Here is a 57671-nt window from a genome sequence, read left to right as displayed (position 1 = left end):
TTTCATGAGAAACTGTTTGGGCAAAAAAATAAAGTTATTATCTCCGAATTCAAAATTAATCGCCCTTTTAAAAGGGGATGAAAAAACCAAATGGATACAGTGGATTTCTGGTTATAAAGGTTCTCTCGAATTTAAAGCAGTCATAGATCGGTATTTGAGGGAAATCGAAATAAACTTTGCTCCTTCAGAGGATTTTATCGTTGAAAAATCCCTTCTCATGAAAGGCGCAAAAATCAAAAGATTATTTTTAAAAGAATTTCAATACTTACCGATTTATAAGCGACTGGATAAAATTAAAAATTTATTGGCCAATGATTTAAGGCTAAAAAAATCAATAATCTTAACAAAAATTAATAGTAAATATGATGACGCATTAGAAAAGGCCCTTTATAGCACAAGAATGGATACAGATAAGAGAAGAGAAAAAGTAGTAACCATCATGGATTTAAAAGAGAAACGATTACGGACAGTAGAGCAAGAATCAAAGGTTGCGATAAAAAATTATATGGATCCTTTTGTAAAAAAAGATATCTTTACTCTTTACAAGGACCTGATGACTTCTCCTGAACTCATTCAAAAGTATTCACCTATTCTTTCAGAAATAGAATGTAAGAAGTTGAGTCGGTACTGTCAAAAAGTCTTTGAAAAAAAGGCACTGGAACTAGAGGATTTAGCCCCGTTATTTTACATGAAGGCGAAACTAGAAGGCATCGAAGAACCTTTTAAAATGAAAAGTATTTTCATTGATGAGGCTCAGGACTATAGCTATTTTCAATTTGCTGCAATGAAAGAAGGGTTTGAGACCGACCTATTTACGATTGTGGGAGATTTAGCCCAAGGGATTCATTCCTATCGCGGGTTAAACAGTTGGGAACCATTAGTAACGGACGTTTTCCCAAATGCCAATTATCATGCTTTGCAGAAGAGCTATCGGACTACTGTCGAGATAATGCAACTAGCCAATGACATTCTTTCGATTATGGGTAAAGACTTGCCAACTGTAGAACCAGTCATTCGTCATGGGGACAAACCACGCTTTACTAAAATTGATCCTGGCGATTTGCAAAAGCTAAGGGAAACACTTGAAAACGATATCCATGTACTCAAGGACGAAGAACTTAACTCGATTGCGATTATTGGAAGGACCGACAACGAATGCATACGGATACAAAAAATGCTAGAAAATAGCAATCTTCCAATCCAGCTATTAGAAGAAAAAGAAGATATGAAAAAAGGCAGCGTTGTGATCTTACCTTCTTATCTTTCAAAAGGATTGGAATTTGATGCTGTATTGATTGTAACGTTGGAAGAATCCTACTCTGATGGAGAGTTAGATATCAAATTGTTATACGTAGCGATGACAAGACCGATGCATCGGTTGTATTTATATGCGAGTACGCAATCTGATTTATTATTAAATAAAGCTGCATCGATACATTTTGATAATGAGTGTTGAAAAGCGTGAAGAAGTATCAGGCACCAGCTAAAATTATGTAAGGTGCCTGGTACTTTATTTTGTTCAATGCTTCAATAACGAAGGATCGCTTTTTCTCACCTAAGCCGAGTCTAAATTTGGTATATGTACAAACATCAAAACCTTTTGTGCATAAACTATTAAGGACTCGTTTTAAGGGGAGGTGAATTTCATGCATTTTGGTCAATCCTGGCCGCAATGGCACCAGCAACATCCTCACGGTAATTGGCAACAGTGGCAGCAGCAACAGCATCATCACCAGCAACAGTTTCCTCAAGGCTCTTGGCAACAGTGGCACCAGCAACATCCTCATGGTACTTGGCAACAGTGGCACCACCAGCAACAACACCAGCAGCATCCACAACCACATCTGCCATTCATCCCTTGGCACCTATGGCATCAGCAGCATCCTCACGGTACTTGGCAGCAATGGAATCATATGTATCAAGGAAGATAACGGAATTATTGAATAGGGGGGTGAAAATTCACCACCTAAATATTTGAAGATTATCATTATACAATTTTGGGGGCGATGCTTCAATAGTGAAGGATCGCTTTTTCCTATTGATTTATCGAACAGCATTTAGCATTTTTAAATAAGTTCCAAAAGAGTTATGATGTAAAATGATTATGTATTTATTTTTAAGGCTATGTTATTACCCATTGTTGATTTTCGTGTAGGTATAAGAATTCATAGGCGGAGAATTTCCGGTTATTGTCTATAGTGGAGGCTTTAGAAGCAGAAATAAGCGGAGATATTCCGCTTAACTGCTCTAAATAAGACAAAATCCACCGATTTGGATCGTATAACCGGAAAAACTCCGCCTATTTTAAGGGAAATATGGGTATTTCACAATATAACCGGAATTTCTCCGCTTATATTTCGAACAGCGTGAAATCAACATTCAGTTATAACAGAGCAATTTTTAAAAATATTTTACGACATTAAGAATTATAAAAAGGTTTATCCATCCGAAATAATAGTGAAATAGAATAATACGCACATAAAAAAGGGTACTTTTAGTAACTGGTTATCTCCCTTCTTCAAAAGTGCTCAACCCAAACTAAACAGATCTAATATTTCTTTCGGATTTGTGTAACCTATATACCATTTTGATGTATAGTAGAGTGGTACAAAAAAATCACAATTAATGGTAACGGTTTTTTACATAGAAGCGGGGGATAGTATGAGAAGAATTATTTTAACAACAGAGAGCGGTGCGGATTTACCAGTAGAATTAGCCGAAAAACATAATGTTCAAGTTGTCCCGATGCATGTGGTCATGGATGGTAAGGATTATTTAGACGGTTCATTACCTGTAACGGATATATATGATTATTATGAGCGGACAAAAAAGATACCCTCGACAACATCGACAAATTCGCATGAATATCTTGAATTTTTCAAGAAGATAAAAAAGGATTACCCTGATTGCATCATCGTACATATTGGTTATACGTCAAAGGCTTCTTCTTCCTTCCAGAATGCAATCATCGCAACGGAAGAATTGAGTGATATAATTCTAATTGACGCTTTGAATGTTACAGGTGGGTTAACTGTGATTGTGATGTATGCGGTATCCTTATTAGAACGTGATCCTTCAATTGAACCTATAGAATTAATAAAGAAAATTGAATCAATCATTCCTAAATCAAGACTAGCTTTCGTTCCCGGAAGCTTAGATTTTTTAAGAGCGGGTGGACGAGTTAGCAATCTTGCATATCTCGGCGGGGCACTGTTAAAAATAAAGCCGCGAATTGAACTAATTGATGGTAATCTTGTTTCAACAAAAAAATATCGTGGCAATATGGAAGCTGTTTCAGAAAAGCTGATACGTGAATACTTAAATCAATACGAAATTGATAGAGAACAGCTCTATCTTCTTTATTCCATTGGACTTGATGAAAAAATCAAGCAGGGAATGGATGAAATCGCAAAAGAAGCTGGTTTCAAAAATGTGAAATGGATTCAAGCTGGCGCCATGATATCTACTCATGCCGGACCTGGCGGTGTCGGAATTGCAGGCTTAGAAGTTTAGAAAGTATTAAATCCTATAATAAAAGGGAGGGATGATCCTATGAAGGTGGCTATTTTTGATTTTGATGGTACGTTATTTCCAAAAGAGACTTTTCCTCTTTTGATGGGTCATTTGAAGAATCACCCGATACATTTTCAGAAATATCGGAATTTCTTCCTTAGAATATTACCGGTTTACCTTGCTTATAAATGTAAACTTTACCCCGAACAAAAAATGAAAGAGTATTCAATGAGGAGCTATATTGCCGCTTTCGGTTCTTCTCCAAAAACAGAAATAGACCAGTTTTTCTCTCAAATTGGCGGGATTATGAGCGAAAATCTACGTGAAACGATGTTAGATAGACTTGAACAACATCGTATGGATGGCTATTATACGATGCTTGTCTCTGGAGCGTATGAGCCACTCTTATATTCAGTCACTGAAAATGTTAAATTTGATTGTATCATTGGGAGCAGTATTCCTTATCATGATGAAAAACTGAGCAAAAATGAATCAGTAAACTATATTTACGGTGAACGGAAAACGGAATTTATCAATGCACATTTGTCTGACACCGATGTTGATTGGCAAAATAGCTTTGCCTATGGGGATAGTTACTCGGATTTAAATGTTCTGGAATTAGTAGGAAATCCTGTTGCCGTAAACCCAGAGCCTCGTCTTTTGGAATTAGCTCAGGATAAGAATTGGGAAATCATAAAGGAACCAATAGTTAGTCTTGTCTAGGAGTTGTAATAAGGGGAGGTGAATCGTGTGTTCTTGAAGAAAACATCAGTTGTAGGGGAGAAGAATGGAGTTTCCTACTTGAATGGAAAAGTCAAATTTCAGGGAGTTTCTTTAAATGTTTACTGTTATTTCGTGGATGGTGTTTTAATCGATACAGGCTCACAGTCATTACATAAATATTTTGAAGCATTCATTGATGAAACAGATTTTGATCAAGTCATGATTTCTCATTTTCATGAAGATCATACAGGCTGCGCAGCTTATATTGAAAAGACTAAGAAGCTACCCATCTATTTAAATGAAAAAACCATTGATTATTGCAAAAATCGGGCTTATTATCCATTGTATCGACAGCTATTTTGGGGGAAAAGAAAGCCATTTCATGCTAAACCTATACCTGAAATGTTTACATCAAGAAATTCAACATGGGATGTCATTGATACGCCTGGACATGCTTTTGATCATAAAGCCTTTTATAATCGGGAAACAGGTCAGCTGTTTACAGGTGATTTATTTGTAAGTGAGCGAACCAAAGTTGTATTAGCAGAAGAAAGTATCCTAGAAATCATTGAATCATTAGAACGGGTTTTAACCTATGATTTTCAAGATGTTTTTTGCAGCCATGCTGGGTTGTTAGAAGATGGTCGCGCAGCACTTGAACGGAAGCGGGACTATTTATTATTCATTCAAGATAAGGTTTTAACTTTACATGAAGAAGGATACACATCTGAAGAGATCCGCAATAAACTCTATTCAAAAAAATACCCAATTGTAAAATTTTCTGGTGGAGAATGGGACTCTCTGCATATTGTTACATCGATTCTGAATGAAAAAAAATAAAATTCTGCCATCGTTTTTCAACAAAAAGACAAGAGAAGTTACTCTCTTGTCTTTTTAGAATTGTCTGCAACTTTCCCTGAAAGTAAAATAAACCGAGTTCTGTCTTCATTCCCATAAATGATTAACGTTTTTTCTTTCCTGTAAACACTAGAAGGACGATTCCGAAGATAACAATTAGACCAATCGCTATCGGTACCAGCATACTTGATGAAGATTTAGTATCATTATTTTCTGTTATTTTAACCGTATCATTTGCTGTTTCTTGTTCAATTTTATTTGGTTTATTCTCAGTAGTTTGACTGTTATCACCTTGCTTTTCTTTGTCTTCATCAGGAGCAACAGGAATTTCTGTTTGACTTTGATCCATTTGGACAACGAAGTTAATTTCACCTTTTATGGGGTGACCATCTTCGCCTAAAATATTCCATTGGATTGTGTAAGAGCCGTTCTCCAATGGTTTAGAAATGGTTCCAATCATCTGCTTATTATCAATTTTTATTTCTTCGAATGATAGTTTATTTCCGTCCTTTAACAAGTTCATCGTGCTTAATTCTTCAATAGTAGTGGCATACGTAAGTGTAATTTGTTCGAGCGCCTCTGTGACAACTTGTCCTTCTGCTGGATTTGATGAAGAGAGGCTTGTGTGTGCACTAACGATGGTAGGTACAAATATAATTGTACAAAGTAAAAATAAAATTAACTTTTTCAAAACTTTACTCCCTTTCTTTATGTACTAGTACATTCTTACTAATAAAGACATATTAACACAATGTTTATGGTAATTACATGTTATTTATGCACATGGAAAAACTTCTTACTAAGACGTTTATTTCCCTCGGCCCAAATTTGGTACTCATAAAACCAATCTAATCATATTCTTATAAAAGAAAACAATGAGATGGAGGTTAAGTTAGGTGGAAAAAGTGAAAGTTCGTTTACGGCCCATTGTCAATAAGATAAATTTACCTACTGTTTTGAAAACAGCGATACTTCCTGGTGATTCAATGGAAAGATTATTTATTGCAACCTTAGTGGGAGAGATCTTTTACATAGGAAATGGAGGTATTAAAACTTTTTTAGATATTCGACCGCAAATATTAAAACTAGGTGCTTCTGGAGGCTATGATGAAAGAGGATTACTAGGTTTAGCGTTTCATCCAGAATTTTATTATAACGGTCTGTTTTATCTTCATTATTCAGTAGCTGGAACACAAGGTCCGGGCGCTCTTCCTGAATCTTTTACGCCTGACCCATGTGATCCCAGTACTTTAAACCTAAAGTGGACAAATAGAGAAACTCAATATGATCATATTGATACAGTGGAAGAATGGATTTTACACTCAAATGGTCAACCTCAAAAACGGCGGACATTACTTAATTTAAGAAGACCATTTATGAATCATAATGGTATCAATAGTTTAAATTTCTCACCAGAAACAGGAAAACTTGTTTTAACAACCGGAGATGGTGGAGCAGGCTATGATCCATTTAATTTATGTCAAGATAATATGGAAATAGCCGGTAAAATAATTGAAATGGATGTCACGAAGAATACCTTTATCAATAGTCCACCCGTAGTTACACGATTTAATGAACTACCCGTACCGATTCAGGAAACACTAACGGTAATGGCCAAAGGGGTTCGCAATATAGTAGGCATTTCATTTCAAAGATATTATCATCAGTATATCAAATATGTCGGGAATGTCGGACAGGATTTGGTAGAGTCAATTTTTTCATTTGGTCAGTTTAAATCAATACCGGTTACTCAACTTATTCAAGCTTCTTTAATGAATTCTAAACTTGACCAAGAAGGATTTATTAACTTTGGCTGGCGAGGGTGGGAAGGTTCTTTTCCTACTTCGATTATTAAGGAATGCTCTACAAATCCGAATTTGGAAGAGAAAAGTATTGTTTACTACAATGAAGCACTAAATACTTCAGCGAGGCGTCTCCAGCCATTAACAAGTTATTTTCATAGAGATCAAAGGCCCGATAAGTTTGGAGGTACTGCACTTACAGGAGTGCAAGCATATATAGGGAATGGAATACCCGGCTTAACGGGAAGCGTGGTGTTTACAGATCTTGCCCGGAAAGATTCTCAACCACAGGTTAGAGGGGCTTTAGCTTATACACGAGTAAAACCAGATGGTAAACAAAATGATTTTAGTGTGATTCAAATCGATTATGATTTTGGTCCTCAATCAGCTTTTTATGTTAGCTTAGGAACAAATCTAGATCAAACCAGATTATTTTTAGGGGTTTATGGATCTATGAAAGTGACGGATGTTAATCAAGGTACTGTTTTTGAAATAATTCAATGAAACTATTAAATTGTTAATCATGAAAAATCTTTTGCATAGATTTAATTGGATCAAAAAAACAACCAAGGGAGCAATCAGGATCCCTTGGTTGTTTTTTTTGCCAGAAGTGGTCCAGTTGAGAATTGGAGGATCATTTAATGATAATCACTTTTAATCTTCTAAAAATGATTAAAGCAATTTCAACCCATAACCAGCTATAAAGAAATGAAAATAAAAGAATACTTCCAGTGGTAAGAAATGAAAAGGAATCAGAGACGGCTGGACCTAAAACTGGAAAGTGAAAAATAAATAGTAAACACATAATTCCTGCTATTAACAAAATGGAACCAGTAGCAATAATACTAAATCTCTTTCTAAAAAAGTAAAAAGAACCCCCGATTCCAAGTCCTAACAATCCTGTTGTAAAAGGAAATATCATGAGTTCAGAAGGCTGAAGGATGAATAACAACATAATTGTCAGAAGATAGGACATGACTCCATATGGAATAGTCAACATCGAAATGAACAGAATAGGTCCAGTGGCAAGCGGACTTAATAAATACCCTACCCCTGGTAAAAAGCCACCAGCAGCCTGAAGAATAGCAGCAATACAGGAAAAAATAGAACAAAGAATGAGCTTCCTCGTTTTTTTATGTCGATTAAATAGTATTCGCGATAAGCGAATCTCATCGGAAAGTGGTTTTAAAAAATACACCGCTCCACCTCATTCATAATGATTTACACATGACCATACAGTATATTTACTAATTAATTGAGTTGGAACACTTATAAAAATCTAATGCTTCAAGAAAAGAAACATGGATAAGCCTATCTAGACAGATAGCTAATAAAATAGTAAACTAAATAAATCTTAAATATTAATCCGCATCCTGCGGTGGAGGTTCTAGCACCCCTCGGTAAAAAAACTAAGGCGAAGCAGCACTTCTCTTAGAGGTGCTGTTTTTTATATTTTATCGGGTGGCGTAGAAAAAACATAGGAGAGTGAGTAACCGTGAGAATTTTTTTGTACTTAATTTCAATTGTCACAGCAAACGTGGTAACAGCGGCCTTCGCACCATTACAGCTAGGAATCTTTATTGTTCCAATGGGGACATTACTGATTGGAGCAACGTTTATCTTCCGTGACTTGGTTCAAAACAAATATGGAAGAAAGAAAACGTATCTGTTTATCGGGTTGGCGCTTTTATTATCTGCCATTGTTTCCTTTTGGTTAGGGGATACATTAATCATTGTAATGGCATCTGCGATTTCGTTTGTGATTGCAGAAACAACTGATACAGAGATCTACACACGATTAAACCTGCCAATGAGCTTACGTGTTCTTTATAGTGGAATCGTAGGTGGATTATTGGATTCGGCGATTTTCGTTGTAATCGGTCTTAGCCCGCTCGGTGCAAACTTCTTACCATGGGAAGCTGTTCCATTCGCAATCATGGGTCAAGTGTTAGTAAAGACAATCATCCAAGCCATTGCAGCACTAATCATTCACCAAACCAACGATATGGGCAAAAATACAGTATCAAATTAGCATGGTAAAAGCCCCAACCGCTTTCATTGAGGTTGGAGCTTTTTTGTATCGGGTGACAGGCACCCGAAACTCCTTAAACATCTTTACCCTGAACATCTATCAATGTAAGTTCATTAGTCTGATTCAAAGCATCCTTTAAAAACTGTTCAAACGCAACCAAATCGTTGGGTCTTACTCCTTTTATTCCAAAGCTTTCAGCAAGCTTTACAAAGTCAGGGTTACCAAAACTTGTACCAAAGCTGTTAGTGAATTTGTCTTGCATCATTTGTTCTTCTAATTTTAATGCAGAATTATTTAAAACAATGATGACAAAGGATAGACCTAATCGTTTGGCCGTCTCTAATTCGGAAATATTCATTAATGCACCGCCATCCCCAGTAATACAAATTACCGGTGCGTCCGGGCAAGCCAATTTAGCACCAATGGCACCTGGAACAGCAATACCCATTGAGGCTAATCCATTTGAAATGATGAGCCGACCGGCTTGTTTTGGCTGATATGTACGGGCAATGGATACTTTGTGAGCACCTACATCAGAAATGACGATGGTCTTTTCGTTTGTTAGGTTTTCAATAATTGTTAAGATATTTTCTATTGTTAATGCTTGATTTCCTTGCAACTCTAAATCAATCTGATAAGCAAACTTAATCTGTGCTTTTAGATTCCCACTCGGAGCCCATGGTTTCGACGGAATTTCCAGTTTATTAAGGGCATGGAACGTTTCCTTTAAATCACCAACTAATTCCCCCCTAACAGGGTAATGTTCGTTCATTTCGGCCGGAAGGGGATCGATATGTAGAACAGGTCGCAGCTTTTTATTCCATTCCTTAGGAAGTTTTTCAACAAAATCATATCCAACAACAATTAATAAATCTGATTCCTCTATTATCGGTAAACCTTCATCCTGCTTCGTAAAGCCAAATGTAAAATAGTTTGATGGATGGTCTTTAGATAAAACTCCTTTTGCCATAAAACTATGGAGAGCTGGTGATTTTAGGTTCTCTATGAATGTGAGGAGTTCATCCACAGCTTCTTGTCTGATTACCCCATTTCCTATAATAACAAGTGGTTTATTGCTCTGACCTATTAGCGAACGAGCATATTCAATAGCTTGTGAATTCGGTGTGCTTTTTGGGAATTGTGTTACGAGTAACGGGTTACTAGGAATCATTTGTGGTGCTAAGTTCTCTGGTAATTCAATTAACACAGCACCTGGCTTTTCCATTTGTGCAACTCTAAACGCCTTACGTATGATGGTTGAGATGGTTTGTGAGTCTCTAATTTGAACACTCCATTTGGTAGCAGGTTCAAATATTTTTACGATATCTAAATATTGATGGGATTCAGGATGCTGCCGTTCAAGGCCTGCTTGTCCTGTAATAGCTACTACCGGAGAATGGTCCAGATTTGCACTTGAAATTCCGGTCAAAAGGTTTGTAGCACCTGGTCCTAATGTCGCTAAACAAACACCGGGCTTTTTTGCTAATCTGCCGTAAACATCAGCCATAAATGCAGCGCCTTGTTCATGTCGAACATTCACAAACTTTATTTGTTTTGATTTTGACAAGGAATCGATCAGGTCAAGGGTTTCTTTCCCCATGATGCCAAAAATATACTCGACATCCTCATTTTCTAAACACTGAACGAGTAAATCTGTTGCCTTCATAATTAGTCTCCTTTCAAACTCCACCTTTCCTATTTTTCCCTTTAATTCAAATGATAATCTAGTTACTTATAAATTTACTGAATCGATTCCATTTGCTGTAACCGTTCCAGGATTCTTCGTTTCCGATATAACATTTTTCCTGCATCTGCTACATCACTCATGGAGGAGCGATTGATCACTGCGCCAAAAATGATACCAGCAATCGGGACCATTTGAAAAAGTTTTTTCCAGCCGAACGAATCCCTGTACGTCGTCACCACTTCTCGCCAACCTTGCAGTTGTGAAACGATTTGATGATTCTGATTGCCTTGATGGTAGGCAGCGAGGTCCTCTGAAATTGCCTTTTTTCCAACAATATCGGATGAGGTAAACTGAAGACATTTTACAATGAAAATTCTCTCTGATTTTTCCTTTGGGTCATACCCATAGCATAAGGAAATTTCCTGTAAAACTTTAAGAGATAACCCTAATAGAACAGGGATATCAACTGCCAGCGTAAAAATCCCGCCAATCCCTGTTGTGGCGCCTTGAACAGTGGCCAATTTTGTTCGCGATTTTCCGATATCGTTTGCCACCTCATCCATTTTAGTAAGGGGAATCTGTTCACGAAGAGCTTCGCGAATTTCAGCTGTTGTCCATTCTAGATCATCAGCGACAAACTTTTTTAGAATCGTTTCTTCGTTGACTAAATATTGGTCACCGGTTTGAATGTAGCTTCCTAACTCATCAATTGCCAAACCAATTTTCTCTTGAATAAACTTTGGCGTTATTTTATCAAGCAAAAGGAATGGCAAACGGCCAAGTTTCTCCCAGAACCATAAATCCTTCTGTTCATTTTCCCAAGCTTCAATCTTTTTTAATTCTTCCATTAAAAAATCTGTTGATTCCTCATTTATCAAAATATTCCACTCCGTCGTTTTCATTTGAATTTGCATGTAGGTATATACGAAAAAGTATCAAACAAGTTTCATCCTTTCTACGGGCAATTGCAAAATGTTTATGATGATACTAAGCTAGGCTGGATAATGAATATTAATTGAATAATTATATTATGTTAACTAAGTTTGAAGTATTATTTGAAAAATTTTTTGCCTTTTCTAGTATAATTGGAAAGAATGAAATAAATTGGTAGTACATAACGGATAACGGAGGAAGCGTAATGGTAGTACATAAACATAAATTTGCAATCATCTTTCTTGCTAGTTTAGTGTTAGCTAGTGGAGGAATAATAGGTTACAAGTTTTACCAAGAAGCAAAGGATAAAGCTGCGATCGAATCTCAACAAAAGGCAGAAAGAGAAGCTTTCCAAAAGGAAGGTAGAATGGCAGAAACGAAGGTAATTAGTGCAGAAATGAATCCGACACAGGAGAATATTGATGCAGCTGAAGAAGCGGTCTATTTATTGCCAAATATTGAAGAAAAACAAAAGCTTTTGGATAGGATAGCTGTTGTAAAAGACGAGTTTAACAGAAATCAAAAGATAAATGAAGAAGCCCGTTTGGCAAAATTAAAACCCGAGATCAATCAATCTAAAATCGCTTTAGGAATATATCAATCGCCATCCGAAGAAGTTCTATTAGAGATTCTTCATAATATGACACATCAAAAAGTTCGTTCAGAAGAAAAATGGGAATTTGTTCAAATGACCGAAGTTAACCTTCTGGCAGTGAAAGAAGTCCTTCAGGAGAATCCTGCATATAGCCAAAATATCGATATGCTTGAAATCGTCAATAATTGGTTAAGGAATAATTTTAGTAATATTGTAGCTGATCATAACGTAATATGGGAATTTAAAGATGGAACAGTTGGAAAAGCATATGGAATCTTGAGTCCAAAAGAAGAAGAGGACCTAGTGAAGGAACAATTTGGAGCCCGATAATGAATTCCATTCACTTGTAGTCTCAACTATGTGAGAAAAAGGTGTCAGTCCCCCGATGAACTACTGCTTTAATGCAACGGGGGTCTGGCACCTTTTTTAAATTTATTTTAATATTTTTACAAACTCTAATTGACAACCATTATCAATAGAAAATATAATAAATATGTGGTTGATAATGAAAATCGTTATCAGTTAACTAATTTTTTAAGGAGGTTTTCATGAGGAAAAATCTATTACTTAATTTTTCTATACTTCTATTAGTAGTAGGATTTGGTTTACATAATCCCGTATTTGCGGCAGGGAGTTCCAGTGACGATATAAATAAAGCTGGAGAATTTATTGATCAAGCCATTGATTTTGCTTCTAAAGGAAACCTTTCGGATAGTGAGAAAGGTTATGATCAATTTAATAAGACCTGGCGGGAAATAGAAGAGGGGATTAAAGAAGATTCTGCAACTGCCTATCGAGATATTGAATCGAATATGGGAAAGGTAGTCTATGCCTTAACCATTAAAAATCAAGAACAAGTTATTCAGGCTTTACAGGATTTAAAGTCTGTTAGTGAAAAATTTGTAAGTGGAGGTTATCCAAAAGAGAAAGGTTTTAAGAAAGAGGATATTACATTAGGTGAATTTATTTTACTTCTCCAAGAAACAAAGGCGGAAGTGAATGAACACAATCAATCTGAAGCATTAAAGGGCATTAAAAAGGCAAATAGCAGCTGGTTGAGTGTAGAAGGAGCGGTGGTCGCACAATCTGCCTCCGTTTACAGTGATTCCGAGAGAGACTTGGTGACGATTCAAGCAATGCTTGCTGCTAACCCGCCTAATTATAAAGAAGCAAATCAAACAATTAATACAATGGTAAAATACTTAACCCCTTTAGCTAATAAATCTCAATACACTTATTGGGATGCTGCCATGATTCTTATTCGAGAAGGTTTAGAAGCCCTTCTTGTAGTGATAGCACTTATGTCATTTGTAAAGAAATCAGCAGATGGAAAGGGAATCGGATGGATTTGGACTGGGGTATTAGCTGGTCTAGGAGTTAGTGTAATACTCGCCATTATTGTAAAATTTGTGATCTCTTCTGGAGCGTTTGGTAATAATAATGCACTTATTGCTGGGTGGACAGGTGTCTTTGCTGCCGTAATGTTATTGTACATGAGCTATTGGCTTTTTTCACGAATATCGCTGATTGGAATCAGTATATTCGTGAAAAAAGCCAAACAGCTTTAACAACAGGTAAACTAGTTTCATTAGGTGCTCTTGCCTTTCTTGCAGTATTCCGAGAAGGAACAGAAACCGTATTATTCTATATGGGTATGGCTAGCCAAATAAAACTTCAGTCCCTATTGATTGGTTTTCTAATTGGAGCTGCAATACTTGGAATCTTAGCGTATTTAATGGTATTTGCAGGATTAAAGCTGCCGCTGCGTCTATTCTTTATGGTGTCTAGTATCATCGTATTTTACCTTTGTGTTAAGTTTACGGGAATGGGAATACACAGCCTACAATTAGCTGGATTCATCCAAACCACTAATTCTCCAGGCATTCCAAGTTTCGAATTTTTTGCACTTTATCCTTCATGGGAAAGTACAATACCTCAAGTTATTCTTGTATTTGGGGCCGTTATGATGATTCTATTAAAAATCATTAAAAGTAAAAAACCAATAAGCAGTCAAAATTAAATTTGAAATGAGGAATAATGGAATGAAAAAAGTACAAGCGGTGATTTTAGCATTCGGATTTGGAAGTGCACTCGTTCTAGCAGGTTGTAATTCAACTGATAGTAAAATTTCTGTGGGAGTAAATAATATGCTAGAGACAACAGAACAGCTGGCAAAAGCTATTGAAAACGGCGACCAAGCAAAAGTAAAGGAAGTTGGTCCACAGTTAGAAGATCAATGGTCTTCCTTTGAAGAAGGTGTTAAGAAGGATAACAAAGATTTATATGAAAAAATAGAAAAATATCTGGCTCCAACCATTGCAGGTTCGGAAGCAGCCACTCTTGATAAAGACGCATTGGGTTCTTTAAATGACCAACTTACTTTGGCCTTGAAAGAATTAGAGGATCATACCAAATAATGAGTTTTTAAAGAAAATAACGAAGGGGCCTTCCTAGGACGATAGATTTACAACCTGTAAAGCATTCTAAACATTTATTGTTAAGAATGCTTTACAGGTTTTTTTTGTGTTAATGAAAATGTTGATAGGATAGATAAAAGGAAGTTGGCATGAATGTTGCAATAAATAGGATATCAAACCAATGTATCCAGAGGATGTCCTATATGTCACGACGGAAGTAATAAAAAAAGGCTTGCCACGGAAGGATATTGTAGTTTGTTCATAGAAACATAGGAAATGGAAGTGTAAGCGTTAACTGACTCGTGTTGATTATTATACAATCTACGGTTTTCTGTTAACTATACTTATCAACATTAAATTAGTTTAAAGCGCTAGAAACAACCCATAAATTGGAGATACCTTGCATTTTTTTACTCTTTTGAATATTTGAAAAAGTTGTTGACAGGAAAATAAATATTATTTATTATAATAATCAGATAAATATTATTTATTTTGGATGTGTACCTATTAAACTTTCTTAGATCTAAAGGTGGTGATACAGATTACGAATAAATGGAGGCGTTTCCATTGTTGAATGGTACCCCATTTTTTAAAACTTCTATCCCAAAAAATCGGATTACCATTACTGTTATGGTAAGGTTAGGACATTGTAAGGATAGGAGGAAAAACGCTCTATGAAAAATAGAAGTGAGCAATTAGTTTGTGAGCTTGGACGAAAAATAGTCACTGGCGAGCTAAAACAAGGAGAAATCTTACCAAAAGTAGAGGATTTAGGTGAAATATATAAAGTAAGTCGAACGGTAGTCCGTGAATCCTTTAAAAGTCTATCTACTATGGGTCTTGTTAGGTCCAATCAAAGGGCTGGGACGATTGTACTTCCACGTTCAGAGTGGCAATGGTGGAATTTTGAAGTTATGAACTGGGTGCTGGAAGATGAGAATAATCGAGATTTTCTACTGCATTTAACCGAAGTTAGAATGGGGCTTGAACCCATGGCAGCAGCACTAGCAGCACAAAGAGCAACCGAGCAGGATTTGATTAACATTAAAGATGCTTTCAATCGGCTCGAACAATCAATCGGAGATGAAAAGGCATGGGTAAATGCCGATTTTGATTTCCATGAAAGTATTTTAAAGGCTTCTTACAACGATCTAATCATTAACACTGTTAGAACGCTCCGGAAAGCGCTAGTTATTAGCCGAGAAAAAACGTTAAAAGCAGCCAAGAATGTTCCAGAATCACCTTTTGATACACCGACAAATGAAGTATTAGAAAGACATCGTTCTATATATGAAGCTGTCATGGCCCGTGATGAAAAATTGGCACATGATAAAATGATCGAGTTAATCTTACGGGTTAAGAGGATTTTGGAAAAAATATATTCGTAGTTTCTTTGAACTTAATGAACCAATTAAATTTAGGAGGAGTTAATTATGGGGATCCAAGTAGTAAGATTTGAAAATGAAAATCAAGAGCAGTGGGGAGTTGTATCAAATGATAAAATTCTCGTATTAAAGGATTCCTTTTCTTCTTTAGCACATTTTTTAGAAGAAGGTGTTGAGGCAGCTAGACAAGCAAAGGAACAAGGACAAGGTGAATCTCTTTCATTAAACGAAGTAACCATCTTAAGCCCTGTGACTAAACCAGCAAGAATTGTTTGCCAAGGTGCCAATTACTCATCTCACCGTGCTGAATCTGGAATGGAAGCAGCTCGTCCGCCATATAATATGTTTTTTAGTAAAGCAGATAGCACACTTTCTGGTCCCTACACAGAAATTATTCGTCCGTCACATGTTAAGCTATTAGACTATGAAATTGAGCTGGGACTAGTCATTGGAACGGAGATTTCTTCTTCAGTTGAAGTGACAGATGAAAACCTCTACCAATATATTGCAGGGCTTGTCATTATGGATGATGTTTCTGCCCGTGATGTACAACTCACTGAGGGGCAATGGTTAAAAGGGAAGAGCTACCGTACTTTTGGACCTACAGGACCGTTTTTATACTTACTTGATAAAGAAGAGGTTCCACTCATTCATGATCTAGAATTAAATTTATGGGTAAACGATGAATTACGACAATCAGCAAATACGAGTCAATTATTATTCAAACCTGCTGAAACGCTAACAGAGCTTTCAGAAATCATGGATCTTTCAAAAGGTGATTTGGTTATTACAGGTACAACAGGTGGAGTAGCGCTAAGTCTTACACCAGAGACACTTGGAAAAATTTCAAGCCCTATGGTCTCTTACGCCGAGAAAGTAGAACTTCTTGTTGAAAGTCAAATAAATAACGGTAAATATCTGGAAGATGGAGACGTTATTCGTTGTCAAATTAGAAGTAAAGATGGAAAAATTGACCTAGGTGAACAAGTAAATAAAGTAGTTTCAAGTAAAGTAGCAATTTCTTAATAGTGCATTTATTCTATCCGCTGGGATTAAATATCCCAGCGACCTATAGGTCTTACATAAATAAATTTAACTTCCATGAAAATGAATTTATTAGTTTTAATATTTCACAAGAATGTATGCGTTTACAAAACAGGATTTTGATTTGTTTCAAGGTTAGGTGGATTTAAAGGGAAGACAGCAAAAGACCAATGGTTGGTATCTGATTAAATAATCTGGAGGAATGGGAAATGTCAACTGTAAAAGTATTTAGATTAGTGTATGTTGATTTTTATTCGAAAAATGCGGATAGAATGGTGGAATATTATACGAATACAATGGGGTATCGTATTTCAGAAGAAGTGGACGGCGTAACTTATTTAAGCAACGCTCTCGACCATCACAATATCGTAATTACTCCTTCAGATAAAAAAGGTATTCGCCGCTATGGATACCAATTAGATGGAAATTTCAGCATAGAAGAAGTACAGGAACAATTACATGAACAAGGTATTAGCTCCACTATTAAAAGAGAAGCGAAACCAGGTATTTCAAGATTGATAGAATTACAGGATCCTGCAGGAAATACCCTGGAATTATTTACGGAAATAGACCAAACAATTGTTGGCTTTGGCACTTCTGGGATTGTTCCTCACAAATTAGGACATGTCGCTTTTTATGCGAAGAATTTTCAAAAAACCATCGATTTTTACCGAGATGCTTTAGGGTTTAATTTTACAGATAAAATTGGAGAGGCTTTCGCCAATTTCTTATCTTGTAATACAGATCATCACACATTAAATATTGTGGCATCGGATGAAACTCGGTTACACCACATTGCTTTCCAATTAAAAGATGCCAGTCATCAATTTGCTAGTTCGGACATATTAGCAAAGAATGGTCATCCAGTCCTTTGGGGCCCATCCCGCCATACAGCTGGACATAATATTGCAACCTACCATCATGACCCAGACCAAAATGTGGTTGAATTGTATACAGACCTGGATGTATTAATTCCAGAACTCGGCATTTTCGAACCACGTCCATGGCACGAGGAGCTGCCGCTTAAACCAAAAGTTTGGGAATCATTAAGTGCTTGGGGAACAGAATTTGTAGTGGATTTGGCTAAGGTATAATAGAGCAAAATGAATGACTACAACTAACGGACCAGCTTAAGTAACAGTATCAAAATTAATGTCAGTATTATTCATTTTAAGAATGTTATTATTTTTATCAAAATTAATTTATTCTGAAGGGAATTGAGTATAGTGACAAATGAAAATAGTGTAAAAGACCGAACCAATGAGGCTGAGGAGCTAGTAAAACGTGCAGCAGAGTTTGTTCCCCAATTACGTGCACAAGGTAAGGAAATTGATGATATTCGAAGAATTCCAGAAGGAACAATTGAAGCTCTAAATGAGGCGGGATTGTTCAATCTGACTATTCCTAAAATCTTTGGTGGTCATCAAGTAAACATTCGGACATTTATTGATGTTAATTCTGAAATAGCACGTGGAAATGGTTCGGCCGCCTGGGTTACGACATTAACTAACGTTTGTAACTGGCTTGTGGCTACACTTTTTCCAAAGGATGTGCAACAGGAAGTCTTTGGAGATGGAAATGCTCGTACTTGTGGAGTACTAGAGCCAAGAAAATGCGAGGTTCGTCGTGTTGAGGGAGGCTATGTAATTGAGTATGGATTTTGGGGATTTGGTTCTGGCTCACTACATGCACAGTGGGCAGGTCTAGGTATTCCAATCGTTGATGAAAATGGAAATATTATTGACAATGGTCTAGCACTCCTGCCAATGAAAGATGTTGAGATTAAGGACGATTGGTACACTACTGGTCTGCGTGGCTCCGGAAGCAATAGTCTAGAGGTTCGGAATATCTTTGTTCCCGACCGAAGGGTAGCATCGATTTCAAAGGCAATGAATGGGGAGTATCAATCAGGGCATTCCAAGGAAGAAGCTCTTTATCACTCGGCTTTGGTACCTGTCTTAGCGCTAGTGCTGTTATCGCCTCCGCTTGGTATGGCTCGCGCTGCGTTGGAGATTTTCTTGGAGAAACTACCCAATAGGAAAATTCAATACACATGGCACAACTCGCAAGCTGAAGCGACCGTTACCCATTTAAAAGTAGCCGAAGCTGCAATGAAAATTGACTCCGCACTTCTGCATGTATACCGCGCTGCTGATGATATTGATCGCTGGGCTGCTAGTGGTGAATATATGGATTTTCATAATAGAGCTCGTGTTCGAATGGATTCTGGCTATGCGGTTAGATTATGCTGGGAAGCCATTGATATTCTAGCATCTGAAAGTGGTGGATCGTTGATTGCGGAAAATAATCTTCTAGCACAAATTATACGTGATGCACGCGGTGCGACAAATCACGGAGTTATTGTTCCTACCACAAACCTTGAGTTATATGGACGAATCCTTTGTGGTCAGGAACCTAATACGGTTCTAGTTTAACTGTTCGTAAGTCTAAATGAAAACGAGATATTATTAGAATTTTAATAGAAATTAGTTTTTCAAATACCATGAAATAACTTTCTATTTGATTGGGATCTGACTTATATCCTAGAAAGGGTAGAAATCAGATCCTTCTTTTCAATTTTTTGTGATTAGTTAGGATGGGAAAATTTGAACGATAGTATAGAAGGAGTGAAAGAGATGGAAAAACAAAATCAGCAAAACCTTTTTAAAGAAGTTATGGGAAATTATCCGACTGGAGTAACGATTGTTACAACATGCGATGAAGATGGTAATCCCGTTGGACTTACAGTAAATTCTTTTGCATCCGTTTCCCTTGATCCGCTGCTTATTTTATGGTCGATAGATCATCGTGTTTCTTCCTTGAATGCTTTTAAAATGGCGGATGGTTTTGTCGTCCATGTGCTCGCTGGTGACCAACAAAAGCTTTGTCAACTATTTGCTAGCAGAAATACTGATCGTTTCGGCAACTGTAATTGGAGCCTTTCATCACAAAATTTGCCAATTCTCGAGAATACATTTGCAGTTCTGGAGTGCAAAACGTATAAGCAAGTCGAAGCAGGGGATCACACAATACTAATCGGAGAAGTGACGAATATAACGTTTCATGAAAAAGAACCGATGCTCTACCATCGCAGACATTTCGGTCCAATTCCTGCTGAATTTCATTCTGTCCCAAATAAGTAGGTAAAAAGTCTAAATACAAATAACTAGTAACTTTGATTAATATTTTCATAGTCAATGATTTTATATCAAACTGTAAATTGTGGGGGGAAGAATAGATGGAAACTTATATAGTAGATGGGGCAAGAACTGCTTTTGGTACTTTCGGCGGTTCATTAAAGGATGTCAGCGATATTGATCTAGGCGTGGCAGCAACGAAAGAAGCGATTAAAAGAAGTGGGATTCCAGCATCAGATATTGATGAAATTGTGTTTGGCAATGTGATCCAAACTGGAGAAGCTTCTGCTTATTTGGCAAGACATATTGGTCTGAAAAGCGGAATGCTAGAGTCATCTTCCGCCCTAACCTTAAATCGTTTATGCGGTTCAGGTCTCCAGTCGATCGTAACGGGTGCACAGTCAATTGCATTAGGAGATGCAAGAGTCGTTGCTGCCGGTGGAACTGAAAATATGAGTTTAGCACCTCAAATTTTAAAGGGTACCCGCTTTGGTTCACCAAATAAGGCACCTGTGGTAGTAGATATGCTATGGGAATCGCTTATTGATCAATATGTTGGCTGCGGAATGGGAATGACGGCAGAGAACCTTTCGGCAAAATATGAGCTATCTCGCAAAGAACAGGATGAATTTCCGGTATATTCCCAGGAAAAGGCGATGAAAGCTAGAAATAACGGCCGTTTCGCGGAAGAGATTGTACCTATAGTGAGAAAAGATAGAAAAGGAAAAGAGTTTGTCATTGAGGTTGATGAATATATTAGAGACGGTGTAACCGTTGAAATCTTATCTAAGCTAAAGCCAGCTTTTAAGAAGGACGGAACCGTAACACCTGGAAATGCAAGTGGTATAAACGATGGTGCGGCAGCCGTTTTATTAGCTTCAGAGGATTATGTCCTTGAACATGGATTAAAACCACTTGCAAAAATTGTTTCCTGGGGAGTAGCAGGGGTTGATCCAAAAATTATGGGGATTGGACCTGTTCCAGCAAGTATCAAAGCACTAAAGAATGCTGGATTATCCATAGGTGATATTGACTTGTTTGAGTTTAATGAAGCATTTGCTGCGCAATCTCTAGCCGTAATAAAAGAGTTAGGGGTAGATCGGGAAAAAGTGAATGTCAATGGCGGAGCGATTGCTTTGGGGCATCCTCTTGGTGCTAGCGGTACAAGAATTACATATTCATTAGCACTTGAAATGAAAAAAAGAAATGTAAAATATGGATTGGCCTCTCTATGTATTGGCGGGGGTCAAGGTATTGCCATGATTTTAGAAAGAGCGTAAGGCTTTTATAAATAAGCTCTGTTATTATTCATTGTTGATTTTCGTGTAGGTATGAGATTTCATTGGCGGAGAATTTCCTGCTATTGTATAAAGTGGAGGCTTTAGAAGCAGATATAAGCGGAGATATTCCGATTAACTGCTCTAAATAAGCCAAAATCCATCGATTTGGACAATATAAGCGGAAAAGCTCCCCTTATTTTAACGAAAATATAGTTATTTCCCAATTAAAAACGGAATTTTTCCGTCTATTTTTCAAACAGAGTGAAATCAACATTCAGCTATAACAGAGCCTATAAAAAAGAAAGAGGGTTTAAAAGTGGAAAATAAACTTGTTCAGTTAACGATCCAAAATCATGTCGGTATCGTCAGATTAAACCGTCCGGAAGCTGGAAATGCCATTAATTTAGAAATGGCAAAGGAACTTATGGATGTTGCAATTTTTTGTTCGGAGAGCGAAAAAATTAGAGCTGTGGTTATTACAGGGTCTGGAAATAAATTTTCAGTCGGTGGAGATTTAAGAAGCTTTGCCGAGGAAGGTGAACAAATTAGTTCTCATCTAAAAAGTGTGACAGCCTACATGCACCAAGCCATTTCATATTTTACGAGAATGAATAAACCTTTTATCGGAGCCGTGAATGGAGTAGCAGCTGGTGCCGGAATGAGTCTAGTATGTGCCTGTGATTTGGCCTATGCTTCTGACCAGGCTAAATTTGTGATGGCTTATAATCGGGTTGGACTAACACCTGATGGATCAGGGAGTTATTTTTTACCTCGACTTGTCGGGATGAAACGGGCTCTTGAGTTAATGTATACAAATCGGCCATTGGATGCAAAAGAGGCAAGTGAGTGGGGGATAATCAACCATGTTGTTGCCGATGAAAGTTTATTAGAAGTTGTCATAGAGTTAGCAGAAAACCTTGCAAATGGACCAATGAATGCATTTGGAGAAACAAAAAGACTATTTTATCACTCTCTACAAGAAACACTTGAGTCTCAAATGAGTAAGGAGTCTATAGTCCTTGCTGAGAGGGCAAGCAGCAGTGAGGGAAAAGAAGGGATTACCGCTTTTCTAGAAAAACGTGAAGCTGATTTTTTAAAGGAAACCATCTCATCAAAATAATATATTTCAAGTACCTATTAACAGTGGGGAATATGATTTTTGAAAAGTTAGGTGAATGATGCTTAACACAAGCTTGGATTTATTTTTAAAGGGGGGATATGATTGAAGACCGCAAATGTTAGTGGAAATTTACTATGGGAACCCTCTCGTGAGATTCAAGAAAAATCAAACAAAAAGAAGTTTATGACCTGGCTTGATGAAACGCGTGGGCTAAAGTTTGAACAATACAATCAATTATGGGAATGGTCAGTTACAGACCTTGAGGGATTTTGGTCTGCCATTTGGGATTATTATAAAATTATTGCCGAAACGGATTATCATGAAGTAATTTCTGAAGGCAAAATGCCAAATATCGATTGGTTTCCTGGTGCAACATTAAACTATGCAGAACATATATTTAGGAATGAAACTCCAGAAAAAGCTGCTATCATATATAAGTCCGAAATACGTACACAGCAGGAACTTTCATGGGCAGGACTTAAAAAGAATACAGCAGCTATTGCAGGATATCTAAAGTCTAAAGGGGTAAAGCCAGGTGACCGGGTTGTGGCATATGCACCCAATATACATGAAACTGTAACAGCATTTTTGGCATGTGCTAGTATCGGCGCTGTCTGGTCAAGCTGTGCACCGGAGTTTGGCATCCAGAGTGTTATTGATAGATTTAAACAAATCGAACCGAAAGTAATGTTTGCATCAGATGGCTACCAATATGGAGGAAAGCAATACGATCGCCTTGACTTAGTTGGAAGAATTCAAGCGGAATTACCTACTTTGGAAGAAACCATCATTATACCTAATCTGCAAGATCAACCTGAATTATCAGGTTTGAAGAATTCCGTTCTTTGGAATCAGGTTATAACAGAACATAATAATGAACCATTAACCTTTGAACCTGTTCCATTTAATCATCCGCTTTGGATTTTATATTCATCCGGAACCACAGGAAAACCAAAGGGTATTGTACAAAGTCAAGGAGGAATCCTGCTAGAACAATTGAAATTCCTTGGACTTCAAATGGATTTAACAAGCGAAGATCGATTTTTTTGGTACACAACAACAGGTTGGATGATGTGGAACATTGTTGTTAGTAGTTTGCTTACTGGTGCGACGGTCCTATTATATGATGGAAATCCTAGCTATCCGAATGATGAAACCTTGTGGGGGTTTGCGGAATCTACCAAAATGACGATGATGGGTACTAGTGCAAGCTTTATAGTGGCCAATATGAAATCAAATGTGAACCCAAAGGAATTTAATCTCTCACACTTAAGAAGCATTGGTTCAACAGGTTCACCTTTGCCTGAAAGTGGGTTTGAATGGGTTTATAATCAAGTAAAAAAGGATATCTGGCTTTATTCTACTACTGGAGGAACGGATATTTGTTCTGGTTTTCTAGGAGGAAGCCTGTTATTACCCGTTTACTCCGGAGAACTACAAGCTCGAACTTTAGGAGTAGCTGTTAAATCCTTTAATGATGCAGGAGAAGAAATATTGGATGAAATTGGTGAACTTGTAGTTACAAAACCGATGCCATCCATGCCGATTTATTTTTGGAATGATGAAACGGGGGAACGCTACAAAAATAGTTATTTTGATGTTTTTCCTGATATTTGGCGGCACGGTGATTTTGTAAAGATTACCTCTAGAGGATCTGGTATCATGTACGGCCGGTCAGATGCAACCATTAATCGGGGCGGAATTCGGATGGGTACAAGTGAAATATACAGTGCTTTAGAGAGTATTCCTGAAGTACAAGATAGTTTAATTGTCGACATACCAATTAATAGTGAGCAATCATACATGCCATTATTTATCGTTGTGAGAGAGGGTACTCCATTTTCAGATGAATTGAAAACGCATATTAACAAAACGATTCGACAAAACTGCTCCCCTAGGCATGTACCGAATGAAATTTTTAGTGTAAATGAACTGCCTAAAACGTTAAACGGCAAAAAAATTGAGGTACCAATAAAGAAAATACTAATGGGAATTCCCATCAATCAGGCTGTTAACTCAGATTCATTACTAAATCCAAAATCATTACACTATTTTATTGAGTTTCAGAAGTTGATAGAATCAGGAGATGTCTCTTAAATAGGTACATAGAGACCGTTAATTTCTTCAAGCTGCAAAAAAGTAGCGATAGAAATGGCCGTTGTAAAAAAAATGTATGAATAAAAGCCTTACTAGGAAAAGACAAGTGTTTGGACAATTTCAGCAAAAATAGAAAAAGCTCCAAACTCATATTACTTTGAGATGGAGCTTTTTTAGAGAAATTCACCTACTATCTATAAAAGAGTAAGTAATAAGATGGCCACTAAAGGTACTAAGAAAATTACATAACCGATAGGGTTGCCAAAGTTGAGAGTCCAGCCGACACCAAACCGTTTTTCCACAAAGATAGAAGGATCATTTTTGTTGAAATAAATAAGACCACCTACCCAATGAGAATCTTCATCGAAGTCGGTTATTTTCTCTTTCGTCCCAGCAATCGAGACTTTATCGGAACGCCCTACTTTTACAGCAAATGCAATGGTTCCTGCTAAAACAACAACAAGGAAAATGAGTGGTGTTGCCACCAAAATCGTTCCCGCAAATAAATTTGGATGAATCATAGTTAATTGAAAGAAACTGAACATAATGGTAAGTAAAAAACTAACGAGAAACATAAACCAGCTTGTATATTTCCGTAACGTTAGCTGACGTAATCGGGAGGCATTGGTACTGGTTGCGCTTAACTTAATACCGGATTTTTTCGTACCAACTTGGATTCCTATATACATGAGCAGCAGGACTAAAAGCGTTAGTGGCAGCATGATGGCCGACATTGGCGTTTTCTCTGTAAAGGCATCCGCTTCACCATTGATACCCCAGTGAGTTGGAATCTGTTCGGGAAGAAGATCGTATTGATAAACGGTATAGCCGATAACTCCTACAGTAATAATGAGGGGAATCAAGTATACATACCAAGGAAGCATTTCATCTTTAGCCCGGACAGATAAATCTGTTATTGTTACTTGCGTTAAATTCTCCATCCAATTACTTTCCCTTTTTAATTGCAGCGTTTTTCCGTGAAAGAAAAAATAGAGTGCAAGACTGAAAAGAATGATACCAAATTGAATAAGTGTTCCAATTAGTACGGTTTGTTCTTCGGCGGGGTTATTAAATAGTGCCCAAAGAAGATAGCCAGCCAAGACGATGAATGAGAGCAGCCCTACAGATAATGCATATTTCTTTTTAAAGGCTGTAAGCTTTTCGTTTTTTATATGTTTTTCAGGAACAGTGACACCAAAAATAACGGTTCGCTTGACTAAAAAAGGGACGGCGGTTTGGATCCCAACTAAAATAATCGAAATTATAAGAAATAGTGCGAGAGTCATAGAAATTCCTCCTTCATGATTGCTTTTGGTGAAATGCATTTATAATAGAAGAGACGAGTGCTTGAATTTGTTTTTCAGACATTCCTAATACGAGTGATTCAGCAATAAGGGGTTTATATTCTTCTTTTATTCTTTCAAAAGATGATTCATTAAAATCGTTAAGATTAGTGATAATGGCTCCTGATTTTGGAACAATCCGAATAATTCCCTTTAGTTCTAATTGGTGATAGCTTTTATTGACAGTATGCATGTTGACGCCTAGGTCAGCTGCAAAAGACCTCACAGAAGGCAGTGAATCACCAGGCCGAATCAATCCTCTCGCAATTCCTTCAATGATTTGATTGGTTATTTGTAAGTATATAGGGATATCGGATTCGGGTTCAATTAGAATAATCACTTTCTTCCCCTCCAATCTGTTATAGAAATATTATAACACATTTGTTCTACTCATTCTATAACAAAAACCATTTTGTGGTTCCCATTTTAAAATGATAATTCTCACTGAAATAGGAAAATCAAACGATTATAGTAAATGTGGAGGCGATAAGATTATGAAAACATTTGAATTAAAATCAGGAACAACCGTGATGGTGAATGAGAGCAAGATTATTATAGAAAGATCATTTTGCATTTGGAGATTTTTTAAAGAATAAACACCAAATAGTTACATATCCTATGCAAATAAATATATTTACTTAGGAGATAAAATGAAAACACTAGTAAATCCACCTGCGCTATTAGTCTTAGATGTCCAAATGGGTTTTAATGATCCCTCTTGGGGAAGGCGGAACAATCCCAATGCCGAGGAAAATATTTTAAAACTTTTAACCGAATGGAGGACACGTGGCTGGGAGGTCATTTATTCTCAGCATCTATCACTGCTGCCTAAATCACCACTTCATTATCAAAATAAACAAGGCATTGAATTCAAGGAAATTATTAAGCCTTTACCACAAGAAATGATCTTTCAAAAAAATGTTAATAGCGCATTTATCGGCACGAAATTAGAAACGTATTTACGTGATCAGCAGACTACTTCTGTGATAATCACCGGGTTAACTACGCATCACTGTGTGTCCACCACTACAAGGATGAGTGGGAATTTGGGGTTTAAAACATTCCTTGTAGAAGATGCAACGGCTGCATTCGGAATTACCGATCATAATGGGACGATCTTTCTTCCGGAGGAAGTACATAAGCATGAAATTGCTACGTTACATAAGGAGTTTGCGACCATTGTTAAGACTGAAGAAGTATTGGAACAAGTCCTTAGATTTGAAACAGGGTTATACTAGATATTAGAGGATTTGTTTGGATTTATGTTACAATTTATATACTTGATTGGATGAATCATTTAGGGGTGGTTTTTTGCCGAAAAAAACAAATTTTTACCGGATCATCTTTATTATTTTTGTAATACTTTTAGTAGGCTGTACAAAAAAATCCCCGAATGAGTATGATTTAAAGCAACTTACTAGAGTAGATGTTGAAGTCGTTAAGGCAGATGAAAGCTATGAAGAAGCTTTTATGATTACAGATGTAGAAACAGTAAAAGTGTTAAGAAAAGTATTTAAACAAGTTAAATGGGAACCGAATGCAGAACCAAAAATGGCAAGAAAAGAAGATGTAAAGGCGACCCTATTTTTCAAATATGATGAAAATATGCCCGAAAGACTATTTGATTACCAGATTTGGTTTAATCAAAGTAATGATACGGCAACCATTTTAAGTAATAATGTAAAAGAAGGACTTGGAACGTTAGATAAAGGAAATGCACAGATATTAGAGAATATCTTGCTCGAAAAATAAGGTGTATTTTCCAATTATCTCGAACGAATTATTTAGTCGTGCGATCCAATGGGAGTCGCACGACTTGTTTTGTTTCAAATAGTAATTTTCGACAAAATCTATCAATCTAATGGTAGTGCTAGACACCCCAATAAACATTCCTCAAAAATTAACAGATTCCACAACAAAATAACCACTCAAAAACAGTTGATTAAAGCCATGAGAATCGTCCCCATGGTACCCACTCTATTGTGATTTCTTCATATATTGTTCTATTAGCGTGTTCAACCGATCCAATTGAAAGGCATAATGATAAATAGAAGCCCCAATGACGGCCATTTGGAATTTATGATCTTCGTTATAGGATTGCATCACTTTTTCTAAAAAGACCTCTGTTTGTTTCATAAACTCATCCTCTAATGAAGGCAGATCCATTTTTATTTTTCCATCATATTTCAAAAGAAATAGCTCATGATACTTGATAAGATATTCTAGGTGTTGATCAAAGAGCTGATTTTCTTCAGGTGTCGGCTTGCTCGTAAAATAGAAGGAATCAATATCCGCCAAAACAATAAACCCCTGTTGGAGTGATTTAAACATTTGCTTAAACACGACTATTTCCCGTACATCCATATTATTTACCTTGGCCATTTTTTCACGTTCTTCATCAAATAACAGAAAATGTTCTTCTAATAGAAAAATATTATTTTCTAATTGTTCCATTTGCTCCTTTAGTGATTTTTCTGTTATTTCGTCAGAGATAGCGGTTCTCATCAAAATAGAGAAATCCTGGAAAATATCATTGATTTTTTTTACGTAATTTTTCTTGTAGTTTGGTGGGAAGACAAAAATATTTACCAACAAAGCAGTTGCCATTCCAATGAAAGTAACGATAAAACGGTTCAAAGCAAAGAGCCAATCTTCGTTTCCTGGTGCACTCATAATCGCTAACACGGTTACGACCGTTAGCGAAATCGTTTCTCCCATTTTTAACTTTAAACTAATCGAAATCAGAATAATGATGACAAGTCCAATAGAAAATGGGTCACTGCCAAGAAAGTATAACCCCAAAAAGGCAAATATCGCACCTATGATATTGGTTTGGGCTTGGTTCCATACTTGTTTCCATGTGCGGTATATGGACGGTTGAATCGTAAAAATGGCGGCAATTCCCGCAAAGACTGCGGATTCAAGTTTTAATACGGAACATATATATAAGGCAAAAGTAACTGCAAGTCCAGTTTTAATGACGCGAGGTCCTAATTTCACAATTCTCAATCCTCCATTCAAAGCGCTGATCAATAAGTCTCCTCAGTCACTTTCTTCCATTACTTTATCAAATATATCTATTGGAACTAATATTTTCAAGACCATAGGCACGGTTCTGATGGCTTTTTTAATAGTGATTTTTAAATAATGTTTAGGGATAGAGTGGATTTTCAGTTTTGATAAATTAAATTTTCGATTATAGAACAGCAGATCGATGAAGGAGGAGAACTCCCGGTGAGAAAAGTCCTTCATATGTTGATGAAGAACATTTCAAGAGAATTCCCGATGAGAAAAGTCCTTCATAGGGTTGATGAAGAACATTTCAAGAGAACTCACGGTGAGAAAAGTCCTTCATAAGGTTGATGAAGAACATTTCAAGAGAATTCCCGATGAGAAAAGTCCTTCATAAGGTTGATGAAGGACACTTCAAGAGAATTCCCGATGAGAAAAGTCCTTCATAAGGTGTATGAAAGACATATCAAGAGAATTCCCGATAAGAAAAGTCCTTCATAAGGTTGATGAAGGACAGTTCGAGAGAGTTTCCAATTAGAAAAGTCCTTCATTTGAATTTTTCAGAGGAATATCAACATCAGGCACTATTTTGATGTAAAGAATCTGTTATTATTTATCTATAATAATATTATGTTAACCAGAAATATATTTAACATCAAAAAGCCAGAAACCATCCTAATGATGGAATGGTCCTGGCTTTTTTGGGAGCTTATTTTTTTAAATCTAGTTTGAGAATGATCATCTACCTTTCCTGTAGCCCAGTCTCTCTGAAATTAAATCTCCAGAACGGATTAGTTCACTAGTAAAATAGTGAATCCGTTGTTTCGAGAATCGACTACTTGGTCCTACGAGATTGATCGCGGCAATGACTTTCCCTGTATGATTTCTTACTGGAGCAGATACGGAGGTCACTCCTAGATTGAATTCTTCCACGCTGACTGAATATCCTTGCTTACGTATCATTGTTAACTCTTGGCGAAAAACATCTGGATCTGTAATGGTATGGGGTGTTAAAGAATTCAGTCCATTTTGGGTAACTAGATCAACAAAGTAGCTGTCACTGTGGGCAAGAAGTAGTTTACCAGAGCTCGTACAGTGAACAAAATTTTGCAATCCTAAGTGCGTTTGTAACTTATAAGAGTTTTTACTCTCAACTTTGCATAAATAGACAATGTGATTTTCTTCCAAGATCGCGAGGTGTGCAGTTTCTCCACATTTATTCGCTAGACTTGTAAGGATGGGAATTGTTTCAGTATGTAGATCAATGTTACCGAGGACAATGGAGCTTAATTCTACTACGGACAAGCCCAATTCATATTTATTGGTATCAGTATTTTTTTGAACTAACCCTTCGGATGCAAGTGTTGCAAGAATTCTTTGCACGCTGCTTTTCCCTAATCCAAGCTCTGCAGCAAGTTCACGTACCCCTTTTTGAGGATGGTCCATTTTAAATGAACGTAATATTTTAATTGCGTTTTTTACGGATGAGAGTAGTTTTTCTTCTTCTTGAATCATAGTTTCCTCCGATAATTAAAAAAGTTTTTAAAAAATTCACAAAGTGTCCCTTATATAGGGACATTGGTATTGTAAGCGTGTTCAAAGGCAATTAAGATATGTGTATGCATCGTGTTTTAGATAATTTAGTAAATTCTGACTCAATACAATGTAAACGTTATCATAATTCGGTATACTTCGTCAATGTCATTCGTTTATGTTGTACAAAAAAAGATGAATCCAGGGAGGAACGAAAATGACAAATTTTCAAGAACCAATTTTTGATGTTGCACAATTAGCCCATGTGGAGATTCTTTCTCCGAAACTTGAACAATCCGTTGAATTTTTCACACGTTTTTTAGGGATGGAAGTTACTGCTCGTTCAGGTGGATCTGTATATCTTCGTGCTTATGAGGATTTCTACCACAATACATTAAAAATAACTGAGGCAAAGGAAGCGGGAGTAGGACATGTAGCATGGCGTGCCACTTCCCCGCAAGCTCTTCAACGTCGAGTAGAGGAAATTGAAAAAACTGGATTAGGCAAAGGGTGGATTGAAGGGGACGTTGGTCATGGTAAGGCCTACCAGTTTACAACACCGGACGGTCATTTAATGGAAATATTATGGGATGTGGAGTATTACAATGTTGACGAGAGTCAAAGATCAAAACTATTAAATCGTCCATCAAAACGTCCAGATCGTGGTGTGCCCGTACGTCGTTTAGACCATATTAATTTGATGACTTCTAACCCAGCAGCGGACACAGAATTTTTGATAGATGAATTAGGATTTCGTTTAAGAGAGCAAATCCAAAATAACGGCCAAGTACTTGGAAGCTGGATAAGCGTTTCCAATCTCGTTCATGAAATCGCTTATATGCAAGAGCCTAATGGCATAAAGGGCAAGCTCCATCATCTTTGCTACTGGTATGGAATACCACAAAATCTTTATGATGTTGCTGATTTGTTAAAAGATCATGGTGTTTTTGTTGAAGTGCCTCCGAATAAACATGGAATCAGTCAAGCTTTCTGTATGTATGTGATTGAACCAGGTGGGAACAGAATCGAATTGTTTGGAGATGCAGGGTATATCATTACCGATCCAGCATGGAAACCGGTTATTTGGGAAATGAAGGATGTACCTGGCTACGGAGATACCTGGATCGGTACTGAATTCCCACATTCTTGGTGGACACAAGGTACACCGCTTACAGCGACCAAGCCTGTTGAAGTTGTAAAACCTTAATTCTTAGAAGAATAGAAAGCGGGGTGAGTGGTCTTGTCTAAAGTAAAAGCAGCGATTTTAGGATCAGGAAATATTGGAACGGACCTAATGTATAAAATATTAAAAAATGAAGGAAATATGGAGTTAGCTCTTCTGGCAGGAATTGACCCAGAATCAGAAGGACTAGCAAGAGCTTTGGCGAAGGGCATTCGTACAAGTCATCACGGTATCGATGCGATCTTGGAAGATCCAGACATAAAGATTGTCTTTGATGCGACAAGTGCAAAAGCACATAAGCTGAATGCACCATCACTGCGCGAGAAGGGGAAATTAGCTATCGATATGACTCCTGCCGCCATTGGGCAATTTGTTGTACCAACAGTTAACTTACATGAGCATATTGAAGCCATGAATGTCAATTTGATTTCTTGTGGAGGTCAGGCGACGACTCCCCTTGTTCACGCAGTTAACCGTGTTGTACCTGTACACTATGCTGAAGTCATTGCAACAGCAGCGAGTGTATCTATCGGACCGGGAACAAGACAAAATGTTGATGAATTTGTGCGAACGACTGCCAACGCTGTCAGGCAAGTGGGTGGAGCCAAATTAGCGAGGGCGATTCCCGTGTTTAATCCAGCAGAACCACCAATTAATATGACTAATTCTGTTTACGCAGTGATTAAAGATGAGTTTGATGAAGCAGCTGTCATTTCATCTATTCAATCGATCGTAGCTGAAGTTTCAAGTTATGTTCCCGGGTACAAATTAAAAGGCAAGCCATTTGTAGATTATCGTGAAACACCTTGGGGACGGTTGCCAACCATCGTGATCATGAATGAGGTTGTCGGAGCGGGAGACTATTTCCCTACCTATGCGGGGAATTTGGATATTATGACAGCATCCGCGTATAAAGTAGGAGATTTATATGCAGCCCATTTTCTCGGAACTAAGGAGGTAAGCCGATGAAGATTCCTAGACTTACAGATACTACTCTAAGAGATGGCGACCACGCTGTAAGCCATAGTTATACTCCAGAAATGGTTCGAACGATTGTTCGAAATTTAGATGAAGCAGGTGTACCGGTAATCGAAGTTAGCCATGGTTCGGGCTTGAATGGGTCGACGATTCAGCAGGGGTTTTCGATTCATTCTGAATTTGATTTGATTAAAGTGGCTGTGGAAACAGCGAAACAAGCAAAAATTGCTTCTTTATTCGTTCCTGGAATTGGAACAAGCGATGAGTTAAGAAAGGCAGCAGAAATTGGCATTTCCGTCATCCGTATTGCCGTTCATTGTACGGAAGCAGATGTAACGGAGCAGTATTTCCGACTAGCGAAGGAATTAGGCCTTGAGGCAGTTGGCTTTTTAATGATGTCTCATACTCAACCTGCAAATGTGTTGGTAGAGCAGGCTAAGCTGATGGAATCATATGGTGCTGATTGTGTCTATGTAGTCGATTCAGCAGGAGCACTTGTTCAAAGTGGTGTCAGGGAAAGGGTATCAGCTCTAAAAGAAGCGTTGTCCATTGAAGTCGGATTTCACGCTCATAATAATCTTGGATTAGCGATTGGCAATACGATAACAGCGCTTGAAGCTGGAGCGGATCAAATTGACGGCACGCTAAGGGGACTGGGAGCTGGCGCAGGTAACGCAGCAACTGAAGTTCTTGTGGCTGTTCTAAATAAAATGAATTTAGATACAAGAATGAATCTATCCATTTTAATGGATGCAGCCGAGGAAATTGTTGCACCGTTGATTCAGTCTCCGATCGTGATCGATCGTGACAACTTATCTAGTGGATATGCAGGAGTATATAACAGTTTCTTATTCCATGTGAGACATGCAGCGGAAAAGTTCGGTGTAGGGGTATCAGAAATCATGGAGGAATTGGGAAAACGAAATGCAGTTGCAGGACAGGAAGACTGGATCTTAGATGTGGCAGTCGAATTAGCAGAGAAAAAAGGCTTGAAAGTTTAGTTGCAGATTAGGAGGAAACGATGGTGACAATCATTCAAGAAGCTGCAAGCCGCTTATTGGAAGCAGAGGAAACGAAAAACGTTATTGAACCGTTAACGGTTTCCTATCCAGGGATTACAGTGGATGAAGCCTACTATACTCAATTAGAGATTATCCGCAGAAAAGTCGAAAATGGTGGAATAATTGTCGGGAAGAAAATTGGCGCAACAAGCAAAGCGATTCAAATTATGTTTGGCGTCAACCAACCTGATTATGGTCATTTATTGGCAGATATGATGTACGTCGAAGGTGATACGATTTCACTTGATTCATATATTCAACCAAAAGTAGAATTTGAGATTGCCTTTATTTTAAAAAAGGATTTAAAAGGACCGAATGTTTCTGTACTTGATGTTATTAATGCTACGGAATATATCGTTCCGGCAATTGAAGTGATTGATAGTCGTATTGCTGATTGGCAGATCAAATTTGAGGACACTGTCGCAGACAATGGATCTTCCGCTAGTGCGATTATTGGCGGGAAACCGACGAAGCTTGAAGGATTGGATCTTACCCATATTGGCATGGTTGCATATCGCAACGGGGAAATGATTGATTCCGGAGCAGGTGGAGCCGTACTTGGAAATCCGCTTCGTTCCGTTGCATGGCTAGCCAATTCTTTAGGTAAGTATGATGTGGCCTTAAAAGCAGGGGAAATCGTTCTCTCGGGGGCGTTAACGAGTGCAATCGAAGTAAAGGAAAATGACACGTTTACAGCTGAGTTTGCTCATATAGGTTCCGTAACGGCTTCCTTTAAACGATAAAAATAGAAACTAGGTGATAACATGATAAAGACTGATGTGATCGATCAAATTGCTTTTGAACTATACGAGGCAGAAAAACAGAAAAAGTCGGTTAATAAGTTTGTTGAAGCCTATCCTGAATTGGATGAGGCATTAGCCTATCAGGTACAAGAACGATTAATTGAAATGAAGTGCAAGGAAGAAAACACGAAAAGAATCGGAAGAAAGCTTGGATTAACGAGTAAGGCAAAACAAGTCATGATGGGTGTTCATGAACCATCTTATGGGGTATTACTACAAAGCATGCAATTATTCGAAGGGGAACGCATTTCAATAGCGCCATTTATCCATGCGAAATTGGAACCAGAAATTGCCTTTATTTTTAAAAAGGAAGTAAAGGGGCCACATGTAACGGTCGCAGATGTATTAGCTGCAACAGAATATGTAGCTCCTGCGCTCGAAATTATCGATAGCAGATTCCAAGGTTTCAGCTTTACTCTGCCAGATGCTGTTGCTGATAATTCCTCTTCATCCCGTTTTATTATTGGAGAAAGATTTTATTCACCAAAAAATTTAGATTTGAAATTAATGGGAATGGTATTTAACCAAAACGGAGAAGTCGTTGCTACAGGTGCTGGTGCAGCTGTGATGGGGCATCCAGCGAGGGCAATTGCGTGGATGGCCAATAAATTGTATAAGCTTGGGCAAAGTATTCAACCAGGTGAAGTGGTGTTAAGTGGTTCCCTATCTGCTGCTATAAAGATTGAAGCAGGTGACCATTTTTCTGCAAGCTTTGATGGAATCGGTTCCGTAGAGGCAGTATTTACAGAATAAACAACAAGGTGAAGGGAGAATGCTAGTATGCCATTTATTCAGATTAATATACTTAAAGGCCGATCGCCTGAAAAAAAAGAACGTTTGATTAGAGAAGTTTCCGATTTAGTTTCAGATGTGTTAGAGGCTCCCATTCAAAGTGTGCGTGTGATGATCAATGAAGTAGAACCTGAACATTGGGGGATCGCTGGCGATTCGGTAAAGAAGAGAAATGAGGTTTCAAAATGACAAAAGTACAAACTGGCGTAAGAGAAGTTGGTTTATATATAAACGGTGAATATGTGAAAGCAGCTAATGGGGCAACCTTTGAGGTAAAAAACCCTGCTACTCAAGAAATCATTGCCAAAGTATGTGAAGCAACAGAGGCTGATGTTGATAAAGCTTGCCGCGTTGCAAGAGATGCTTTTGAAAATGGTCCATGGCGGACGATGACGGTTGCCGAGCGTTGTGCAAAACTTCGACGGATGTCTGAGATTATTCTTGAGCGTAAAGAAGAAATTGCGCGACTAGATGCTACAGATGTTGGAAAACCATTTCACTCTGCCCTCCAACATGAAGTTCCGCGCGCAGCAAATAACATTAAGTTCTTTGCAGATTTCATGGAAAACCAGGGTGGAGAAACGTATCCAATGGGGGACGAATACCTAAACTATACTCGTTACGAACCAGTTGGCGTTGCAGCGCTCATCACGCCGTGGAATGTACCTTTTATGCTGACAACCTGGAAGCTGGGACCATGTCTTGCCGCAGGGAATACAGCGGTAATAAAGCCGGCAGAAATGACCCCGCTTTCTGTGTCCTTACTTGGTGAAATTGCCAAAGAAGCAGGTATCCCGGATGGTGTTGTAAACGTTGTTCATGGTCTTGGAGGAGTGGTCGGAAATGCTCTTACGACTCATCCTGAAGTGGATTTAGTTTCGTTTACAGGCTCTACGGCTACAGGAAAAAGAATTATGAAAAGCGGAGCAGATAGCTTGAAAAAAGTATCCTTTGAACTGGGTGGGAAGGCAGCGAATATCGTGTTTGAAGATGCAAATCTTGATAAAGCCATCCCGGTTTCGATTCATGCTGCTTTTATGAATTCTGGGCAAATTTGTCTTGCAGGTTCACGAATTTTAGTTCAACGCACCATTTTTGATGAGTTTTTAGAAAGATTTAAGAAAGCAGCAATGGAACTAAAGGTGGGCGATCCACAGGATGTAACCACAAAAATGGGTCCAGTCGTGAGTGAAGAGCATTATAAAAAAGTAACAAGCTATCTTGAAATTGCTAAAGAAGAAAATGCGACATTGATCTGTGGAGGCAAGCGACCAGATCTGCCTGAATATTTACATAATGGGTATTATTTAGAACCAACTGTATATGTTCAGGAAGATCCAAATTCGCGGTTGTGCCAAGAAGAAATTTTTGGACCAATTGTGACCATTATTCCATTTGATACCGAGGAAGAAGCACTACGAATTGCAAACGATACCGATTATGGGTTGAATGGAGTGGTTTGGACGGAAAGTCTCCAACGTGCTCACAGAGTTTCTCATTCCGTTCGAGCAGGCACAATTTGGGTGAATTGCTGGTTTGTCCGTGATCTTCGCGCACCATTTGGTGGATTTAAGAAGAGCGGAGTTGGACGAGAAGGCGGTCATCACAGCATGGAGTTCTTTACGGAAGCGAAAAATATTTGTATTGCATTAAAGTAGTTTTAACAAAGAGGAATTATTTTAGCACGTTATAATAAGTTATCAAGAATGAAGACTGTTTCAAATGTCGAATGTGAATGCGACTTGTTGAACAGTCTTCCTTTTATTGTTTTGACCTAAGAGGTATAGGTTTTACCGTGTACTGTTATTCCTATTTCATCTGTGTTGATCTAAAAGGATCTGATTTCCATCCGGATCTTCTAGTGTCAAATGTGCGGGTCCTTCACTTGCCTCATTGGCTTCAGTCAGTATTTTTACCCCTTTTTCTTTTAGCTGTTTTTGCAGGTCTCGAATGTCAGTAAACGATTCGAGATTTTCGGCATTTTGATTCCATCCGGGATTAAACGTTAGGACGTTCTTTTCAAACATACCTTGGAATAAGCCAATGATGGTATCCTCGTTCTTCATAATAAGCCAGTTTTGGTTTATATCTCCGCCAAACGCTTGAAATCCTAGGTTTTCGTAAAATGATTTTGATAAATGAATGTCCTTTACAGTTAAACTCACAGAAAATGCGCCAAGTTTCATTATAACTACCTCACTTCTATTAATAATCTATTCTAGATACAAGAATTAGTATAAGGGAGTATTTCAAAATAAACAATATTTACCAAAACCTAAATCTAGCCTCTTTAAATGTTATAATTGAATAATTTCAAAAATGTTCAAAAAATTGTAATATTTGGACTTATACTAACCTTTCTAACTTTAGTATAATAGAAACATAGAAAGGTGGAGGAGAAAATGAGAAAACGTACTCTAAGCTTTAAGAAACTAGTAAATGACAATAAGCAAGAATTAAAAAGTGATGTTAAAGCGATGGCAAGAATTGAGACAAAAATTGATAATAAACATTCAAAAAGGTAATTACCTCATGAATAGAAGTTAACAAAGAGCAGCCTACCATGACCAAGGATGCTCTTTTATCATGTTTAAAAGAAGAAATAAAAAAGAAAAATTGATATACTAGAGGTAATGACAAGCAGTGGAGATGTTCAGCCTATGAATTTTATTACGAAACTTTTTACAAAAGAAAGAAAGTTGAAAATTGATTTTTGTGAAAAAAACCTCGACAGGTTTCTACCTGAAGAGTTACAAAATGAATACAGTACTTTTCTAAGTAAAAAAAATATTGAATTTAAAGAGTACAATTGTCAAAGTAGATGTGAGGAATGTAAAATATCTCCCTATGCAATTGTAAATGGGGAATTTATTGAAGCAGGCGATTCACGACAATTATTGGATAAATTTAAACAACTTGAAATAGATAAGAAGTAGTTTACAACTTATTTCTAGGGTGATATAATTTTTGATGTATTATTTCTTAGGGCGTTGAAAAATGGATGCTATTTGCGGGTGTAGTTTAGTGGTAAAACCTCAGCCTTCCAAGCTGATGTTGTGAGTTCGATTCTCATCACCCGCTCCAAATTATCTCAAGGGCCTATAGCTCAGCTGGTTAGAGCGCACGCCTGATAAGCGTGAGGTCGATGGTTCGAGTCCATTTAGGCCCACTTCATAACGTATGATACAAAAACCGAACTTTTATAAGTTCGGTTTTTTTGCTATTATCGGTGCTTAAAAAAGAGACCGGGAGTCAGGAACAGTGTTTTAAGATTTCAATAATAAATAGGTAATATTTATCCGCTTTTTCGGTACTTTACTCATAAAACACGAACGTTAAATAGTTTTTTAAAATTAATGTTCATATTTTGATTGAAAATCTATTGTAAGTTTGTTATATTAACAAAGTAATAATCTTAGTAATCATTACTCGTATATACTCGGTAATATGGTCTGAGTGTCTCTACCTGGTTCCCAATAAACGAACTAGACTACGAGTTAAAGTATTGGGCTGTTCGGCATACCTAGCCGCTGCAATTAATGATTTAGCAATTTTTTGCTATATTATTTATACTTTGACTTTTGAGGGTCTAGAAGGCAGGAGAGATTCTGCGTTTTTCTAGGCCTTTTTCTTTTGGACCAATTAGCGAGTATATCAAACAACTAGAAAAAGAGGAGATATTATTTATGAAAAACAAAATGTTTAAGAAATTCGCTTCGGTAGCAACTATTTCAGCCACGTTATTTATGCTTGCAGGATGTAATTCATCTTTACTAAATGAAACAAAAGTAGAAGGGGCCCAGAGACCCATCATCATTCAAGGTCCAATGCCTATAGAAGCTGAATATTTTGCAGAAAAATTAGATAAGGTAAAAGTGGAAAAATCAGGTAAATTTGTTTTTTATAAAGGTAAGCTTAACAATTACCCTGTTATTGTGACTAAAACAGGAAAGGGAATGGAAAATGCAGCTGCAGCAACAGCATTGGCAATTGAAAAATATAATCCTATCGCCATCATCAACCAAGGTACATCAGGCGGACATAATCCAGAGCTAAATGTATTTGACATTGTGTTAGGGGAAAGAACGACAAACATTGGTTCATTAAAAACAACAAATATGGATGAAGGCCAAGGAATGGATCCCACTACCTGGATTCCGATGGACTTAATGGCTTCGGAAGGAAGCGGATCAGACGATAGTGCGAATAAAGTCAGATACTACTACGGCGATAAGGATTTACTAGCAGCCGCAAATGCAGTAAGAGACACCTACACAAAGGGGAAAATTGTCGAAGGTACGATTGGTTCAGCAGATTTTTGGAATAGTGAAGTGGATCGAATTAAATGGATTCATGAGATTTACGGTACTGATGTAGAGGAAATGGAAGGTGCCTCAGTAGCACAAATTGCCGATGCTTATGACGTAGCCTTCTTGGGTATCCGAATCCTTTCGAATAATAAAACAAATGGCGGTACTTACGATCCGGGTACAGCATCAGCCAATCAAGCCTATGTTTATGAAGTTGTTAAAGAATATATATCTATGATGAAAAGCAAGTAAAATAGTAAAATTACCTTTACAGTAGCCCATCTTATAAATTTCAGCCACTACTTCAATGAAAAATTAAGAAGGTGTGCTAATTGTAAATGAAGGTAAAGCCCTCTTCTATAGTGAAAGAGGGCTTTATTATTTCTCCTGTTTTTAAGAAAATAAGATAGTATTTAGAGGTTTACCATCATTCCAAAGCTCAACACCAGCATTACTTTGTTCTTGTACAAGACTAATTTAATCATATTAAAATAACTGTTTAAGATCAAATTTGAAACATTCACAAACGTTGTTTGTGGGTGTTTTTGTTTTAGTAAAAGGATAAACATGGTAGAATTTAAATTCAGAAACAAAGTAGCCTTAAACAGTAGAAATTTTAAAGGGAAGAGGTTACACTACGATGAAAAAACAGGAAAGCGGTTATCGCTGGGTGGTATTTGGTACGGCCTTATTCGCTTACTTTTTAATTGTAAGCCAAAGAACAGCGCCAGGACTTATTACCGACCAATTAATGAAGGAATTTCACGTTTCAGCTTCTATCATCGGCCTTATGAGCAGTATACAATTTTTAGCCTATGCAGGATTTCAAATCCCTGCTGGTTTATTATCTGATCGATATGGGCCCAATCAATTTCTTATAATCGGGACACTCCTTACTGGGCTTGGAACCCTTCTCTACAGTCTTTCCCCCAATGAATATGTAATGATTTTCTCTCGACTTTTAGTAGGGACGGGGGATGCAACTATTTTTGTTAACTTGGTTTTAATCTTAAATCAGTGGTTTAAGGCAAACGAATTTATTAGATTGTTAGGATTAATTTCACTGGTTGCGGGTCTTGGTTCATTAGTAGCTACCGTCCCTTATTCGATATGGATTTCATACTCTGGCTGGCGAACGACATTCCTTAGCATCGGAATTATTTTAGCGGTATTCTCTTATTTACTTTATACAGTTCTCGTTTCAAAGCCTAAAAAAATATTCAAAAATGATTTCGAAAGTAAAAAGAGGTCTGTAAAAGCACGGGAAAGTGTATGGGCGATACTTCGCCGTATTTTTTCTACTCGCCAAGCTTGGGCTACCTTCCTCTGTCACTTTGGGTTGGTCGGTACCTATATAGGATTTATTGGTTCATGGGGAGTTCCATATGGAATTCATGTATTGGGACTATCACTTTCAGAGGCAAGTCAGCTTATCATGTATGGTCTTTTTGGAGCCATGATTGGTGGTCCTTTTATCAGCTGGGTTACTAGCAGACTGAATTCTATTAAAAAAATCTACACCCTTATTCATATTATTGTGTTGATTAATTGGATGGTGCTGTTTTTATCTGGTGTGAAACCTCCAATTATGATCGTAGTGGCTTTGCTTTTTATCATCGGTTTTGGTAGTGGAGCAAGCTCATTAACCTTCGCGGTGGTGAGGGAATCCTTCCCTAAGAAAGAAGTAGGTGTTGTTACAGGATTTGCCAATATGGGGGGGTTTTTAAGTGCCGTTTTATTGCCGATTGTATTCGGATATATACTAGATCTATTTCCTCAACAATCTATAAATATTGGCTATCATTATGGATTTGCGATACCTATCCTATTTTCTTTGATGGGATTGATTGGTGTTTTGATCATTAAAGAAGAAAAAGTTATTAAAACTGTATTAGGTACATCTTAAGCCGAACTTTTAATTAGTTCGGCTTTTTGCATTTTTACTTTTTTGTAAAAAATATGTTGAACTAATTGTACCGCATAGTGTATAAATGTTATATACTATATATAAATAAAGTATAACACATTAGAGCTAATTAAATTGAAAAGGGGGTCAATGTGATTAAACTGTCGAAACGCCAAGATGCAATTCTCAAGATTGTGAAAGAAAGCGGACCGATTACTGGACAACAAATTGCTGAAAAGCTTTCTTTAACTAGAGCAGCATTACGACCAGACTTAGCGATCTTAACGATGGCGGGAAATTTGGATGCCAGACCTCGGGTAGGTTACTTTTTCAATCATAATTATGAAGTTAGGCTACAAGCAGAAAAATTTCTGCACCAAAAAGTGGCTGATTATAAAGCACGTCCAATTGTAGTTGAAAAATCTACCTCTGTATATGACGCCATTGTGCAATTATTTTTAGAAGATGTAGGGACGCTTTATGCGGTAGACAGCAGCGGTTATTTAGCAGGCGTCATATCAAGAAAAGATTTGCTTAGGTCAGCAATTGGAAATCAAGACTTGCAAGAATTGCCTTGCAGCGTCATCATGACGAGAATGCCTAATATTATGACCATTACACCGGAAGAAACATTACTAGAGGCTGCTAAAAGGATGATCACGAATCGCATTGACTCCTTACCTGTCGTGAAAGAAATCAATCCCGGCAATCATACATATTTACTAATCGGTCGGATTACAAAAACAACGATTACACGAGCATATCTAGAAATCATGGAGCAAAATTCAATATAAAGGGGATGGCAGAGATTTTTGTAGAGAAAGAAGTTGTTTATGTGGTTTCAGACTCCGTTGGGGAAACAGCAGAGTTTGTTGTAAAAGCTGTAGCAACACAATTTAACGGTGGCAATGTTGAGATACGCCGCAATTCCTATGTGGAGGATTTAGAAGACATCGAGGATATTATTGTTCTCGCAAAAACAGGTAAGGCGATTATCGCTTATACGATTGTTGTGCCGATTTTAAAGGAATATTTAGACCGCCGCGCAGCAGAAGAGAACATTAACGCGGTGGACTTGCTTAGTCCGTTAATGAATGCCTTTACCACTAGTTTCAACAAGAAGCCTCATCACCAGCCTGGTTTAATGAGAAAACTAGATGAAGAGTATTTTAGAAAAATAGAAGCCATTGAGTTTGCCGTTAAATATGATGATGGCCGTGATCCTCGAGGAATCCTCAAGGCAGATATTGTTCTCATCGGCGTTTCCAGGACATCAAAGACACCATTATCGATGTATTTGGCTCATAAACGTTTTAAGGTTGCCAATGTTCCATTAGTTCCAGAGGTTCCAGCACCTGATGAACTGTTTGAAATTCCAAGAAAAAATTGTATCGGATTAATTATTTCTCCCAATAAATTAAACGAAATCCGTGTTGAAAGACTGAAGGCGTTAGGATTGGGTTCCAAAGCAAGTTATGCAAGCTTCGAGAGGATTCTTGATGAATTGGATTATGCAGAAAAAATCATGAAGCGTGTAGGCTGTCCAATTATTAATGTATCAAATAAAGCAATAGAAGAAACAGCTGGATTGATTTTAGAAGTGTTGAAAAAAGAGAGGAGCTTATGATGATGGGAAAATTCGTTTACTTATTTCATGAAGGTAATGGAGATATGAAGGAAACACTTGGAGGAAAAGGGGCAAATCTAGCGGAAATGACCCGGATCGGCTTACCTGTTCCTTATGGTTTTACGATTTCTACACAAGCTTGTAATACCTATTATGTGGAAGGAAAAACTATTCCATCGATCGTAGAAAGCCAAATACTCGGAGCACTCCGCCGGTTAGAAGAAAACATGGGGAAAAAACTTGGCGATGCCGAAAATCCACTGCTCGTTTCTGTCCGTTCAGGTTCTGTATTCTCGATGCCTGGGATGATGGATACGGTCTTGAATCTGGGGATGAATGATGAAACGGTCATTGGGATGGGGAAATTAACCAATAATCCGCGGTTTGCCTATGACTCTTACCGTCGCTTCATCCAAATGTTTAGCAACGTTGTCCTTGACATCAATACGTATTACTTTGAGCAATTTTTAGAAGAAACACGCGAAAGTAAAGGTTATCATACAGATCCTGAAATGAGTGCTGAGGATTGGAAGGAAGTTATTGAAGGCTATAAAGGAATCGTTAAAAAGCATACAAGGAAAGAGTTTCCGCAGGATCCGAAGGAACAGTTATTTCTAGCGATTAATGCGGTATTTGATTCATGGAATAATCAGCGTGCCATCGTGTACCGCCGCTTGAATAAAATTCCTGATCACCTCGGTACAGCTGTCAATATTCAAAGCATGGTGTTTGGCAACATGGGGGACGATTCAGGGACAGGCGTGGCGTTTACTCGAAACCCTTCAACTGGTGAGCATGTCCTTTACGGGGAGTATTTAATTAATGCACAAGGTGAAGATGTAGTAGCAGGAATTCGTACACCACAGCCCATTCAAACGTTAAAAGACGAAATGCCGGCTGTGTATAAGCAATTCGCTGAAACATGCAAGCGTTTGGAGCAGCATTATCAGGAAATGCAGGACATTGAATTTACGGTGGAACGGGGACAACTATTCATTCTTCAAACCCGTAACGGCAAGCGGACGGCACAAGCTGCTATTCGAATTGCAGTTGAAATGGTGGAAGAAGGAATTATTGATAAAAAGACAGCGTTACTTCGTGTCGATCCTGATCAATTAAATCAACTACTCCATCGTCGAATTGATGATAAACACCAACGTACTTTGTTGGCAAAAGGTCTGCCTGCATCACCTGGAGCGGCTACGGGTCAGGTTGTCTTTGATGCAGATGAAGCGGAAGAATTAGGGAATGCTGGTAAAAAGGTTATCCTGGTTCGACCAGAAACAACACCAGATGATATCCATGGAATTGTTGCGGCACAAGCGATTGTTACTAGCCGTGGCGGCATGACAAGTCACGCTGCAGTAGTGGCACGTGGTATGGGTAAAGCGTGTATTTGCGGATGCGACGCACTAAAAATTGATGTAAAAGCTAAACAATTTACCGTTGAAGAGCAGGTTATTAACTATGGTGATGTGATTACCATTGATGGTTCAACCGGTGAAATTATGCTTGGGGAAATTCCAATGATTGAACCAGAGCTTTCTGATGAATTCCAGCTATTACTTGCTTGGGCAGATCAAGCAAGAAACATTGGTGTTCGTGCAAATGCCGATAACCCAGAGGATGCACGAAAAGCGTTTGAATTTGGTGCCGGCGGAATTGGCTTGTGCCGTACAGAGCATATGTTTATGGATTTAAAGCGAATTCCTTTTGTGCAAAAAATGATTTTAGCTGAAAGCTTCAACGAGCGTAAGGAAGCACTTGATGAGCTGCTGCCAATGCAGCAAGGCGATTTTGAAGGGATTTTTGAAGCAATGCAAGGATTCCCGGTTACGATTCGATTATTGGATCCACCGCTACATGAATTCTTACCTGATAAAGAAGAGCTGTTAGTCGAAGTAACAAAGCTGCAAATTCTTGACCCTTCTTCACCTGAATTGAAGAAAAAAGAATTATTGTTGAAAAAGGTCCGCCAGTTAGATGAATACAATCCAATGCTCGGCCACCGCGGCTGCCGTTTGGGAATGGTTTATCCGGAGATTTATGAAATGCAAGCAAAAGCGATTTTCTATGCTGCTGCTAAACTAGCAGATAAAGGAATCGAAGTGCAGCCAGAAATTATGATCCCACTTGTTGGACATGTGAATGAATTGAAACAAATGCGCCAGCTCGTGATCGATGCTGCTGTAAAAGTTCAAGAAGAAGCAGGTAAGAAAGTGGAGTATACGATTGGAACGATGATTGAAATTCCACGCGCAGCGATTACCGCTGATCAAATTGCTGAAGAAGCAGATTTCTTCTCGTTTGGAACCAACGATTTAACACAAACAACATTCGGCTACAGCCGTGACGATGCAGAAGGGAAATTCCTGCAGAACTATATTGAAAATAAGGTACTTCCAGAAAATCCGTTTGCTGTGCTTGATCAAGAAGGTGTTGGCAGATTAGTTGAAATGGGCGTAAGGCTTGGTCGTCAAACAAAGCCATCATTAAAAACAGGTATCTGTGGGGAACATGGCGGTGAAAAAACATCCATTGATTTTTGCTACAAAACAGGACTGGATTATGTAAGTTGCTCTCCTTACCGCGTGCCGCTGGCAAGATTAGCGGCTGCCCAAGCGACAATTCGTCATGAATCGAATAAGAAGGAAGTTTATACGACAGCTTAAATTGTTTAACAAGTACCATATACAATGAAAAATTAATAATGTAGGAAAAAATGACTATCAAATTACTAATTTGGTAGTCATTTTATTTTTGTACATACCAAGATTGGCTCGTACCTAATTTTACGACAAAGAACGAAAGTTAATCTGAAAAAGCCATTCCAAACACTTGCAGCGGAATGGCTTTTATTTTACAGTCAACAGTTGAATTTATAACAATTAAAGTGCTAGGTACCATCCATTAAATTGGGAGGTGACTGTGTTGACATAGCTGACAACACATTTGAAATAAAGGAGGAACAGAGAACATGGGAAAACTACTTCACTGATCTCTTTTTTTACTCATTGTGGAAAGCAAAACAATACTAAACTACATTTCTAAATATAGTTTCCAAATAGTGATTTTGGGGTGAATATTATCAAAATCAAGCAAAATTTGCAGTTCCTAAAAGAAGCCATAGAGGGAAAATTTTTAGGAAGTAAGTTCATTTATACAAGGAAAGAGGCCCTACAAACACTTTTTAATGATAAGTGTTTGAAAAGACCTCAAGTAATCCTTCCTAGTTATTAGACCCGTAGCTGATTAGGTTTGTAAAGATTCTGTAGCCTCCAGGAACTTGTGCATTGATTTGGCGGTAGAATACTAGGTTGGTGTAGAGGAATGTTCCTTTGCCGTAGTTAGCCATTAGGATTCCGCCCTCAAATGGTGCTTCGCCAGGGTCTGCCATAGATACGAAGGTTTCATAGTTTGTATCCCATGCACTTGGGAAGTAAAGAGCTCTTTCTTGTACCCAGTTATCCCAGTCACTATCGCCAATTTTATTTGGATAGTTAAACAGCGGATGTTCTGGTTTAGTAACTGTTACCTTTGCATTTTCGTCCGTCACGCGCCATTCAATAGAAGGTGATCCGATGGTTAATGGATATGGCGGTGTGAATGCACCTCTATTCCATGGATCCCCAGATGTAACATATTGCATGACTAAATGTCCGCCATTTTCCACATATTCAAGCAATCTTGTGTTATTTTGCAATACATCTGGTCTTCCAAGTGTCGACCTGATTCCAGCTACAATGGTATCGTATTGTGAAAGATTACCATTTTTTAGCTCTTCCGGTGTAATCTTTGTGATATCAAATCCAGCATTTAGCAAGGAATCGGCAATCGTGTCAAAGCCGCTATCAATGTAGCCAACCTTCAAATTATCTGGTTTTAATAACTCAAACGCAACCCCATTAATGTTAGATGGGTACATAAAGTATGAGTCATTGATATGGTCATATTTAATTTCTTGTACAGTAGTATTTAATGACTTACCATCTGTTTTGGCAATCGCTGCGATTGTGAAATTACCTTGAGAGATATCTTTCGGCGGAACTAATGTAAACGATACTTCTCGTTCTTCATATCTTTCAGTGAAGGTAACTTCTGATGTTGCTGGTTTACTGGTCCAGCCTTTAGGAAGATTTAAAGAAACTGTAGCTTTTTTAGCACCTTTAGCATAGTTTTTTACTTTAACTGTGGCCGGAATTTCATCTTGTACATTGGCAGTGTTAACCGTGATATTAACGGGGTCTGGAGTAACACTTAATTCAGGGAGCACACTCACTGTATTATCTAAATCAATAACGGATGTTGTTTTCACTCCGTTTTCCTTAAAGGTTAGTTGTGCTTTGATCACAGCGTCGCCATATGGCTGGTAATATTCTGCATCAGAAGGAACAGTGACATTGAAGGTAACCGTCTTTGATTCACCTGGCTTTAGATGCTTTACTTGAGTTTCACCTTCGTGTTTCCAATTTTCGGAAGTCAGTAACGCTGCTTCAATATGTTGGATTTTTTGCTTTCCTTCATTTGAAATCTTAACTTTTACTTGAGTTTGTTCACCTTGAGTTAATACATATGAACCAATTTCCATATCAACAGCAAGGTCGGAAGCAACGAAACTTACCTGTTGTAGCTGTTCTACTTTTAGTTCAAGCTTATGAAGTAAGTCATTTTTAATCCCAGCATCCAATTTTGCTGATTTTGTACTAGTTATTAATTTTTGTACATCCCCTAAAGCCTTTTGTGATTTAGGTAAAATCGCTTCCCGGTCTGGATACAGTTTAATAATGCCTTCCAATTCGTTTTGTAAGGTATCCAACTTCGCGCTGACGTTAGCAGCAGGAATGATATCTGCCCATGCATGGAAGTCATACGGAACCCCTGCAAAAAGGTCAGTTGAACCTGTTTCTACTGCAGAGTGGATTAATTTTAAATGTGATTTTCTAGGTGCAACAGGAATATCATTTCCCATTCCTTGGCTCTTGTGCAGATATCGGGATGCTTCACCAAGTTGCGGGTAACTCATACCGTAGATTGGGTCCAAGTCACCAATCTCGATAGAGGTCGTTGCAGCAGTTGCAGCATTCACTGGTAAATAAAACTTTTTGATCTGCCAAGGCTTTAATCCATTTTTCAACTGTTCAGGGAAAACGTTTGGATCGGCTGCATCTTTAAATGCTCTTTCGGATAAAATCGCCATCAATCTATGGTGACCATGTTGGCTTACCACATTTTCGAAAGAAGGCATGACAATATCTGGCTGATAGGTTCTAATAAATTTGATTAAACGTTCGTACACTACATCTTCACCCCATTTTTCAAGGGTTTCATCTGGTGATTTTGAAAAACCAAAATCATAGATGGCATCAGATGTGGTTTCACTTAAATGATAGGCTTTAACACCATTTACCTTTGCAGCTTCAATCATTTCATTGGAGCGAATAATTCCAAGGGCATTGCCTAACTCATTTCCAATCGCATTTTGTCCGCCTTCACCACGGTTGGCAATTAAACTAGCTGTTTTCACACCTAATCCACGTGATAAATAGGCAAGTAAATCACTTCGTTCATCGTCTGGATGTGCTCCTGTGTTTAAGAAAGTAACCGTAGTATCTAGAGGTTTTACAACATTCCAAAGCTCAACATCCGCATCACTTTGTTCTTGTGCAAGACTAATTGGAGGTAATAAGGAAGTAATTAAAAGAATAGACATCAATAAACAAAAAAGTTTTTTCAATTCTTGTAACCCCTTTCAATAGTGAATGAAATAAAGCGATTCAATTCTCCTTTCATCATTATGTGGTTTTAGTTAGTAAATGTAACTAACTAATTGGAGGAAAATACTTACAAGTCCGATTATAATACCTTTCAGAATATTGTAAATATTACTAAATTACTATCTGCTATTTGTAAATAAGGCCTATAGTATTAGTGCTAAAGTTATGAGCGTCAGTATTCATACGCATTAAGAGAAAATGAATTAAATATAATTTTTACAAACTAATCACAATTATCTAAATTTTTTAAATTAAATATTGGCAACGCTTCCAATTTAAGGTATAGTGTAGTTAAATTAGTTAAACTTACTAACTAACGCTATCAAAATTAATTAAGGCCGTGATGTTTATGAATAAGAAACTATCAAATGCAGAGATACGGACAAAAAATAAAAAGATGGTTTTACAATGTATTAAAAATTCTCAACCTATATCTAGGGCAGAAATTGCGGAAAAGCTCCATTTTAGCAAGCCGACTGTTTCATTATTAGTTGATGAATTAGTCAAAGAGAAATGGGTTTATGAAAAAGGCATTGGCGAATCCTCTTCACAGGGTGGCAGAAGACCGATTCATCTTTATTTTAATGAAAAGGTTGCCTATGTCATAGGGGTGGATATTGGTGGCACCAAAGTGAAAATTGCCATTTCTGATCTTGGGGGAAAGATTATCAGTGTAAGCAGTTTTAATACAAGAAAACATTTAGAAAATGGTTTACTCAAACAAATTCTAAAAGAATTGCAAGAGATGCTTCAACGGAATAAGTTAGATGAGAGTTTGATTTTCGGTATGGGGGTAGGAGTACCAGGTATCACAGAAACGAAAACGGGGGTTGTTATAGAAGCTCCAAGCTTAAAATGGGTCCGTTATCCGTTTTTGACTGAGGCTGAACGATTCTTTTCCTTCCCTGTTTATGTCGATAATGATGTCAATATAGCCGTTCTAGGAGAACAATGGTTAGGCAAGGCTAAAGATAAAGAAAATGTACTGTTTATATCTGTTGGTACAGGGATAGGCAGTGGAATTATTATTCATAATCAACTTTATCGTGGATCCTCTTATGCTTCTGGGGAGCTGGGATATATGGTTACAGATAAAAATGATATGAAAAATGAGTTTAAACCAATCTTTCATCGCTATGGTTATCTTGAAAGTGTTGCTGGTGGAAAAGCGATTGGGAGAAGATTCACAGAGCTTGTCCTGCAAAACAAGAGTCACCCTGTATTTGCTGAAGCAGCAAAAAAGGAGTTGACTGGTGAGCAGGCTTTCTCGTTAGCGAAGGCAGGAGATGTGACTGCCCTTGCGGTTGTCGAAGACGCCATTGAACATTTAGCCTATGGAATCATCAATGCTGCGACACTATTAAATCCGGAGGTTGTTATTCTAGATGGCGGGGTGATGAAATCTGCTGATTTCATTCTTCCAAGAATACAAAAGATTGTTCATCAATACCTGCCTAGTTCAGTAGAAATATTTCAATCGCAATTAGGGGAAAATGCAGGAGTTTTAGGTGCGGTTTCTTTGTTTTTGAGTGAATACGATAGTTTTTTGAATTAGGGTGTTTACTATTTTGGTTCTTTGCAGGTAATTTTGCCTGCTTTAAGAATAAATAAAATCATTTATAGGGGGAGAAGTATGTTTAAGAAGAAAAATTTATTGGTATTCTTGATAGCTGTTCTGATGCTTTTCGTGTCAGCCTGTTCGAGTAGTTCTTCAGGCGGGGAAAAACCGGAAAAAGAAAAAGACGAAGGAAAAACAGAAGAAATAGCTGAAGCAAGTGGCAACCTTGTTATCTATACCGCCCGTGACCAAACGATTGTCGACAAAGTGGTTGAAATGTTTAATGAAAAATACCCCGATGTAAAGGTTGACGTGTTAACAATGGGAGCACAGCAGGTTCTTGAACGTGTTCGTGGAGAAAAAGCCAATCCACAATCTGACTTTTGGTGGGGTGGAACACAATCTGCTTTTATGACAGCAGCAAATGAAGAACTGTTAGAATCGTTCAAACCAAGCTTTGATGCAAGTATTTTACCAGAACATAAGGATTCTAAAAACCGTTGGTATGGTGAAATGCTTCTGCCAGAAGTAATCATGTACAACTCTGACATGCTTAAGAAAGACGAAGCACCACAAGATTGGGATGATCTCCTTGATTCGAAGTGGAAGGACAAAATTATTATCCGTGGTGTCTTAGCATCAGGTACGATGAGAACCATCTACTCTGCGATGATTCATGAACAAGGTGCAGATACTCCTGATAAGGGTTATGAGTGGCTAAAAAAGCTTGATACCAATACAAAAGAATATGCACAGGACCCAACAAACCTATACTTAAAGCTTGCCCGTCAAGAAGGTTCGATTTCGCTTTGGAATTTACAAGATATTCTTATCCAAAAAAATCAGCACAACCAACCATTTGATTTCGTATATCCAAAAAGTGGAGCACCAATTTTAGTCGATGCGGTTGGACTTGTGAAAGATGCGAAAAACCTAGAAAACGCAAAATTATTCTATGAGTTCTTATTTGATCCAGAAACTCGTACAATTTTGGCAAAAGATTTATTCCAAATTCCAACTCGTACCGATATCGACAAATCAACTATGCCAGATTGGTATAAAGAGCTTGACCTGAAGTCATTAGACATTGACTGGTCAGTAATGGCTGAAAAAGAAGCTGAGTGGATGCAGCATTGGGATGAAAATATTAAAGGTAAAAATTAATAGGTTACTATAAAAGGGGTGAAGATGTTTTTTCACCCTCTTTTACAAGGTAAGAAGGCATTAAAATACTTTCTTACCTTGTAAAAGAATAAGCCCTAATAAAGGCTTTTCTTTTTGGCTCATTTTTAAGAACAGCGAGGTGTTTGTGTTGAAAAGTGTAAGACTTGATTATGTTAGTAAAATGTTTGGAACATCAGTTGGAGTTGAGAACGTTGATATCGATGTCAAACCTGGAGAGTTTTTCACCTTTTTAGGTCCATCAGGATGTGGAAAAACAACGACATTACGGATGATAGCAGGATTTTATTATCCGTCAAAGGGAAAGATTCTCTTTGATAACAAGGATGTAACCACTCTGCAGCCAAATAAAAGAAATATTGGAATGGTTTTTCAAAACTATGCTCTTTTTCCTCATATGACAGTATTTGAAAATATTGCATTCGGTCTTGAAGTTCGAAAAATGTCAAAAACGGTGATTAAAGAAAAAGTGGAACGTGCCCAAAAGCTTGTTCATCTTGAAAAATATGGGACTCGTAAAATTAATGAACTTTCAGGTGGTCAACAACAGCGTGTTGCTTTAGCGAGGGCTCTCGTGATTGAACCTGATATTCTTCTGCTTGATGAACCGCTGTCCAACTTAGATGCGAAATTGCGTGAGGAAACGAGATTAGAGATTAAGAGACTTCAAGTCGAATTAGGTGTCACGACCATTTATGTTACTCATGATCAAACAGAAGCAATGACGATGTCAGATCGAATCATGGTTATGAAGGAAGGGGTCGTTCAACAAATTGGAACACCGCAAGAAATTTATAACCAACCTACTAATCACTTTGTTGCGTCCTTTATTGGAGAATCAAACATCCTAGAAGCGGAAGTCGTTGAAGTAAAAGGGGATGATGTCAAGGTTAAGTTGGATGACGACATCTTCGTTCAAGGGAGTATGACACAATCTGCAAATGGGAAAAAGCTGGCCGTAGGTGAATATATTAAAGTTTCAATTCGTCCTGAAGCGGTATTTGAAGGTACAGGTCCAAATCAGGTGACAGGCACCATTCAATTCGTGGAATTTACCGGTGTTAGCATCAATTATGTTGTAAAAGTAGGCTCAAATATCATGAAGGTTATGATTATCAATAAAGGAAATGAAATCCTTAAGCGCGGCGATTCGATTACCCTTCACGTACCTGAAAAAGGAATCTACTTAATTGGAGAATAGAGGTGATAGAATGAGTGCGAATCAAACTACTGCTGTGCGAGAAAACTGGTGGGCACGCCTTTCTCGTTCGAAATATTTTATCTATGTTTTAATTTCACCACTTTTTTTAGTTCTTTTAGCGTATGTTATCTATCCATTTTATCAAACCTTTGTTCAAAGTGTAGTGGGTGCAGAAGGGGCAACACTCGAAAATTACCAACGCTTTTTTGGGTTAACAAGTACAGCCAACCTTGAAGCGCTTTGGACAAGTGTATATATATCGGTCATTAGCGTGATTACCTGTGCCATAGTTGGTGTCACAATGGCGTTTTTGATGGAGCGTTACGAGTTTCCTGGAAGAAAGCTTCTTTCTGTCTTAATCCTAGTACCGATGGCATTGCCGCCTCTTGTAGGTGTGTTATCTTTTACCTTTCTCTATGGAGAAAGTGGGATCATCCCACGGGCACTTCAGGTACTATTTGACCTTGAAAAAGTACCTTTTTCATTAAAAGGTGTTATGGGTGTTATCGTCGTTCATACGTTTACCATGTACACATACTTTTATTTAACAGCAGCAGCAGCGATTAAAGGCCTGGATCCTTCCTTAGAAGAAGCAGCGACGAGCCTTGGGTCTGGAAGAATTCGCATTTGGTTGAAGGTCATCCTTCCAATGTTAACTCCAGCGTTAATTGCAGCATCCTTACTTGTGTTTATGATTTCCATGGCGTCCTACACTGCACCGTTGATGTTTGGTGTAGAACGGACGATGACGATGCAAATCTATTTATCACGTACAAATGGAAGTCTCGATATGGCAGCCACACAATCTACCATACTATCCATTGTTTCGATTTCCTTCTTAATTTTGATGAGATGGTACCAAGGACGACGGAACTATCAAAATCAAAGCAAAGGGATTAGTGTTCATCGCACCGAATTACGTTCCCAATTTGCAAAATACACGTCGATGTTTCTTTCGTTTATCGGGGTCATTATTTTAATGCTTCCAATCTTTGTTCTTGTGCTGATTTCTTTTTCAGTCGACGGGGAATGGACAGTTCAGGTAATCCCTACGGCTTATACCTTGCAGCACTATATTGATTTATTTACCGATGAGCGAACATGGCGTCCAATTTGGAACAGTTTGCAGATGAGTTTTGTGGCAACAGCCGGAAATATTTTGTTCGGTGTAGCGGCGGCTTATGCCATGGTTCGAATGAAGTTTAAAGGAAAAGCCTTACTTGATATTTTAATCATGGTTCCATGGGCCCTGCCTGGTACCGTTGTAGCGGTTAACTTGATCGCGGCGTTCAGCGAACCGAGTGTATTCAGCTTTAACCAGGTGTTAATTGGGACGTTCTGGATTTTACCATTAGCGTATTTTGTACGGCATTTACCACTTATTTTCCGATCTACTTCTGCCGCATTAATGCAAATGGATGAATCGATAGAGGAAGCGGCTCGAAGCTTAGGTGCGAATTGGTGGTACACATTTAGAAGAGTCGTTGTTCCAATGGCGTTCTCTGGTATTCTTGCAGGTACCTTGCTTGCAATGGTTCAAGGGATAGGTGAATTCGTTGCCTCTATCTTAATTTATAGTACGTCAACGATGCCGTTATCTGTCGCGATATTCCAAAAAATGTATGCTTTCAAATTCGGAACAGCCTGCGCATACGGTGTGCTACAAATTATTTTGATTATAACTGTTCTTTTCGTTTCACAAAAAATAACAGATGGGAAAGCAGGATCAGCCATTTAAGGAGGAGATTGTGGTGAACGCAAGCGACATTCATGGAAGAGACCTAAAAACGCTTGAGCAGGCAGCATTTGCTGTTGTTCCGTTAGGGAGCTTTGAGTATCACGGTCCACATTCACCTTTTGGTACGGATATTGTGTTAGCAGATGGATTTGCGAACGTGATTGCTCCTAGCTTAGGTGGTGTTGTGTTCCCAACTGTTCCATATACAGCTTGTCCAGGAAAAACGAAAAAATATAAAGGAACGATTCCAATTCGTCCAAGCATTATTCAGGAATACTTGATTGATATAACCATGGGAATTATTGAGCAAGGGATTAAAAAAATTATTCTCTTAAATGCACATGACGGCAATATGGGGGTTTCTAGAACAGTAGCAGAATATGTAACGGGTAAGTATACCGACGCAAGCTTTTTATTAGTAAATTGGTGGCAAATGGTCGATATCAATGCGGCTACTGAAATTGGCTTTGAAGGAACGAAAGGAAGAGGACATGGCGGACCTTATGAAATGTCTGCTGTCAAAGCGTTTCGTCCGGATTTGGTCCATGTAGATTTAATGGATGAAGAATTTAATGAGTTTCAGCCACTTTCATCCTACCCCTACATTCTTGTAGAGGGCACTCCAAAGGCATGGGATGGTTACACAGGGCTTATTCAACAAACCTCCTACGAAAAGGGGAAGAAAATCGTTGAAAAAGCAACGACAAATATGAATGAGTTAATTAAAAACTGGCTTGAAAATTAAGCGACAGAAGGGATGGACCAAAGTGAAAACCTCACTGAGAGAACAAATCATAAAAAAGGAAGGCACAACCTTTCCTTCTAAAACCTATACATCGATGGTGCTTGAACCAGCCTATGATGAAGCAAAACAACAATTTATTGACTCTATGGTCGAGATTCATAAAGCCCATTTAATTATGCTGGTAGAACAGGGGCTAGTTGGAAACGAAGAGGCCCGGAAAATTGCAAAAGCAGTTGCCAATTTGGATGCACAGGAGATTAATAACAGAAGATATACGGGTGAGTTTGAGGATTTATTTTTTGAAGTCGAGCATGCTTTAATTGAAGACGCAGGCGATATTGCAGGAAATCTTCATATTGCCAGAAGCCGCAACGATATGGGAATTGCGATTTACCGCATGACACTAAGGAAAAAGCTTTTATTATTGGTGGAGAAGGCATTAACACTTCGTGAGGCACTAATTGACTTGACGGACGAACATAAAGAAACGGTGATGATTGGCTATACCCATACCCAACAAGCGCAACCCACTACCTTGTCTCATTATTTAAATGCGATGACGGATATGCTTACCCGTGATATTACGAGACTGCAGGCTGCCTATAAAACCGTAAATCGCAGCAGTATGGGAGCAGCCGCACTAACCACTTCGGGATTTGGGATTAGCCGTGAACGTATGAAAGAGCTACTTGGCTTTGAAGATATGATTGATAATGCTTGGGATGCGGTTGCAGGTGCAGATTATATAGCAGAAACGGCGACGGCTGTTCAGTTGTCAGCACTTAATTTAGGTAGATCCATCCAAGACTTTTTACTATGGGGTACTCAGGAGTATGGAGCATTTCTTCTTTCTGCACCATACGTCCAAATCAGCTCGATTATGCCGCAAAAGCGCAATCCTGTTTCCATTGAGCATATGAGAGGTCTACTTTCTAGTGTAGCAGGAGATTGCCAAACCGTCTTGCTTATGCTCCATAATACGCCATTTGGAGATATTGTAGATACAGAAGATGATATGCAGCCGTATATGTGGAAAGCTATTGAAAAATTAGGAGGCATTTATGATTTATTAACAAGTGTTTTACTCACAATGGAAGTCAAGAAAGAAACCCTTCTAAAAAGAGCGAAGGAAAGCTTTGCCAACGTTACGGAATTAGCGGATACTATTGTGCGTAAGGATGGACTATCATTCCGCCAAGCACATCATGTCGTAAGTGCCACGGTGAAGGAACTCATGCAGAGTGGAAAAACGTCATTAGAATCCCTAACGTTGAAACTTTTAAACGAACAATCAAAAATGGTAGCGGGGAAGGAATCAGTTTTAACTGAGGAAGAATTAGACCAATGCTTGAGCCCTGAATATTTCGTTCAGATCCGAGACCTAGAAGGCGGTCCTAGCCCGAGCAGAATGGAAAAAACCATTGAAGCACGATTCTATGAACAGAAACAATTGGTTAACTGGTTAGATGAAAGACAAAAACACCTTACCACCTCTGCTTTAAAGGTTAGTGCCACATTTACCGAATGGACTGGAGCTAATGAATAGGAGATCCATCGAACTGCTGGCAGTCGATGGAGGAGGAACAAAGACACTGGCAGTCCTTGTTGATTCTGATGGAACCGTCATTGGTAAAGGTCATGCTGGGGCTTCTAATTATCATGTAACTGGTGCTGATGGAGCTAAAAAAGCTTTAGTAGAAGCTGTTCTTGCTGCTGTTAAGGATGCAGGAATTGAAGCAAATAAAGCAGTGAACATAGAAAAAGCTGTATTTGCCCTAGCTGGAATTGATACGGGTAATGATGAAAAGGAAGTAAAATTAATTGTTCAGCGAGCAGTTGAGGCTTTGTCGATTGAGATTGGTAGTTTACATGTTGAAAATGATTGCCTTTCCGCCTTATTGGGTGCTACTCAAAACAAAGCTGGTATTCTCTTAATTGCTGGAACAGGTTCGATTGTCTTTGCTCATGATGGCAACAATCGAATTGTCCGTTCAGGAGGCTGGGGGCACCGGGTTGGTGATGAAGGAAGCGGCTATTGGATCGGCAAACAAGCCATCTCTTCTGTTCTCAAAATGATGGATGGTCGGGGAGAGGAAACACTTTTATCCAAGCTTATTTTGGAGAAATTTAATTTTAATAAAATTGAAGATCTATATAATTGGACCTATAGTGATTCTTATTCTGTTGATGATGTAGGGGCCCTTGCGGCTGTAGTGGGTGAGGCATTTCAGTTAGGAGATACAGTAAGTAAACGCATCTTAGATGCTGCAGTGGAAGAACTGCTGCTCCTAATTGAAACGGC

52 protein-coding genes, 2 tRNA genes and 1 riboswitch (2 of these 55 cut by a window edge) are annotated in these 57671 nt (G+C 38.1%); of the genes, 43 read left to right on the top strand and 11 right to left on the bottom strand.

Annotated features, from left to right (window positions below; translation table 11 throughout):
* On the top strand, nucleotides 1–1456 hold the 3' portion of the coding sequence (gene helD / locus BLR86_RS20050) for an RNA polymerase recycling motor HelD (protein WP_090765730.1). Its footprint begins 857 nt before the window's first position; the window shows 1456 of its 2313 coding nt (coding positions 858–2313); its start codon lies off the left edge, out of view; it ends in the stop codon at nucleotides 1454–1456.
* Nucleotides 1457–1644: 188 nt separating this feature from the next.
* Here the strand turns inward: helD and BLR86_RS26220 are convergent, their stop codons facing one another.
* On the bottom strand, nucleotides 1645–1851 hold the full coding sequence (locus BLR86_RS26220) for a hypothetical protein (protein ID WP_175492982.1): 207 nt from the start codon (nucleotides 1849–1851) through the stop codon (nucleotides 1645–1647).
* 810 nt (nucleotides 1852–2661) lie between these two features.
* Between BLR86_RS26220 and BLR86_RS20035 the strand changes: the two genes are divergently transcribed.
* Genes BLR86_RS20035 through BLR86_RS20025 form a run of 3 tightly spaced genes read left to right on the top strand, consistent with a single transcriptional unit; the run spans nucleotide 2662 to nucleotide 5076 of the window.
* Nucleotides 2662–3513: a DegV family protein gene (locus tag BLR86_RS20035; protein ID WP_090765718.1), complete on the top strand. Its 852-nt coding sequence runs from the start codon at nucleotides 2662–2664 to the stop codon at nucleotides 3511–3513.
* 39 nt (nucleotides 3514–3552) lie between these two features.
* On the top strand, nucleotides 3553–4236 hold the full coding sequence (locus tag BLR86_RS20030; protein ID WP_090765717.1) for an HAD family hydrolase: 684 nt from the start codon (nucleotides 3553–3555) through the stop codon (nucleotides 4234–4236).
* Nucleotides 4237–4263: 27 nt separating this feature from the next.
* Nucleotides 4264–5076, top strand: coding sequence for an MBL fold metallo-hydrolase (locus BLR86_RS20025; protein WP_090765714.1), 813 nt, complete (start codon nucleotides 4264–4266; stop codon nucleotides 5074–5076).
* A 121-nt stretch (nucleotides 5077–5197) separates the two neighbouring features.
* On the opposite strand, the gene BLR86_RS20020 is transcribed toward BLR86_RS20025, so the two are convergent.
* On the bottom strand, nucleotides 5198–5785 hold the full coding sequence (locus BLR86_RS20020; RefSeq protein WP_175492981.1) for a copper resistance CopC family protein: 588 nt from the start codon (nucleotides 5783–5785) through the stop codon (nucleotides 5198–5200).
* Nucleotides 5786–5990: 205 nt separating this feature from the next.
* On the opposite strand from BLR86_RS20020, the gene BLR86_RS20015 reads away from it, so the two are divergent.
* Nucleotides 5991–7400, top strand: a complete 1410-nt coding sequence (locus tag BLR86_RS20015; RefSeq protein WP_090765707.1) for a PQQ-dependent sugar dehydrogenase — start codon at nucleotides 5991–5993, stop codon at nucleotides 7398–7400.
* A 130-nt stretch (nucleotides 7401–7530) separates the two neighbouring features.
* On the opposite strand, the gene BLR86_RS20010 is transcribed toward BLR86_RS20015, so the two are convergent.
* The gene (locus BLR86_RS20010; RefSeq protein WP_090765704.1) at nucleotides 7531–8094 is read right to left on the bottom strand and encodes a hypothetical protein; all 564 of its coding nucleotides are present in this window, start codon (nucleotides 8092–8094) and stop codon (nucleotides 7531–7533) included.
* Nucleotides 8095–8391: 297 nt separating this feature from the next.
* Between BLR86_RS20010 and BLR86_RS20005 the strand changes: the two genes are divergently transcribed.
* Complete coding sequence (locus BLR86_RS20005) at nucleotides 8392–8928, top strand: VUT family protein (RefSeq protein ID WP_090765701.1); 537 nt, start codon at nucleotides 8392–8394, stop codon at nucleotides 8926–8928.
* 73 nt (nucleotides 8929–9001) lie between these two features.
* Here the strand turns inward: BLR86_RS20005 and BLR86_RS20000 are convergent, their stop codons facing one another.
* Nucleotides 9002–10594: an acetolactate synthase large subunit gene (locus BLR86_RS20000; RefSeq protein ID WP_090765698.1), complete on the bottom strand. Its 1593-nt coding sequence runs from the start codon at nucleotides 10592–10594 to the stop codon at nucleotides 9002–9004.
* Nucleotides 10595–10668: 74 nt separating this feature from the next.
* Entirely contained in the window at nucleotides 10669–11463 is a 795-nt protein-coding gene (locus BLR86_RS19995; RefSeq protein ID WP_254782391.1) for an EcsC family protein, read from the bottom strand.
* A gap of 290 nt (nucleotides 11464–11753) precedes the next feature.
* Here BLR86_RS19995 and BLR86_RS19990 point away from each other — a divergent pair, with 290 nt between their 5' ends.
* The 12 genes from BLR86_RS19990 to BLR86_RS19940 all read left to right on the top strand — a co-directional run bounded on the left by BLR86_RS19990 (nucleotide 11754) and on the right by BLR86_RS19940 (nucleotide 24623).
* Complete coding sequence (locus BLR86_RS19990) at nucleotides 11754–12473, top strand: DUF6241 domain-containing protein (RefSeq protein WP_090765695.1); 720 nt, start codon at nucleotides 11754–11756, stop codon at nucleotides 12471–12473.
* A gap of 218 nt (nucleotides 12474–12691) precedes the next feature.
* Nucleotides 12692–13711: an FTR1 family protein gene (locus BLR86_RS19985; protein ID WP_254782390.1), complete on the top strand. Its 1020-nt coding sequence runs from the start codon at nucleotides 12692–12694 to the stop codon at nucleotides 13709–13711.
* Nucleotides 13645–14163 carry an FTR1 family protein gene (locus BLR86_RS26655; RefSeq protein ID WP_254782389.1) on the top strand — a complete coding sequence of 173 codons (519 nt, stop codon included), beginning with the start codon at nucleotides 13645–13647 and terminating at the stop codon, nucleotides 14161–14163. The genes BLR86_RS19985 and BLR86_RS26655 overlap by 67 nt, the downstream gene beginning before the upstream one ends.
* Before the next feature lie 22 nt (nucleotides 14164–14185).
* Nucleotides 14186–14560, top strand: a complete 375-nt coding sequence (locus BLR86_RS19980; RefSeq protein WP_090765693.1) for a hypothetical protein — start codon at nucleotides 14186–14188, stop codon at nucleotides 14558–14560.
* 674 nt (nucleotides 14561–15234) lie between these two features.
* Complete coding sequence (locus BLR86_RS19975; RefSeq protein ID WP_090765690.1) at nucleotides 15235–15948, top strand: FadR/GntR family transcriptional regulator; 714 nt, start codon at nucleotides 15235–15237, stop codon at nucleotides 15946–15948.
* 45 nt (nucleotides 15949–15993) lie between these two features.
* Entirely contained in the window at nucleotides 15994–16971 is a 978-nt protein-coding gene (locus BLR86_RS19970) for a fumarylacetoacetate hydrolase family protein (RefSeq protein WP_090765686.1), read from the top strand.
* Between the two features lie 227 nt (nucleotides 16972–17198).
* Nucleotides 17199–18083: a VOC family protein gene (locus BLR86_RS19965; RefSeq protein WP_090765683.1), complete on the top strand. Its 885-nt coding sequence runs from the start codon at nucleotides 17199–17201 to the stop codon at nucleotides 18081–18083.
* Between the two features lie 132 nt (nucleotides 18084–18215).
* A complete protein-coding gene (locus BLR86_RS19960; RefSeq protein ID WP_217642405.1) occupies nucleotides 18216–19424 on the top strand; it encodes an acyl-CoA dehydrogenase family protein in 1209 nt (402 codons plus the stop codon).
* Nucleotides 19425–19625: 201 nt separating this feature from the next.
* The gene (locus tag BLR86_RS19955; RefSeq protein WP_090765680.1) at nucleotides 19626–20132 is read left to right on the top strand and encodes a flavin reductase family protein; all 507 of its coding nucleotides are present in this window, start codon (nucleotides 19626–19628) and stop codon (nucleotides 20130–20132) included.
* A gap of 95 nt (nucleotides 20133–20227) precedes the next feature.
* Nucleotides 20228–21406, top strand: coding sequence for an acetyl-CoA C-acetyltransferase (locus tag BLR86_RS19950; RefSeq protein WP_090765677.1), 1179 nt, complete (start codon nucleotides 20228–20230; stop codon nucleotides 21404–21406).
* 316 nt (nucleotides 21407–21722) lie between these two features.
* On the top strand, nucleotides 21723–22526 hold the full coding sequence (locus BLR86_RS19945) for an enoyl-CoA hydratase/isomerase family protein (protein WP_090765674.1): 804 nt from the start codon (nucleotides 21723–21725) through the stop codon (nucleotides 22524–22526).
* A 102-nt stretch (nucleotides 22527–22628) separates the two neighbouring features.
* Nucleotides 22629–24623 (top strand): acetoacetate--CoA ligase, encoded by a 1995-nt coding sequence (locus BLR86_RS19940; RefSeq protein ID WP_090765671.1) that lies wholly within the window; start codon nucleotides 22629–22631, stop codon nucleotides 24621–24623.
* 194 nt (nucleotides 24624–24817) lie between these two features.
* On the opposite strand, the gene BLR86_RS19935 is transcribed toward BLR86_RS19940, so the two are convergent.
* Nucleotides 24818–25909, bottom strand: a complete 1092-nt coding sequence (locus tag BLR86_RS19935) for a DUF1648 domain-containing protein (protein ID WP_090765669.1) — start codon at nucleotides 25907–25909, stop codon at nucleotides 24818–24820.
* A 13-nt stretch (nucleotides 25910–25922) separates the two neighbouring features.
* Nucleotides 25923–26306 (bottom strand): GntR family transcriptional regulator, encoded by a 384-nt coding sequence (locus BLR86_RS19930; protein WP_090765666.1) that lies wholly within the window; start codon nucleotides 26304–26306, stop codon nucleotides 25923–25925.
* Between the two features lie 310 nt (nucleotides 26307–26616).
* Here BLR86_RS19930 and BLR86_RS19925 point away from each other — a divergent pair, with 310 nt between their 5' ends.
* Nucleotides 26617–27204: a cysteine hydrolase family protein gene (locus BLR86_RS19925; protein WP_090765663.1), complete on the top strand. Its 588-nt coding sequence runs from the start codon at nucleotides 26617–26619 to the stop codon at nucleotides 27202–27204.
* 73 nt (nucleotides 27205–27277) lie between these two features.
* Nucleotides 27278–27718 (top strand): hypothetical protein, encoded by a 441-nt coding sequence (locus BLR86_RS19920; protein ID WP_090765660.1) that lies wholly within the window; start codon nucleotides 27278–27280, stop codon nucleotides 27716–27718.
* A 225-nt stretch (nucleotides 27719–27943) separates the two neighbouring features.
* On the opposite strand, the gene BLR86_RS19915 is transcribed toward BLR86_RS19920, so the two are convergent.
* Both BLR86_RS19915 and BLR86_RS19910 read right to left on the bottom strand, forming a co-directional pair.
* Nucleotides 27944–28966, bottom strand: coding sequence for an FUSC family protein (locus BLR86_RS19915; protein WP_090765855.1), 1023 nt, complete (start codon nucleotides 28964–28966; stop codon nucleotides 27944–27946).
* A gap of 750 nt (nucleotides 28967–29716) precedes the next feature.
* Entirely contained in the window at nucleotides 29717–30493 is a 777-nt protein-coding gene (locus BLR86_RS19910) for an IclR family transcriptional regulator (RefSeq protein ID WP_090765657.1), read from the bottom strand.
* 235 nt (nucleotides 30494–30728) lie between these two features.
* Here BLR86_RS19910 and BLR86_RS19905 point away from each other — a divergent pair, with 235 nt between their 5' ends.
* From BLR86_RS19905 to BLR86_RS19875, 7 genes are read left to right on the top strand one after another with little or no spacing between them, the layout of a single operon-like run.
* Nucleotides 30729–31718, top strand: a complete 990-nt coding sequence (locus tag BLR86_RS19905; protein WP_090765655.1) for a catechol 2,3-dioxygenase — start codon at nucleotides 30729–30731, stop codon at nucleotides 31716–31718.
* 33 nt (nucleotides 31719–31751) lie between these two features.
* Nucleotides 31752–32663, top strand: a complete 912-nt coding sequence (locus BLR86_RS19900) for an acetaldehyde dehydrogenase (acetylating) (protein ID WP_217642404.1) — start codon at nucleotides 31752–31754, stop codon at nucleotides 32661–32663.
* Nucleotides 32660–33673 (top strand): 4-hydroxy-2-oxovalerate aldolase, encoded by a 1014-nt coding sequence (dmpG, locus tag BLR86_RS19895; RefSeq protein ID WP_090765649.1) that lies wholly within the window; start codon nucleotides 32660–32662, stop codon nucleotides 33671–33673. Before BLR86_RS19900 ends, dmpG begins: the two co-directional genes overlap by 4 nt.
* A gap of 20 nt (nucleotides 33674–33693) precedes the next feature.
* Nucleotides 33694–34476: a 2-keto-4-pentenoate hydratase gene (locus BLR86_RS19890; RefSeq protein WP_090765646.1), complete on the top strand. Its 783-nt coding sequence runs from the start codon at nucleotides 33694–33696 to the stop codon at nucleotides 34474–34476.
* Between the two features lie 21 nt (nucleotides 34477–34497).
* A complete protein-coding gene (locus tag BLR86_RS19885; RefSeq protein WP_090765643.1) occupies nucleotides 34498–35289 on the top strand; it encodes a 2-keto-4-pentenoate hydratase in 792 nt (263 codons plus the stop codon).
* Nucleotides 35290–35316: 27 nt separating this feature from the next.
* Nucleotides 35317–35517: a tautomerase family protein gene (locus BLR86_RS19880; protein WP_090765639.1), complete on the top strand. Its 201-nt coding sequence runs from the start codon at nucleotides 35317–35319 to the stop codon at nucleotides 35515–35517.
* Nucleotides 35514–36986, top strand: a complete 1473-nt coding sequence (locus tag BLR86_RS19875) for an aldehyde dehydrogenase (RefSeq protein ID WP_090765636.1) — start codon at nucleotides 35514–35516, stop codon at nucleotides 36984–36986. Before BLR86_RS19880 ends, BLR86_RS19875 begins: the two co-directional genes overlap by 4 nt.
* Before the next feature lie 156 nt (nucleotides 36987–37142).
* Here BLR86_RS19875 and BLR86_RS19870 read toward each other — a convergent pair whose 3' ends face one another.
* A complete protein-coding gene (locus BLR86_RS19870) occupies nucleotides 37143–37514 on the bottom strand; it encodes a VOC family protein (protein ID WP_090765633.1) in 372 nt (123 codons plus the stop codon).
* 216 nt (nucleotides 37515–37730) lie between these two features.
* Between BLR86_RS19870 and BLR86_RS19865 the strand changes: the two genes are divergently transcribed.
* The 9 genes from BLR86_RS19865 to ppdK all read left to right on the top strand — a co-directional run bounded on the left by BLR86_RS19865 (nucleotide 37731) and on the right by ppdK (nucleotide 45843).
* Nucleotides 37731–37853, top strand: coding sequence for an FbpB family small basic protein (locus tag BLR86_RS19865; RefSeq protein WP_090765630.1), 123 nt, complete (start codon nucleotides 37731–37733; stop codon nucleotides 37851–37853).
* A 135-nt stretch (nucleotides 37854–37988) separates the two neighbouring features.
* Nucleotides 37989–38264, top strand: coding sequence for a DUF1450 domain-containing protein (locus tag BLR86_RS19860; protein WP_090765627.1), 276 nt, complete (start codon nucleotides 37989–37991; stop codon nucleotides 38262–38264).
* Between the two features lie 74 nt (nucleotides 38265–38338).
* Nucleotides 38339–38412, top strand: a tRNA-Gly gene (locus BLR86_RS19855).
* 11 nt (nucleotides 38413–38423) lie between these two features.
* Nucleotides 38424–38497 (top strand) — tRNA-Ile (locus tag BLR86_RS19850).
* A 240-nt stretch (nucleotides 38498–38737) separates the two neighbouring features.
* Nucleotides 38738–38841, top strand: a riboswitch (purine riboswitch).
* Between the two features lie 173 nt (nucleotides 38842–39014).
* Nucleotides 39015–39890 carry a 5'-methylthioadenosine/S-adenosylhomocysteine nucleosidase gene (locus BLR86_RS19845; protein ID WP_175492979.1) on the top strand — a complete coding sequence of 292 codons (876 nt, stop codon included), beginning with the start codon at nucleotides 39015–39017 and terminating at the stop codon, nucleotides 39888–39890.
* Nucleotides 39891–40278: 388 nt separating this feature from the next.
* Nucleotides 40279–41544 (top strand): MFS transporter, encoded by a 1266-nt coding sequence (locus BLR86_RS19840; RefSeq protein ID WP_090765624.1) that lies wholly within the window; start codon nucleotides 40279–40281, stop codon nucleotides 41542–41544.
* Nucleotides 41545–41696: 152 nt separating this feature from the next.
* Nucleotides 41697–42338: a transcriptional regulator CcpN gene (locus BLR86_RS19835; protein WP_175492978.1), complete on the top strand. Its 642-nt coding sequence runs from the start codon at nucleotides 41697–41699 to the stop codon at nucleotides 42336–42338.
* Nucleotides 42339–42343: 5 nt separating this feature from the next.
* A complete protein-coding gene (locus BLR86_RS19830; RefSeq protein ID WP_090765621.1) occupies nucleotides 42344–43171 on the top strand; it encodes a pyruvate, water dikinase regulatory protein in 828 nt (275 codons plus the stop codon).
* A 2-nt stretch (nucleotides 43172–43173) separates the two neighbouring features.
* The gene (gene ppdK, locus BLR86_RS19825; RefSeq protein WP_090765618.1) at nucleotides 43174–45843 is read left to right on the top strand and encodes a pyruvate, phosphate dikinase; all 2670 of its coding nucleotides are present in this window, start codon (nucleotides 43174–43176) and stop codon (nucleotides 45841–45843) included.
* Between the two features lie 557 nt (nucleotides 45844–46400).
* Here ppdK and BLR86_RS19820 read toward each other — a convergent pair.
* Nucleotides 46401–48905: an NEW3 domain-containing protein gene (locus tag BLR86_RS19820; RefSeq protein ID WP_090765615.1), complete on the bottom strand. Its 2505-nt coding sequence runs from the start codon at nucleotides 48903–48905 to the stop codon at nucleotides 46401–46403.
* Between the two features lie 389 nt (nucleotides 48906–49294).
* Between BLR86_RS19820 and BLR86_RS19815 the strand changes: the two genes are divergently transcribed.
* The 7 genes from BLR86_RS19815 to BLR86_RS19785 all read left to right on the top strand — a co-directional run.
* On the top strand, nucleotides 49295–50500 hold the full coding sequence (locus BLR86_RS19815; protein WP_254782388.1) for an ROK family transcriptional regulator: 1206 nt from the start codon (nucleotides 49295–49297) through the stop codon (nucleotides 50498–50500).
* A 78-nt stretch (nucleotides 50501–50578) separates the two neighbouring features.
* Nucleotides 50579–51667 carry an extracellular solute-binding protein gene (locus BLR86_RS19810; RefSeq protein WP_090765609.1) on the top strand — a complete coding sequence of 363 codons (1089 nt, stop codon included), beginning with the start codon at nucleotides 50579–50581 and terminating at the stop codon, nucleotides 51665–51667.
* Nucleotides 51668–51815: 148 nt separating this feature from the next.
* Nucleotides 51816–52886: an ABC transporter ATP-binding protein gene (locus tag BLR86_RS19805; protein ID WP_090765606.1), complete on the top strand. Its 1071-nt coding sequence runs from the start codon at nucleotides 51816–51818 to the stop codon at nucleotides 52884–52886.
* A 10-nt stretch (nucleotides 52887–52896) separates the two neighbouring features.
* Nucleotides 52897–54624, top strand: a complete 1728-nt coding sequence (locus BLR86_RS19800) for an ABC transporter permease (protein WP_090765605.1) — start codon at nucleotides 52897–52899, stop codon at nucleotides 54622–54624.
* 10 nt (nucleotides 54625–54634) lie between these two features.
* Nucleotides 54635–55369: a creatininase family protein gene (locus BLR86_RS19795; RefSeq protein ID WP_254782387.1), complete on the top strand. Its 735-nt coding sequence runs from the start codon at nucleotides 54635–54637 to the stop codon at nucleotides 55367–55369.
* A 22-nt stretch (nucleotides 55370–55391) separates the two neighbouring features.
* Nucleotides 55392–56915 carry an argininosuccinate lyase gene (gene argH / locus BLR86_RS19790; protein ID WP_175492977.1) on the top strand — a complete coding sequence of 508 codons (1524 nt, stop codon included), beginning with the start codon at nucleotides 55392–55394 and terminating at the stop codon, nucleotides 56913–56915.
* Nucleotides 56908–57671: the 5' portion of an N-acetylglucosamine kinase gene (locus BLR86_RS19785; protein ID WP_090765599.1), read on the top strand. Its footprint extends 190 nt past the window's final position; 764 of the gene's 954 nt are visible here — the first part of the coding sequence; it begins with the start codon at nucleotides 56908–56910; its stop codon lies beyond the right edge, outside the window. The genes argH and BLR86_RS19785 overlap by 8 nt, the downstream gene beginning before the upstream one ends.

The organism is Bacillus sp. OK048 (assembly GCF_900103525.1).
Taxonomy (GTDB): domain Bacteria; phylum Bacillota; class Bacilli; order Bacillales; family Cytobacillaceae; genus Neobacillus.
The sequence above is the reverse complement of the archived record's forward strand: the minus strand, read 5'-3'. Positions and strand labels throughout refer to the sequence as shown.

Excerpts from the sequence above, each read along its gene's own strand:
- BLR86_RS26220 (WP_175492982.1), bottom strand. The coding sequence starts at position 1,851 with ATGGCAGATGTGGTTGTGGATGCTGCTGGTGTTGTTGCTGGTGGTGCC.
- BLR86_RS20035 (WP_090765718.1), top strand. The coding sequence starts at position 2,662 with ATGAGAAGAATTATTTTAACAACAGAGAGCGGTGCGGATTTACCAGTA.
- BLR86_RS20030 (WP_090765717.1), top strand. The coding sequence starts at position 3,553 with ATGAAGGTGGCTATTTTTGATTTTGATGGTACGTTATTTCCAAAAGAG.
- BLR86_RS20000 (WP_090765698.1), bottom strand. The coding sequence starts at position 10,594 with ATGAAGGCAACAGATTTACTCGTTCAGTGTTTAGAAAATGAGGATGTC.
- BLR86_RS19995 (WP_254782391.1), bottom strand. The coding sequence starts at position 11,463 with ATGGAAGAATTAAAAAAGATTGAAGCTTGGGAAAATGAACAGAAGGAT.
- BLR86_RS19990 (WP_090765695.1), top strand. The coding sequence starts at position 11,754 with ATGGTAGTACATAAACATAAATTTGCAATCATCTTTCTTGCTAGTTTA.
- BLR86_RS19985 (WP_254782390.1), top strand. The coding sequence starts at position 12,692 with ATGAGGAAAAATCTATTACTTAATTTTTCTATACTTCTATTAGTAGTA.
- BLR86_RS19980 (WP_090765693.1), top strand. The coding sequence starts at position 14,186 with ATGAAAAAAGTACAAGCGGTGATTTTAGCATTCGGATTTGGAAGTGCA.
- BLR86_RS19975 (WP_090765690.1), top strand. The coding sequence starts at position 15,235 with ATGAAAAATAGAAGTGAGCAATTAGTTTGTGAGCTTGGACGAAAAATA.
- BLR86_RS19970 (WP_090765686.1), top strand. The coding sequence starts at position 15,994 with ATGGGGATCCAAGTAGTAAGATTTGAAAATGAAAATCAAGAGCAGTGG.
- BLR86_RS19965 (WP_090765683.1), top strand. The coding sequence starts at position 17,199 with ATGTCAACTGTAAAAGTATTTAGATTAGTGTATGTTGATTTTTATTCG.
- BLR86_RS19955 (WP_090765680.1), top strand. The coding sequence starts at position 19,626 with ATGGAAAAACAAAATCAGCAAAACCTTTTTAAAGAAGTTATGGGAAAT.
- BLR86_RS19950 (WP_090765677.1), top strand. The coding sequence starts at position 20,228 with ATGGAAACTTATATAGTAGATGGGGCAAGAACTGCTTTTGGTACTTTC.
- BLR86_RS19935 (WP_090765669.1), bottom strand. The coding sequence starts at position 25,909 with ATGACTCTCGCACTATTTCTTATAATTTCGATTATTTTAGTTGGGATC.
- BLR86_RS19925 (WP_090765663.1), top strand. The coding sequence starts at position 26,617 with ATGAAAACACTAGTAAATCCACCTGCGCTATTAGTCTTAGATGTCCAA.
- BLR86_RS19910 (WP_090765657.1), bottom strand. The coding sequence starts at position 30,493 with ATGATTCAAGAAGAAGAAAAACTACTCTCATCCGTAAAAAACGCAATT.
- BLR86_RS19905 (WP_090765655.1), top strand. The coding sequence starts at position 30,729 with ATGACAAATTTTCAAGAACCAATTTTTGATGTTGCACAATTAGCCCAT.
- dmpG (WP_090765649.1), top strand. The coding sequence starts at position 32,660 with ATGAAGATTCCTAGACTTACAGATACTACTCTAAGAGATGGCGACCAC.
- BLR86_RS19890 (WP_090765646.1), top strand. The coding sequence starts at position 33,694 with ATGGTGACAATCATTCAAGAAGCTGCAAGCCGCTTATTGGAAGCAGAG.
- BLR86_RS19885 (WP_090765643.1), top strand. The coding sequence starts at position 34,498 with ATGATAAAGACTGATGTGATCGATCAAATTGCTTTTGAACTATACGAG.
- BLR86_RS19880 (WP_090765639.1), top strand. The coding sequence starts at position 35,317 with ATGCCATTTATTCAGATTAATATACTTAAAGGCCGATCGCCTGAAAAA.
- BLR86_RS19875 (WP_090765636.1), top strand. The coding sequence starts at position 35,514 with ATGACAAAAGTACAAACTGGCGTAAGAGAAGTTGGTTTATATATAAAC.
- BLR86_RS19870 (WP_090765633.1), bottom strand. The coding sequence starts at position 37,514 with ATGAAACTTGGCGCATTTTCTGTGAGTTTAACTGTAAAGGACATTCAT.
- BLR86_RS19865 (WP_090765630.1), top strand. The coding sequence starts at position 37,731 with ATGAGAAAACGTACTCTAAGCTTTAAGAAACTAGTAAATGACAATAAG.
- BLR86_RS19860 (WP_090765627.1), top strand. The coding sequence starts at position 37,989 with ATGAATTTTATTACGAAACTTTTTACAAAAGAAAGAAAGTTGAAAATT.
- BLR86_RS19845 (WP_175492979.1), top strand. The coding sequence starts at position 39,015 with ATGAAAAACAAAATGTTTAAGAAATTCGCTTCGGTAGCAACTATTTCA.
- BLR86_RS19840 (WP_090765624.1), top strand. The coding sequence starts at position 40,279 with ATGAAAAAACAGGAAAGCGGTTATCGCTGGGTGGTATTTGGTACGGCC.
- BLR86_RS19830 (WP_090765621.1), top strand. The coding sequence starts at position 42,344 with ATGGCAGAGATTTTTGTAGAGAAAGAAGTTGTTTATGTGGTTTCAGAC.
- ppdK (WP_090765618.1), top strand. The coding sequence starts at position 43,174 with ATGGGAAAATTCGTTTACTTATTTCATGAAGGTAATGGAGATATGAAG.
- BLR86_RS19815 (WP_254782388.1), top strand. The coding sequence starts at position 49,295 with ATGAATAAGAAACTATCAAATGCAGAGATACGGACAAAAAATAAAAAG.
- BLR86_RS19810 (WP_090765609.1), top strand. The coding sequence starts at position 50,579 with ATGTTTAAGAAGAAAAATTTATTGGTATTCTTGATAGCTGTTCTGATG.
- BLR86_RS19800 (WP_090765605.1), top strand. The coding sequence starts at position 52,897 with ATGAGTGCGAATCAAACTACTGCTGTGCGAGAAAACTGGTGGGCACGC.